Here is a 55683-nt window from a genome sequence, read left to right as displayed (position 1 = left end):
ACGGGTTGACCTTCTGTACGCACAGGGTCCAAAACAGCGCGTAAGCGGCGGTCAGGCCAATCATGATGCTAAAAGGGATGTACACCGCGCGCGGGTTCATGCCCGGCGGAGTGATATAGATAATCGCCAGCACGATACCGACGCTGGAGACGATTTGCGGCAGCGGGAACCAGGGTGATTTGTAGGCACGCGGCAGATCCGGGCGGCGGATCCGCAGGATCACCACCGAGCAGGTCACCAGCAGGTAGGCCACGCCCCAGGCGCACACCGCCGCCAGCACCAGCGGAATGATACGGTCGAGATCGCCCTGGATGGCGAAGGCGTGCACACAGGGGATCAACACCGCCACCAGGATCCCCACCACCGGGGTTTTAAAACGCGGGTGCAGGTAAGCGAAAATGCGCGGCAGCGCGCCATCCAGCGCCATCCCGTAGAGAATACGCGGCACCGCCGCCATCAGCGTATTGATGGTCGCTGCCCCGGCCAGCAGCAGCCCGATGCCCAGCCAGTATTTGCCGAATTCCCCCATCACCTGGCCGGCAAAGGCCGGAATGGCCATCGGCGTGTCCAGCAGATGAACGCCATTGGCGGCATCCACCAGCACGTTTTCCACCTGGTGGCTGAGCGCGGCGCCGTATAACGCCATGCAAACCGCCACGCCGCATAGCCCCAGCGACATGGCACGCGGGATCACGCTGGCGGAGCGTTTGATCTCCGGCGCCATCGGCGTGACCAGTTCGCAGCCGACGAACATAAACATCGCCATACCGATCAGGCTAAATACCGCGAACGGATCGTTCAGGCTCAGCGTGCTGCCGAACCAGCCTTCCAGCGGTACCGCATGCGGTGACAACAGCCCGGCAATGCCGAAGATCACCAGCGTGCTCCACATGGCGAAGGTCAGCACGATTTCCGCCTTACCGAACGCCTCGATACCGAAGGCGTTGAGGATGCCGAACACAATCACCAGCCCAACCCCGACCATCCAGGAGGCATTGTGGGTTTCCATCAGGGTGTTGAGGTGCTCGAAATTCACCAGCGCCATGATGCCGGAGAGAATGGTTTCGGCGGTACCGGCAAAGATGTGCACGATCAGGTAGGCCGACAGTGCGCCGGTAATGGCAAAAAAGCGTCCCATGCCGCAGGCGATGTAGTCATATACCGAGCCGGAAGTCGGCAGTATCGCCGCCGCCTCGGAAAAGGTGGTGAGCTGAGCCTGCATCATGATAAAGGCGATCAGCATTGCCAGCGCGAACGTATCACCGCCGATACCGAAACCGCTGGTGACGGTGAGGATCACCGGACTGGCCATAATCACCCCGACCGAACTGGCCAGCGTGGTAGGGAATCCGACCTTGCCCCGCTCAAGATGGGCGTGAAGCCGCGACGACAGGTTCATGGGTATTTCCTCTTATAGTTTTATCGTTTTGCCCTGATGTTGCATTTGCAGGTGTAGCGTCGCCAGTGGCGGCAATATCACTATAGAGAGGAAAAGAAAATGCTGACTATCGTCCTTAAGAACGAGAGGATTTGATCGCAAAGTTGCTATTTAGCCCTAGATACCCGGGCCTAGCGCACCGAGGGGCTATTATGGGACACATCCGTGTGTCCCACCCTTCGGGCCGACGAAGTCGTTCCAATTTGCTCCCGGCAAATTGGTCGGCGGCTGCGCCGCTACGACCCCTTCGGCACGCTCTCCCTAATAACTGGCTTTTTAAGGAATCTAAAGCCTAGCCATAGTTTTTTCGTCTTACCCTGGTCGCCCGGTCAGCCGTTATGGTTTTAACCGGATCGAAGCGGTTTTCACCGGGGAATAAGAGAGGTTGCGTTTGTCTATCGTTCTTAGGAACGAGACGCCAATGGCGGCTCAACGGGGTGATAAAAGGATGATTCGTGGCGGGGACGTCACTCTAAATGGGAAATCGCTGTAAATTCAGCGGGAAGGACACAGCGAACTCGTTAATATATTAATGAAATATTGACCCCCAAGGACCGTCAGGGTCTTCAACCACCGCCCGCCACCTTGTTATTTATGTATTTTATTGCAATCCGGCTCACGTTGTTAATATGTTTTTATTGTGTTGCGAAATTGCTACAACTATGCTTGTATCGTTCATATATTGACCGAACCTTCCAGAGCGAACGGGTAAAGGGGGAAATGAATCATGCACACCGCACCATCCGATGCCTTTATCACTAGCTGCCTGAACACCATTGCGCACCTGATCCCGGTGTCCGCCGGGGTATTTTATTTGGTGAACTCGGATCTGCGGCCAGACCATTATATTTTGCATGGCATTTCCGATAAGACCCATCAGCAGTATTTGAATCATTTCCAGCAGATTGATCCGCTTAAACCGGCCAACTTCCACCAGCAGGATATCAATATGGTCGGCATGAGCCCGGCGGCGATCAACAATAACCGCCATTATTATCATGACTTTATGCTGCCCAATAATATGCGCGATATGACAGAGATATTTATCCGCCAGCGCAAGCGCATTGTCGCCGGGGTGTCTTTAATTCGCGATACGCCGTTTACCGAACTCGAACGCGGTCGTCTGCGCGCGGTGATGCCGCTGATTGAACTGGCGACCCGCGATCTGTTGCCCGAGGGTGAGGCCCAATTGCTGACCGCCAAGGAACAAGAGATCGTCAATATGGTGCGCGAAGGGGCCAGTAATAAACGCATAGCGCTGAAATTGGGTATTTCCCTGTCCACGGTAAAAACCCATATGCGTAATATTTTTGCCAAAACCGAAGTGGTCAATCGCACCGAATTGGTCGCCAGCAGCTTTATTGCTCACGGTTAATAAATTAAGCCATAGCAATGGCTTATGACCGATAAATAAAACGCGTTAATTATTCGCCATTAATGGCGCGGTTTCCGCCTGCCCAAAACAGGGTGCCGCGGATATATCTGACCCAGGCTTGCCCGGTGGAGATAATTTTTATGTCCAGTGATTCTGTTTCCGTACCCGCAGCCGGGGCGGCTCTCCCCTGCCCGCCGCGGCTGTTGACCGCCATTATTATCTTTGCCGCCATTGCGCCGGGCATTCTGATGACCGCACCGGCGGTAGCGGCACAACTGGCCAGCCAGTGGCAACTGACCCCGGCGCAAGTCGGCCACCTGTTTTCGACCGAACTGGGGGCGATGAGCCTGGCCACGCTACCCGCCTGGTGGTGGATTGGCCGCGTTAACTGGCGTCGGGTGGCAGCGCTGGCGGCAGGGGTGTTTATCGCCGGTAACCTGGCCTCGGCGTGGGTCAACGATTTCAGCCTGCTGCTGGGGTTGCGCTTTGTCGCTTCGCTGGCAGGCGGCACCCTGATGATCCTGTGCATCACCTGCGCCGCCGGCACCGCCAACCCCAGCCGGGTCTATGCCCTGTGGGTGCTGGGCCAACTGGTGCTGGGGACGATCGGGCTGCTGGTGCTGCCGCCGTTGTTTGCCCATTTTGGCCTGATGGCGGTCTATCTGATCCTGGCGGCCATCATGCTGTGCTGCCTGCCCCTGATCGCTGCCTTCCCCAGCGGGTTTCACCCGGTGCACTCCGCCGCCCATCGCGCCGCAATCCCCTGGTTTCGTAAACTCTTCGCCGTGCTGGCGGTACTGACTTTTTACATCAGCCTAAGCGCGGTCTGGACCTTTATCGGCAGCATCGCTGCTGCCGCCGGTCTTTCGCCGGTCAATAGCGGACAGATACTGGCCGCGGCCACGCTGTTCGGTATCGCCGGTGCCGGGGGTGCGGCGTTAATCAGAGGGCGGCACGCGGGTAATCGACTGATTTGGCTAAGCTATGGCTTGTTAATCGCCGGTATCGCGCTGCTGACTCGTGAGCCACTGCTGTTGCGCTTTGCGGTGGCCGCCGTGTTGTTCAAGTTCACCTGGACCTTTGTACTGCCGTTTATTCTGGCCCGCGTCGCCGGGCTGGATAACAACGGCAAGTTGATGAACAACATCAATCTGGTGATTGGCGGTGGCATGGCGATTGGCCCGACGCTGGCCGGTTATCTGATTGAATCTTTCGGCGGTTTCGACGCACTGCTGGCCGGGGCGCTGGGCTGCTCGCTGCTGTCGTTGCTGTTGATTTTGTTGGCTTCACCGCGCGCACGCCGCGCCGTTTAACAGGAGTAATAAGGTGAAAAGAAAAACCGGTTTCTTGTTTGATGAACGCTGCTTCTGGCATAGCACCGGCCTGCACGCCACTACGCTACCGGTCGGCGGCTGGGTGCAACCGCCTTCGGGGGCCGGCCATGCCGAGTCGCCGGAGACCAAACGGCGGATGAAGAACCTGATGGATGTGTCCGGCCTGTCGCGCCAGCTCTCACTGCTGAGCGCCGAGCTGGCGACCGATGAAGACCTGCTGCGCATTCACCCCGCCAACTATCTGCAACGTTTCAAACAGTTAAGCGACAACGGCGGCGGCATGCTGGGAGAGGAAGCTCCGCTGGGGCCGGGCAGTTATGAAATCGCCAAACTGTCCGCCGGGCTGGCCTGTGCCGCCGTCGAGGCGGTACTGCAGGGAGAGCTGGAAAACGCCTATGCGCTGTCGCGCCCACCCGGCCACCACTGCCTGCCGGACCAGTCGATGGGCTTTTGCTTTTTGGCCAATATTCCGATCGCCATCGAACGTGCCAAGGCCAAATACGGTCTGGGCAAAGTCGCGGTGCTCGACTGGGACGTGCATCACGGCAATGGTACCCAGCATATCTACTGGCAGCGGGATGACGTGTTGACGCTGTCGCTGCATCAGGACGGCTGCTTCCCCGCCGGGTACTCAGGTGAACAAGACCGTGGTGCCGGTGCGGGTGAAGGCTATAACGTCAATATTCCGCTGTTGGCCGGTGCCGGTGACGACGGTTATCTGTACGCCATGCGCCAAATCGTCATCCCGGCGCTGGAGCAATTCCAACCGGAACTGATCATTGTCGCCTGCGGCTACGATGCCAACGCGCTCGATCCGCTGGCTCGCATGCAGTTGCACAGTGACAGTTTCCGCAGCATGACGGCTTTGGTGCAGGACGCCGCCGATCGTCTGTGCAACGGCAAACTGGTGATGGTACACGAAGGGGGTTACGCCGAATCCTACGTGCCGTTCTGTGGCCTGGCGGTGATGGAACAGCTCAGCGGCATCCGCACCGAAGTGCAGGATCCGCTGCTGGCCTTTATCCAGCAACAGCAGCCGCGCGACGCCTTTAATCAGTTCCAGCGTCAGGCTATCGACCGGCTGGCGCAGCAGTTCAAACTGTAATGTCTCTTCGGGGCACAGCACGTTGTGCCTCTTGGCAATTCTGGCTTTGCCGCTACGCTGAATATGACCCTACCGTTGAGAACAATAATATGTCTGAACAAAAAATAAGCTTTATCAAAGGCAGCCAGGGCGATATCGCCGTGCATGACTGGGGCCATGACCAGCCGCGCTTTCTGGCGCTATTGGTGCACGGGTACGGCGAACATCTTGGCCGCTATCAGTACGTGGCGCGCACGTTAGAGGCGCAGGGCGCACGGGTATTCGGCCCCGACCACCTTGGCCATGGGTTGTCGCAGGGCGAACGCGTATTGATTGAGGATTATGATGCTGTAGTCGACGACGTTCACCGCGTAGTTGAGCATTTTAAGGCTTTGCACCCTGATCTGCCGCTGGTGGTCATCGGCCATTCCATGGGCGGCATGATTGCCACCCGTTACGTTCAGCGTTATGGCGATGGCGTACGTGCGCTGGTGCTGTCCGGCCCGTTGATCGGCGAAAGAACCCAGATCTCCGATCTGCTTGAATTGCCGAAGATCCCCGACGAGCCGCTCGATACCGCCACCCTGTCGCGCGATCCGGCGGTCGGCATTGCCTATCAGGCCGATCCGCTGGTATGGCATGGGCCATTCAAACGCCCGACGTTGCACGCCATGCAACAAATGCTGGCTAAAATCAACGCTGGACCGGGCTTCGGCACACTGCCCACGCTGTGGATACACGGCGATGACGACCGCCTGGTGCTAATGGCGCAATCGCAAACCGCCATCAACCTGCTGAAGGGCAGCAATTTTGAAGTCATGATCAACCCGGGCGGGCGGCATGAAAGTTTTAACGAGACCAACAAGGATCAGATATTAAGGCGGATCGGCGATTTTATTGAGCGGGTGCTGGGGTAGCGGATCCCCTCTCCAACGAAGAGGGGAAAGTTCGAGATTAGCCTTCGACAATCGCCAGATAGTGTTTCACAAAGCGATCGGAGGTGATCTCCCAGCGCACCGGGGTTCCCTTCTCGACAAACCACGAGTCACCGGCCTGATACTGCACGGATTGACCGGTGTTCTCATCGGTCAGGGTCGCGGTGCCTTCCCACACCGTGGCATGCTCGGCAAACGGGTACTCCATCACGAAGGTGCCACGGGTGCAGCTAAAGATACCGCAGCTCAGGTTGTCGGTCGGCTCCCCAAAAATGCCCGCCACGCCGACGTTCGGTTCACCGGCGATCACGGTGGCGCCCAGGTTGCTGACGCTGCCAATTTCCAGCAGTTCAGGCAGCGGTTGTTTAAGCAGTAATGGTTTCATTTCTCTCTCCTCAGGTAACAATTAACGGCGGCCTTTCCAGTAGCCGGAAGTCTGGTGCCACACCTTGCCGGCGGTAGTCATCACCCGCCGTAGTTTGTCCTTGCCGAAGATATTGACGTGTGGGATCGAGCTCATCAGATCGTAACGATCGGATCCTTCACTCATGCCCTCCGCCAACACCTTGCAAACGATATGGCTTGGGGTCACGCCAAAGCCGGAATAACCCTGCACGTAGAACACGTTATCGTGCTGCGGCAAGGTACCGATCTGTGGGAAAAGGTTGGCGCTGCAGCACAGCGGACCGCCCCAGGCCAGGTCAATTTTGACGTCGTGCAAATAGGGGAACACCTTCAGCATCAGGTTGCGGTTCCAGGCTTTGAGATCCGCCGGAATGTATTCGATCAATCGGGTAGCGCTACCGAACAGCAGGCGGTTTTCGTTGGTCACCCGGTAATAATCGATCACCGGGCGGATATCGCTGTAGGCCCCGCGGATCGGGCTGATCTGGCGGATCAGCTCGTCAGACAGCGGTTCGGTCGCCAGTTGGAAAGCATAGGTATTAATGGTTTTGTTGTAGATGAACGGCTCCATGCCGTTGAGAAAACCGTTGCATGCCCACAGCATTTTGTTGGCACGCACTGACCCCATGGCGGTACGCACTTTTATGCGCTGGCCATACTCCACGTCAATCACACTGCTGTTTTCGAAGATCTTCACGCCGTAGCCACTCAACGCCTGGGCCTCGCCCAGTAGCAGATTGAGCGAATGTACGTGGCCGCCGCCCATGTGTTTCAATGCGCAGGTGTAAGCGTCCGATCCCACCACCTGCTTCACCTCGGCACCGGTATAGAGCTCGATCTCTTCATCCGGCGAGACCGCCTTAAACTCCTTCAGCCAACTGCGCAGGGTTTTCTCCTGACGCGCATTGCTGCCGAGGTAGCCGTAGCCAAAGCAGAAATCAGCATCGATTTGGTATTTTTTGATGCGTTCGCGAATGATCCCGGCGCCGAGATTGCTGATTTTGAAGATGGTTTCCAACCCGGCCGGGCCGACGTGACGTTTGATCTTCTCCAGATCGTGGCCGATGCCGGCCATCACCTGCCCGCCGTTGCGTCCGGTGCCGCCGTAGCCCAAATGGCGGCCTTCCAGAATAGCGATATTGGTGATGCCCCGTTCCGCCAGTTCCAGCGCAGTGTTGATGCCGGAGAAACCACCGCCGATGATCACCACGTCAACGTCCAGATCTTCTTCCAGCGTCGGGAAGCGCAGATCGTACTTTTTGGTTGCCGCGTAATAGGTTAAGGATTCGATATTATTATTCACTGCCGCACTCCCGATGCCCTGCTCTGTCATCGGATTATCGGCAAGCGGCCGGGCGGCCACCATGTCCCCTTAGGGACATTCGCAACAAATAATTAACACTCAGGCGCTGCGACGCAGCGGCGTGGCCAGCAGCAGGCTGAACAGTTCGGCCTGCGAACCAATATCCAGCTTGCTGTAGATGTTTTTGCGGTGGTTTTTTACCGTGCCCAGGCTGATAAACAGCCGGTCGGCGATCTGCTGCGAGCCGCAGCCGTCGAGGATCAGATCCACAATCTCGCGCTCGCGTGGCGTCAGCAGATAGCGTGCCTGTACGGCACTGTCCGTTACCCGATCTGGCGTGGCAGGCGCAACCCGCACTTCGCCATGCAGGCGAGCGACGCTTTTCAACAGCGTCAATGCATCACGCAGGTCCGCCAGCTGCGGGGAACGTACTCCCACCGACTGGCGCGCCGAACCAAAAAACACCCCCAACCCGCGCTCCGCCGTCAGCGGCAGCAGCACACCGGCTTCGTCATGCCAGCCGGTCTTGCGATAAAAATTACGGTAATAATCCGTATGATAAAAACCACAGGGCGCCAGTTGGCGCAGGGTCAATACCTCGCCGCATCCCCCGCCGTTCAGCGCCTGATAAAACGGATCCTGCAGGTAAGCGCCCTGCTGGTAGAGTTGATTGACCGCGTCACTGTTTTCTTTCTCGGTTTTGATCAGACAGCGTGGTGCCTGGCCGCGTTCGAAGGCGTAAACAATGGCGTTATCAAAGGCGAAGAAACCTTCCAGCCAGGCCAGCAGGCTGGGATAGAAGCGCGGGGTCGCTACCGCATCGATCACTGCTGATAATCTTTCGACCTGAATATTCATCTTCGCCTCGCCATCATTAATAAATTAACAATCACTTTATTTCGGCTGCGCCGTGGCCTGCTTGTTATAGAAAACACTCAATAGCGCCAAATGCAACCGCGCAATTGTTTACATGTTAAACAAATCACACCTTCGCCCGGTTATTACCGTCTGACTCAGCGACTCAGGATTAATATATTAATGGAATGCCTTTCAGGGGGTGAAAAGCAGTGGTTCAGCCACAGAGGCTGGATTATGCTGGGGTTTTCGCGCGCCAAGGAGAGACCATGACTACCAGCCTGACAATAGCCAACCGCCATACCTGGTTCGGCCACGGCAGTATCAGCCAACTGATCCCGCTACTGACCGCTGAACCACAGCCGACGCTGCTGTTTAGCTGTCGTTCATTCCTCAATGGCGCGGTGTACTCTTCTCTGGCCGATGCGCTGACGCCGCTGCTGATCGGCACTGAGATCGTCAGCCACGAGGCCTCACCGCAGGAGATTGACGCCTGGGTGGCACGCTGGCGCGGAAAAGCCCAGCGTGTCGTCGCCATCGGCGGTGGCAGCGTGCTGGATGCCGCCAAGGCGTTCGCCGCCCTGGTGGAGCACCCGCTGCCCACCCTGCGCTATATGGAAAAGATCGGCGATACCAAAATCAGCGGAGCCACGCTGCCGCTGATCGCCATTCCAACTACCGCCGGTACCGGCAGCGAAGTCACGCAAAATGCGGTGATCACCGACACTCAATTGAGCAAGGTGAAAGCCTCGCTGCGGCATAACAACTTTGTGCCACATACCGCCATTCTGGACCCGCAACTGCTGGAGGGGGCGCCGGACAAGGTGCTGGCCTACTGCGCCATCGACGCCTTCACCCATTTGTTCGAAGCCTATTTGTCCAAAACCGCCAACGCCATGACGCGTGAAATGTCGCTGACCGGCATTCGCCATTTCCTGCTCGCCTGGCCGGCACTCAACCGCAGTGCCCAGGCGCGCGAGCACATTTTGCAGGCCTCCTACCTTGGCGGGCTGACGCTGAGCGCCGCCGGGCTGGGGGTGATCCACGGCATTGCCGGCGAGATAGGCGCCTTGCGTGATTATCACCACGGCCAGGTCTGCGGCCGCCTGCTGTTACCGTTCCTCGAACTGCTGGCGCAAAGCGAGCAATCGCAGCAACGAGCGCTAATGGCCGAACTTGCCGCCCGCCTGTTCCCCGACCAACAGGACAGCCCTGAGCGCTATCTGATCGACTTTATTACCCGCAACGCCATCGCCAGTTTCTGGCAGGACGACCTGCCGATCACCGCCGACGAACTGGCGGTAACGCTGGCAAAATCCAACAGCAAAAACTCGCTGATCGACTACAGCGCGCCGCAACGGCAGCAGATGATCGAAGGCGCTTTCCGCGTCGAATGATTATATAATTCGATCAAAGTAATAGCGGGAGATGGGAAATGGGTATCGTCAGTTGGATTTTCACCGGCATCGCCATCGGCATCCTGGTCGGCGTGCTGATCAAGATTTTTGGCAAGAAGAAAGACCAGTAAACCTCACGCTGTTCCATGGGTCGCCAGCAGGCATTCGTGGAACAGTTTGACCACCCGCTGTGGGCTGGGTGAACGCCGCAGCACGCTGGAATACTCGCAATGGTAACGAAACAGCGCCGGTTTGATGGCCCGCATCATATTCTGCGCGACAAAAAACGCCGCATAGTGGTCGGGCAGGAAACCCACGTACTTGCCGGATAGAATTAAGGTGGCGATAGATTCCTGGGCAAAACCCGTAGCCTTGCGCTGCAAATGCTGCTGCAGGCTCAGCTCCATATTCGGCGAGTGATAACCTAATCCGGCAAAGGCATAATGGTGCAACAGATCCCAATTCAGCATTTCATGATCGGCGGAAAATAATTCATGCTGCGCACCGCAATATAAGAACATCCTCTCACTAAATAATGAACTATAAGATAAACTTTCCGCACTGCGGTGCATGGGAATAATGCCAATCTGAAATTGACCGTCAATAACGCCACGCTCAATGGTATTTATTGGCTCCACATACATTTGCAAAGACACTTCCGGCGCCTGCTCGCTAAATAAGGCAATCGCCCGGCCAATATGCGCCTGCGGGTTGCTGACGGTATGGTCAAATATCGCCACGTGCAGTTGCCCACCCAGGCGCTGGTGTACGTCATCCACCCCACGGCGAAAAGCCTCGGTGGCCGCCAGCAGGTTAATGGTTTCCTGGTAAATCAGCAGCCCTTCATCAGTGACCGCAAACCCCTCGCGCCCGCGGTGGCACAGCGTCAGCCCCAGCCGTTGCTCCAGATCCTTAATGTGTTTGCTGATGGTCGACAGGCTGATATTCAGCTCCAGTTCGGCGGCGCTCATGCCACCACAGTCGACCACCACCTTAAACACCCGCAGCAAGCGCAGATCCATATCCGACAACTGCCCTAAAATCGCACGCTTTTTTACTTGCATAAAACCTTAAGTAAGTTTCGATATTTGATTATTCACATTAGTGAAGAAGCGGAACATAGTCAATTTGAAGCAACAATTCATTAACACGTCAGATTATTAACCCTACCTATTCTCCCGCCCGGAGGGAAAAATGGCTGATTTAAATCACCCTGAAAATAAGCCCGAACCTGAATGGTTAGAAGCCCATTGGATGCCGTTTACCGGTAACCGTAATTTTAAAGCCAACCCGCGAATGATAAGCCATGCTGAAGGCGTTTATTATACCAGCCAGGACGGCCGCAAAATTTTTGACGGTTTATCCGGGTTATGGTGCTGCGGATTAGGCCACGGTCGCCAGGAAATTGCCGAGGCGGCCTACCGACAACTCTCTCGGCTGGATTATTCTCCGGCGTTTCAGTTTGGCCATGCATTATCTTTCGAACTGGCCAACAAGATTAAGACCATGACGCCTGCCGGGCTGGACTATGTGTTTTTCACCGGCTCCGGCTCCGAAGCCGCAGACACCTCGTTAAAAATGGCCCGTGCCTACTGGCGCGCCAAGGGGCAGGCGGGCAAGACCTGCTTTATCGGCCGCGAAAAGGGTTACCACGGCGTTAACTTCGGTGGTATTGCGGTGGGCGGCATCGCCGGCAACCGGAAAGCCTTTGGTGCCAGCGCCGAAGCGGATCACCTGCCGCATACCCAGCTGGCAGGTAACGCCTTTTCACGCGGTATGCCCGAACAGGGCGCAGAACTGGCGGAAGAGCTGAACCGGATCATCGCGCTGCGTGACACCTCAACCATCGCCGCGGTGATTATTGAGCCGTTCTCCGGTTCCGCCGGGGTGATTGTGCCACCGGTCGGTTATCTGCAACGCATCCGCGAGATCTGCACTCAACACAATATCCTGCTGATTTTTGACGAAGTGATCACCGCCTTCGGTCGCTGCGGTGCCCTGACCGGGGCCGAAGCCTTCGGCGTCACTCCGGACATCATGAATATCGCCAAACAGGTGACCAACGGCGCCCAGCCGATGGGCGCGGTGGTGGTTCGGCCAGAGATTTATCAGGCATTTATGACCACCGATGAACCCGAGTATTTGCTTGAGTTCCCGCACGGCTACACCTATTCCGCCCACCCGGTCAGCTGTGCGGTAGGGCTGGCGACGCTGGATATCATTGAACGCGAGCAGATGATTGAACGGGTGCAGGCACTTGCACCCTATTTCGAGCAGGCGGTACACGGTCTACAGGGTTGCCGTCACGTCACCGACATTCGCAACTTTGGTCTGGCAGCCGGCATCACGCTGGCGGCGCGACCGGGGGAAGCGGCACGCAGGCCGTATGAAGTGGCGATGCGCTGCTGGGAAAAAGGCTTTTATGTTCGCTACGGCGGCGACACCCTGCAGCTGGCACCGCCGTTTATCAGCAGCGAGGCGCAGATCGATTCGTTGATCAACGCCCTGGGCGACGCCATCAACGCAACAGAATAATCAGGAGCGAATGCCATGCCTATTGCACATTGGATCAACGGCCAGTCCGCCACCGGCGGCAGCCGCAGCCAGCCGGTATTCGATCCGGCGACCGGGCAGTCCCAACAGGAAGTGTTGCTGGCCGACCGGGCCACGGTAGCAAGCGCCATCGATGCTGCCGAGCAGGCCTACCCGGCCTGGCGCGATACCCCGCCGCTAAAGCGGGCCAGAATTATGATCCGCCTGAAAACATTGCTGGAGCAGCACGCCGACCGCATCTGTCAGTTGATTACCGCCGAGCACGGCAAGGTGCTCAGCGACGCCATGGGCGAACTGCAGCGCGGCATCGAAAATATTGAGTACGCCAGCTATGCACCTGAGTTGCTCAAAGGCGAGCACAGCAAGGATGCCGGGCCGGGTATCGACAGCTGGAGCGAATTCCAGCCGCTGGGGGTGGTGGCAGGCATCACGCCGTTTAACTTCCCGGCAATGGTGCCGCTGTGGATGTGGCCGATGGCAGTGGTTTGCGGCAACACTTTTGTGCTGAAACCCTCAGAACGTGTGCCCTCCTCCACGCTGTATATCGCCCAACTGGCGTCAGAGGCCGGGCTACCGCCCGGAGTGCTGAATCTGGTCAATGGCGACCGCGAGGCGGTAGAAACCCTGCTGCACGACCCACGCGTTAAAGCGGTGAGTTTTGTCGGATCGACACCGGTAGCAGAGCATATTTATCACACCGGTTGCGGCCAAAACAAACGGGTGCAGGCGCTTGGTGGGGCGAAAAATCACGCGGTAGTGCTGCCGGACGCCGATATCGCCGGCAGCGTCAGCGCGCTGATGGGGGCGGCCTTCGGTTCCTGCGGGCAGCGTTGTATGGCGATCCCGCTGGTAGTGGCGGTAGGGGATGACACCGCCGACGCGCTGATCGCCGGGCTACGGCAGCAAATGGCCAACATGCGGATTGGTGCCGGAAGCGACAACCGTAACGATATGGGGCCGCTGGTCACCCACCAGCATTATCAGAAGGTGAAAAGCTACATCGATCAGGGCGTCGAAGAAGGAGCCAGCCTGGTGGTCGACGGCCGCGAGCTGCAGGTACGGGACGACAGTGGACAACTCAGTCAGGGGTATTTCCTCGGCCCGACGCTGTTTGACCATGTGCGGCCCGGCATGCGGATTTATCAGGAAGAGATCTTCGGCCCGGTGCTGGGCCTGGTACGAGTCGGCTCGCTGAAAGAAGCGATGGCGCTGATTGATGCCCATGAATACGGCAACGGCACCTGCCTGTTCACCCGCGACGGCGAGGCGGCACGCTACTTCTCCAGCCATATACAGGTCGGCATGGTGGGGATCAACGTCGCCCTGCCGGTCCCGGTGGCCTACCACTCCTTTGGCGGCTGGAAACGCTCGCTGTTCGGTGACCTGCACGCCTACGGCCCGGATGCGGTGCGCTTTTACACCAAACGCAAAACCATCACCCAGCGCTGGCCATCATCCAGCGATGCCCAGTATGCCAGCTTCAGTTTCCCATCCGGGCAGGGTTAAGCCATGACAGAACATAAATTCAAAGGCAATCTCAGCGTCCTCGACGTGGTGCTGAGCTACATCCGCAACCGGCAGGCCGTCCCGCTGGTTGAACCCGCAATTGAAGGAGAATAACCATGTCGCAGCGCGCTCAGGATTTGGGCATTAAAATCGGCCACGGCGTTGCCGGCCCGCTGAACGCCATCACCGATGTGCCCGGCGTCCGCGTCGGCCACGCCAGCATCCACGCCGATCTGGCCGACGGCCGCAACGTGCACACCGGCGTCACGGTGATCGAACCACGGGCCGGTCAGGCCCGGCAATCCCCCTGCTTTGCCGGGGTGCACGTACTCAACGGCAACGGCGACGCCACCGGGTTGGAGTGGATCCGTGAAGCCGGCCTGCTCACCAGCCCCATTGCCTTTACCAACACCCACAGCGTCGGCGTGGTGCGCGACAGCCTGATCGCGCTGGAGCGCGAAACGCTCCCCGCCGACGATAAGGCGGTGTACTGGAATATGCCGGTGGTGATGGAAACCTTCGACGGCCTGCTCAACGACATCAACGGCTTTCACGTCAAGCCCGAGCATGTACGGCAGGCGCTGCAGGCAGCACACAACGGTTTACCACAGGAAGGTGCGGTCGGCGGCGGCAGCGGTATGATCTGCCATGAGTTTAAGGGGGGTATCGGCACCGCATCCCGTCGTCTGCCTGCAGACCGTGGCGGTTGGACTGTTGGGGCCATCGTGCAGGCTAACCACGGCAAACGTGCCTCGCTGCTGGTTGGCGGCTATCCGGTCGGTCGCCATCTGGGGCATATTCACTCGCCATTCACCCCGCAACTGCCGCATCCGGGCATGGGGTCAATTGTCGTCACGCTGGCCACCGACGCCCCGCTGTTGCCACACCAATGTACGCGTTTGGCCCAACGCGCCAGCATCGGCATTGCGCGCACTGGCGGCGGTACCGAAGATTCTAGCGGTGATATTTTTATCGCCTTCGCCACCGGCAACGACGGGCTGCCGCCAGCCGACTACGCCGACAAAGGGGCCTTCACCACGCCACTACGTATGGTGAATAACGATTACATCTCCGAACTGTTTGCGGCGGCGGCCGAAGCGGTGGAGGAGGCAATTATCAATGCCCTGCTGGCGGCCAATACCCTTTCCGGTAACGGCCACCGGGCAGAAGGACTAAGTGCCGGGCAGTTGCTGACCGCGCTGGAACAAGCCGGCTGGCGAGCATAAGAGTAGAGGCGCGGCATGCCGCGCCCTGTATCAGTCAGGACTCACCACCCGGTTTGGGGGCCGGGTAGTCATAATCGAGCTTGATCGGTTCGGCGTAAACGCTGTCCCATAGCTGGCTGTAGAGCTTATCCACCCGCTGGCTCATGGCCGGATTGTGCAGCACCAACTCCAGATTGCGCGAGTTATCCAGATAACCGCCGGTCCAGTTGCTGGTGCCGATCCACGCCGTTTCGCCGTCAATGGTCATGATTTTGCTGTGGATCACCCGGGCGAACGGGATAAAGCCGCTGCTGGCCGGGGGAATAGTGACGATCTTTATCTGCACGTTCGGCACCACCGCCAGACTTTTCAGCCAGGCGATATCCGGTTTTTTGGTGTTCCAGTTGGCGACCATCAGCTCAACCTGCACGCCGCGGGCGGCAGCGCTGCGCAGGGCATTGTCGATCGTCGCGTAGTAAGGCCGGGTGTGGTCTGGGCCAAAAGACAATGGCGCGTAATCCATCACCTGCACCCGTACTCGCTGTTTGGCCGTAGCCAGCAGACGCGGCAACTCCACCTGCGAGTCAATCACCCCGGCCGGATTGTAGGCACGCGGACTGGCGACCAGATAGTTACCCTGCGGCGTTTCGGCCTTTGGCTGGTAAGGCCGTTGCGGCACCGGCTTACCCGCCGCCAGCAAAGCCTGAGCTTGCCAATCCTGCTCGAAGATCGCCTGGATCTGCCCGACCACCCCGGCATCGCTGATGCGCAGCCCGGTTTCATGGATATGCGCCAGCGCACGCCAGTCGAAGTTCTGGCTGCCGACAAACGCCTGCTCACCGTCCACCAGCAGGTATTTGGCATGCAAAATACCGCCGCTAAGCCGCTGATAAGGAATAATGCGCAGTTCCAGGTTAGGGATCGCCTTAAGCTGTTCCAGCGTCTCAGGGGTAGAGATGCGGATGCCCTTCTCTTCCATCAGAAAACGAATTTTCACTCCGCGTTCGCCCGCCGCTTTCAGGTGTTGCAGCACGCCATCCAGCAGCGAACCCTGTTGGTTCGCCACGTAGAACTGGCCCAGATCGATGCGGGTTTTCGCCGCATCGAACATCTGCTGCCACACTTGCGCGGTGTTACGCAGGTCATCCGCCTGCAAAGCAGTTTCCACCGGCGCGGTATACACCAGCTCGTAGCCGGGAATTTCAAAACGCGCCGTCGCACTCTGGCTCAACATCAACAGGCAGCTACCCCATAACGCAGTGTAAAGGCGGCCCAGCGGCCGCCGTGGTTGACGGCCATTAGGCATAGCGCGGTGCCTCACTGTCAACCCATTGCTCGCGGTTACCGTTTTCCGGGCGGCTGGCTGGCGTACCGGCGCGGATTAGCAGCACTTTGAGCAGCTCGTTAATGCGTTCCATGCGGCTTTGCAGATAGTTGTTGCCCACCAGGCACAACAACGCGATGGCGATCCCCAGCCCGGTGGCGTACAACGCAGTACCCATCCCGGCAGAAACCAGGCTCGGCTCGGATACCCCGGAGGCCGCCAGCGCCTTAAAGGTTTCGATAATCCCCATCACCGTCCCCAGCAGCCCCAACAGCGGTGCGGCGGTCACGATGGTTTCCAGCAGCCACAGGCCACGCGCCATCAGCGGTTTGCTCAGCAGGTACTGGGCGTCGATCAGATCCCCGATCGCTTCACGGTCGCCGGCACGGTGCTTTTGCTCCAGCACCGGTGAAATTACCGCCAACGGCAGGCTGTTGCGCTGGGTCAGCTCATCCGGCAGATCGGCGGTGCGGCGAACGTCCAGCGTTAATGCCTGCTCCAGTCGGCGTGCCTGGCGCTGGGTGTAGGCAAAATACAACGAGCGCTCGATAATGATCACCAGCGCAATCGCCAGTGCGGCGTACATCACATAGAAAATAATGTCGTGCATTAAATTGGCATTCATCATTCAGATCTCGGATTTGTTAAAAGGTGGCTTCCAGCGATACGCTGAAGGTACGTTCTTCCCCGACGTTGTAGTACGGCGTACTGGCCTTCACGCCGCCATACGGCGCTGCGTTGAAGGTGGTGGTGCGCACCGAGGTCAGGTACTCCTTGTCGAACAGGTTGCTGATACCAAAGCGCAACGCCGCGCTCTTGACGATCTTCTTGTCTACCGGCAGATGCACCCCCGCCGCCAGATCGAACACCGTGCGGCCGCCGATCTTCTCGTCGTTGGTCAGGTCGCCGTAGAACGAACTGACGTATTTGCCGCTGACGCTGCTGTAATACAGGCCATCGTCATAGCCCAACGTCATGTTAAGCAGGTTTTTCGGCACGTTCGGCACCTCTTTGCCACTGGTCGGCAGCGGTTGGCCGCCGTTGCTGACAATGTCGCTCTTCTGCCTGGACTGGGTGTAGGTGTACGAGGTGTAGTAGTTGAAGTTATGCGGCAGTTGGCCGCTCCATTCCAGCTCCAGCCCTTTGTTCTCCACATTGCCGATGTTCATCATCTCGTAATCGCCGGACGAGTTGGTGGTGGAGATTTGACGATCGCTGTAGCGCATATAGAACAGCGTGGCACTCATCAGCATATTTTCCTGCTGGAAACGCCAGCCCAGCTCGTGGTTCCAGCTCAGTTCCGGTTTGGTACTAAGCGAGTCGCCCACGTTGTACAGCACGTAGTTCGGCGGAGTACGCATGTTGCGCGTCAGGTTGTAGAACACCTGGTTTTCCTGATTCAGCTTGTAGCTGGCGCTGAAATTCGGCAGGAATTCATGATATTTGGCATCACGCTTTTCCGGCACGTTGTACAGGCTGCCCTTGTTATCCCCTTTTCGCTCAACGTACTGATAAGCCAGCCCGCCGACAAAGGTCCAGTCCGGCGTGGCGAACCAGGTGTCCTGCAGCCAGACTTTTTGCGCCGGGGTGATGGTGTATTGGTTGCGCCCCTGCACGGTTTTGCCATTGGCGTCCTTCACCTGATCGCTGCCGCCCGGTTTGCCAGAGAGTTGCTCCGGGTTACCGTCGTCCTTGATGCCGATAAACGGCTGGGTCTGCGACTGGCGCGCACGTTCATACCAGTAGCCGATATCCAGGCTGTGCTGATCGTTGATGTCCCACTTCAGCTTGGTGGTAATGCCCGGCCGCCAGGTTTGCGTCCAGGAAGGGCGGTAATAGGTGTTGGACTGCAAATTGCTCAGATCGTACTGACCGGCCTTATCCGAAGTATTGGACAACACCGAAGCGGTCTGGCCGGTGAAGCTGCCGCCATTACCCCAGTAGTAATAGGGTTGCAGAGTCAACGCCAGGTTGTCGCGCAGTTGCAGCTTCTGGGTGAACGACAACGTGAAGGTGTCAAACGGGTTGCGGTTGAGTTTGTAGTACTTGTTCAACTGGCCCTTACTGTTGTACTCCGGCGTGGTGGCGTAGTCGGTATAACGGCCGTCATTTTCAAACTGCGCCTTGCTCAGGGTGTTGTAGTTGACGTTATTCTGCTGGTTGTACTTCATGATCAGGTTGCTGCTGTTGCCGTTGCCGTCCTCATACAACGAGTTCATTTCGAACTTGTTGGAGTACTCGCGCCCTTCCCCGCGCCACTTTTTCGCCTCGGTGTGCGAGTAGGAAATCCAGTTGCTGAAGCCGTTGTACTCACCGGTCTCCAGACGGGCGAAGGTTTTGCTCAGGTTGTTGCTGCCCAGCGTCTGTTTGACGAAGCCACCGAAATCTTTCGCCGGACGGCGCGTCACCATACCAATGTTGCCGCCGCTGGAACCGATATGCGGGCCATCCACCTCAGACGAACCCTGGGTGACGAACACCTCCTCCAGGTTTTCCGAGTCGCCCAGCAGGTTTGGGTAAACCGCGTAGTTGCCGGAATCGTTAATCGGAATGCCGTCCATCGACAGGCCGATTTGATCTGAGTTCATACCGCGCATGGTGTAATCGACGCCGCTCAGGCCGCTGGCGTCGTTGCTGTTGACGTTCAGGCCTGGGGTATATTTCAGTTTGTCGATGGCGTTGGCCGCCGCCGGCATTTTATCCATCGCCTCCTTGGTGACGGTCGAACGCCCCTTGGCGCTATCGTCCTGCACCATCATGCCGCCGCCCAGCGACTGCCCTTTTACGCTGATGGTACCGACGTCGGTCGAGTCCGCCGCCAGCGCCGCCCCCGGCAATATCGCCGACATCACCGCCAGATAAAGCCCAGATCGATTGAAAGATTTCATTGTTCCCTTCCCATAAAAATCAAACTGTTATGCCAGGCGTCAAGGCGCCTGATAATTGAACGTGGCTGAAAATCGTTTTGTTGTTTGCCCGTTGAAAGCCTCGCTTGGGAACGGCTTCACCTGGCTGATGCTTTGCAGACTGCTTAGCGCCGCACGGTTGAGCAGCATGCTGGCCGCTTTATTGGCGATGCCGGACGAGAGCACACGACCGCTGCGATCGACCTCCAGCCAGACCTCGACGTTGCCCTGCGGCCGCTCAAGTGACGCCTGCCGCCCGCTTGGATAGCGCTTGCGCTGCTCCAGCTCATGACGCAGCGCCTGCAGATAACCGTTTTCGATTGCCTGCGCATTCACTTTCGGCGCCGCCGGGGCGACCGGGGCAGGTTGTGCCACCGGTTTGCTGACCAGTGCCTTTGGCGCTGCTGGGGCTGCAACAGGTTTAGCCTTCTCCACTGGCCTGGCTTTTTCTTTTACTGGCTTGGGCTTGGGTTTCGGCTGTGGTTTGGGCACCGGTTTGGCTTCGATAATCGGCTCCGGCGCCGGCACAACCGGTTCGGGGATCGCTTCCGGCTCTGGCGGCGGGGGTTCGGGTTGCGGCTCCGGTGGTGTTTCCGCTTGAGGTTCTGGTGCAGGTTCAGGCTCGACCAACGCCAATTCCATGGCGGTTTCGTCATAGCGCGGCTGAATTTTCAGCGCCGCCTGCTGGCTGGCAAACAGTACGCAGCCGACGACGATCAGCGCCGGTAACCAACTGAAAAGGTGACGTGAACGATAGAGCAGATACATGTCACAGCTTCCGTGTGGCGATAGAGACAGAGTAAAAACCGCCCTGACGCAGGTTATCCATCACCGCCACCAGCCGCTCTACCGCGACGCCCTTGTCGCTGTTGACGATAATGGTGGTGGTCTGGTTTTCCTGTTGCTGTTGCTTTAGCGTGCTGACCAGCGCACTCAGCGCCAACGGCTGGCCGTCGAGCTGCAGTTGATCTTCGGCACCCAGCGTAATGATCGCCTTCTTCTGCGGTTTCAACTGCTGCGCACTGCCGGCGGACGGCAACTGAGTTTTCAGCCCGAGGGCCGGGATCACGTTCAGGCTAATCAACACAAAAAACACCAGCAAAAACATCATCACGTCGATCATCGGGATCAGTTCGATGTGCGCTTTGTTCTTCTTCGGCTCGTTCCAGTTACGCATGGCACTCCCTCCCAAAAGCAAAGCAGCCAATATAGAGAGCCTATGTTTACCTTTTGTTACGCTTGTGTGATCTTATTCTCACAGTGAACACATTTTGAGAGAATATTCCCAGCGAGCAACTGGTCAGAGGGGTTATATAACTGGTTAATTGGATATGATTTTTAATGGAATAATGACGAGGAGGAACTTATAGCGGTTAATACATAGGAAGGGAGTTTGTGATTATCCTGACACTTTATAGCAAAGTCTTCGGACCCTGCTTTTTGCATCAGGATTTAGGAGGAGGGGTTCACACAATTAATGGCGGATTTGCGCCAGGTCTTCAGCCGTCAAACCGGTCATGTTCATTACCGAGTCGTGGTCGATGCCGTTCGCCAGCATGGCGCGGGCAACGGTAATCTTTCCTTCAAGCACGCCTTCTTGACGCCCTTTCTCGATACCGCGCTGTTCACCAAGCGGGATGCCCTTCTCGATGCCCATTTCGATACCCTGCTCGATGCCCTTCTCGATGCCCTTCTGCTCAAGCTGTTGTGCAATAGTCATTAGTTCATCCTCATGTTGCGGTACCCGCAGTGCCAATTCGCGTACAAAGGCTTCAGCATCGGACGCTTCTCCGGCCAGAAGAATATAGTGTACCAGCGAAATCACCTGTGGCGAAGACAGATAGCCACTCAGCAGGATAGTGGCCAGTTTGTCAGTCAGCTCTGCCAGGTCCCGCTGCCGAATATGTTTCTGCAGCAAGGTCAGTGCGGCCATGCTGCGATGGCCCATGATCTCGTTATCAGGGATAACCGTCACATCGACCAGCGGAAATTCGGCCGTATAGAGTTTTCCCGCCAGTTCCGGATCGTAAAACTCCCGCAGCCAGTTGGTGGAATAAGGATAAGGAGTGCGTTTGCCGGTATAAAACAGGACAGGTATCACCAACGGCAGTTTTTTGTGACCGGCGTCCAAATGTCTCTGCATGGCCGCTATTGCATACCTGATTAGCCTGAAAGCCATGTGTTTATCGGGTGTAGACTGATGCTCAATAAGTACGTGGATATAACCATCATCCCCGGCAGTGGTTTTCAGGCTGTAGAGCACATCGCTGAAATACTGGCGAAGGTCATCTTCAACGAAAGAACCGGATTCCAGTTTCAACGTACTGAGGTCGCAGATGGCACGCAGTTCTGGCGGAAGATGGAGCTCCATAAAGTCGCGGGCAATTTCCGGCTGCGTCAAAAACTGACGAAATGCCGCATCGTGTGGCGTTGGCGTTTTGTTTTTCTTTTTCATTCCCTGATAGCCTTTGCGTATTATTTAATTCCACACTATCACAAGCAACTGCCAGGTTATATTAGCGACCATGGTAAGATTAACGAGAAACACAGAGACAAACACGACATAACACCATGAATTAAAATGAAAATAATAAATTAAACTTAAAACAAAATTCTGAAAAAATATATCAACCTGAACTAATTCAGAGTGTTTATATTATTTACAAACAGGTTAACTATGGCCACCTAGCATTGATTTATATATATCTCACAACGGTAAGACACCTTTAAAATATAACTACGGAATATTTAAATTATAACTATCCTATCCACAGGACGATAATTCACTTTTTTGAGAGATAAATATTTTTATTTAAAATAACCACCATAAAAAAAGACGCCCGCAGGCGTCTTTTACATACCAGAGAGAAAGAACGCTCTCTGTATTTTCAATGGATTATGTTAGACCAACACGGCCTAACCCCCCCTAAACTACCCTAACCGGTGGACAATATATGGACATTCCACGCAGTGGGTTTAATGTAATTGCATCCGATAAATAGTCGGGTGCAAAATGCGCGTAGGTCATGGTTTGCTGAATGGTTGCATGTCCCAATATTCTTTGCAGCGTAATAAGGTTGCCCCCGTTGATCATGAAATGCGTCGCGAAGGTATGACGCAAAACATGCGTGGCCTGCCCTTTGGGGAGATCAGGTTTTATCTCCCTCAGCAACTTGCGAAAACGCGTGTAATTTGCGGTAAATAATCGACCGGATTTATTTTCCAGGATCATATCAGCAACCTCTTGCGATATTGGGATTGAGCGCTTTTTGCTGTTCTTGGTTTCAACGAACGTTACCCGATTCCCTATAACCTGCTCAGCCTTCAGACTGCTGGCTTCCCCCCACCGAGCCCCTGTGTTCAAACACAGAACGGCAACGCGCAGATCATCACCGGCCATTACCGATAAAAGCGCCTCAATCTCACGGCTGGCCAGGAAAGACATTTCTGTGTTTTTTGGCTTCAGCTTTTTCAGCGAGTGGATTGGATTATCGCTGTGAAACTCCTCCGCCTCTTGCAGCAAGCTGAACATCCCCGATAAATAACAGAATTCACGGTTAACGGTTGTTGCTTGTGCTCCACCCTGAAGCCTGCGCGAGCGGTACTCCATCAGAAACTTACGGGTGAGCATGTACGTCCTTGGGTGGCCCATATCCCGATCCACCTTGTTAAGCTTCCCACGATAGGTTTCACCATGTTTCTGATTTCTCCCGCCATAAACCCACCACAGCTCAATGAGTTCAGATAACGGCCGCTTGTCAGCTGGCTTATCAACCCAGTCTTTGTCATGAAAATTGACCAGTACGTATTTTTCGTAGGCTTGCGCCTCGGCCTTCTTGCTGAACCGCTTGCGGATCCGTCGTCCTGTAGATCCCTGCGGTCTAATATCCACTTGATACTGACCATCATCGAGCTTCTTAATCGACATAATGAAGCCCTCCGATGAGGTTGCAATTAGTAAAACCCGTTCCTACCGTCCAGAAAAACCAGACTTTTAACCAGCCTTCTGGTCGGATTGGCGCGATTTTGTTTCGTCTTGCCCATTAGGGGAGAGAAACGGCGATATTTGTCCCACCGCCGGTGCTGTTTGATCTGTCATTAACCAAAGCGTGTATTTCTGAAACCTGGGATGAGTAAGGAATAGCTTTAGATTCCTTTCTGTCATTTGCACCCCTTTCATTTCGTAGTTAGTTAACGTGTTGTATGAAATGCCAATCATTTCCGCTAACTGAGTCCTTCCTATGCCTTCTGCCTCTCGAATTTGACGAATTTTCTTTCCTGCGCTTGACGATTCGGTCATATGTGACATATCCTTTGTGTCAGTTGTGACTCATTAGACCATCCCTAAGACGCCCTAACAGCGCCCAAGGGGCCAACGCAAGAGGATAACAAATGGCGGAACTCACAGACAGCACGATGTCCCAGCTGATAACGCCGGAACTTTTTGCTGACTACATCGGCAAGACACCGAGCGCCGTGCGCAAGATGGCGGCGGCGAACAAACTCCCGGTGATCCGGATGAAAGACCCGGCCAACCCAGAAGGCCAGGGGGAGATCTACATACACAAGGGCGAGTGGGATGCATTTGCTGATCACTTAGTTTCAGTGGCTGGACCTGAGTGGCATTCCTGGAAAGACCGTCTTATGACTACCGGGCCGGCAGTTGCAGCAAAACGCGCTCAGGGCAGCAAAGCGGCAGGCACACGTGGAGCGGGGAGAAAAAGCGCATGAGCACCAACACCCCATTCTGGATCATGCTGGCCCGTGAAGGTGAAACCACCGACGGTCGCCATATCAGCGCCGAAACATTGATCGCACTGGCGGAAAGCTATTCCCCTAGTTTTCACTGCGCACCAGTTCGCAAGGGCTACTTTCATCGCATACCGGTGCATAACATCGGGGAAATCATCGGTGCAAAAACGGAAATTAACGACGACGCCGTTTGCTTATATGTGCTGATTCAGCCAAACGAAAAATGGTTTAGCGCCCTTACTGAACTCGAACTGGAGGCCGTTCCGGTATACCCAGCCATGGAATACATGCCGTGCATGGTCGTTATCGGTGCGCCATACATTAAAGGAATGGCATTAACGACCGAACCAGTGATTAAAAAACTTGAGCCGCTGAATAAATACATGGTGAAAGTATGAGCGCTATGTACCCAGAGATGCTAAACGCCTTATTACAGCGATACCACTTTGCAGCAAATAGCGGATTTACCCACGAGGACAGTGCTCGTCGCACACTCCTTAATGGGCTGGAAAATGCCGTCAGCTTTGCTTATTGCTGTGAAGATATTAGTTTAGCAAAGGCATTTCAGGATAAGTTTGAAGCGCTGAAAAATGAAGGCGTAATTCCAAGACCCATTTAACCAACCGTGTTTTAAATAAATGCATTTTAATTAATGAGAGGATTGTTATATGCAACTTAAAGACCTGCCAGAATGTGCGCAAAGTGCCGCCTGTAATCTGCTGGCTGATGCTTATCACAGGACACTGAACAAAACAGCAGAAGCCGAGAGAATTCGTGATGCATTTATCGCGTTTTACAGTGAAGCTAAAAATGCTGGCACATATGAAAACTTGAAATCAGCGGCAGAAGATACTGCGGGCAGCATTTTCAGCAAGAAATATTCAGAGCATGGCGAACGCAAAGAATTTATTTTCCTTGGGCCGGGTATTGAGGAGGGCAAAGAGCCGGTAATTATCGACAAAAGTGAATTCATTGCAGCGCATAAAACAAATGATGGCGTAGTTATTCTGCTTAGTAACACAGATAAGCAGATCTACATGAGCGGCGATGCCGAGATGCTCATGGATCAACTGCGTAAAGAACTGGATAGAGAGAACGGATTCAAGAATATGTTCGTATTTGCACCAAAAGGCATTGCAGGCGTTATCCCGACACCTATTTGCGATACGCCCATGTGTAAAGTGGCAAGGGTTCATTACATGGTGGTAACGGACACATCAAATGAAGAGATTGCAATTAACTGCAATGAAATTTTGTCCATTGCGAAATCTGGCGACGGGGTAAAGATTACTTTTAATAACGGCATGCAAGAGTTCGTAGCGATGGATTATCAAACGGCTGTTAATGCAGCATGGGGCACCACGAACAAAGGATGAGGCAAAGCCTCATCCAAGAATACTACCCATTAATAGCAGAAAGCTTCTCGTTGAGTTTATTTTCAACCCAGCTGTAAGCCTCGTCGAAATCCTGAGGTGGAGAGAAACGGCCGAGTTTGCTGCGAATGGTGGGGAGTCCGCTAGGTTTGGTTTCTTCATTACCAGCCAGCAAGATGCAAGTTTGATTAAAGATATACAGTACTTTTTGTTCGTCAGTCATGACGACTCCTTATTGGTTGTTGGAAATCCACGCCTGGAACATCCGGCAAGGTAGCACCAGGCGCGGAGACCATACCAACGTGTGCGCCGGTCACACAACAAAAACCGGCCCCCATCTGAAAGCGCAGCCCCCACCTTTAACCGGTGGGATTGGCGTCCAAAGGGGATGCGCTTTCAAATGGGCAATACTCAGCATAGCGAGGTAGCAATAATGCAAAATTCAGCCAGCACCGGAAACCTGACCGCCGAGCAGATCGCCCGCGGTTTGTCCCATGCAGCCAAATTAAAGCGCCTCGTGACCAATGCCAGGGTAGAAAAGAATTTAGTGCGCGAGTTTTTCGACAATCTACGCATTAGCCGTTACCGCTCGGTGATCTATTTCTGGGCACGTATTGGCACAGAACGCCACCGCCTGCATTTTGAGGAATTAACAGAACGCGAGCGCATCGCCATTATTAACGCCATGCTGGAAATGCGCGAATTGGTGCATGAGTTCCCCAAAGATATATTGCACGACGATGCGAAGTTAATTTAACCGGAAATATTAGCAATGACATTTAGGCGCTTAACCGCGCCGGGACTCCCATTACCTAAATAAAGGAAAAACGATGCGACACATTATGCTTGATCTGGAAACCATGGATAAAACCCCCACCGCCGCCATTGTGGCGATCGGTGCCGTAGCATTTGATTTCGATACAGGTACGCTCGGCAAGCGGTTCTACCAGCGCGTTGACCTCGAAAGCAGCCAACAATGCGGCGGCACCATCGGCGCTGACACAGTGAAGTGGTGGTTACGCCAAAGCGCCGAAGCCCGTAGCGAAATTGCCACCGATAACGCCGTACATATTCGCCAGGCTTTGGGTGAGATGGGGTGTTTTATTCTGCGTAACAGCCCGCATCCTGATGCTTTCATATGGGCCAAGGGCACCGATTTTGATATTCCGATCATCACCTCAGCTATGGACCGCATCGACCTGATGCCTACATGGAAGTTCTGGAATACTCGCGATGTTAGGACCTTCGAGCACGCAGCCAGAGATGCCGGTATGGATCTGCGCACCGCCGTGCCGTTCGACGGCGAGAAGCACAACGCGTTGCACGACGCCATTCACCAGGCCAAGACCGTCATTCACATCTGGCAGCAACTCATGGCACCACACCGCCAGAGTCAGCAGCCATGAGAGCCCGCTTGTCTGGCCCACAGGCTGATCGGCGCATTTATGCGAAGGCCGCAGCGCTGCTCTCACGCTTTGATCGTGGCGAAAAGGTTTACACCAAAACCAAACGTTTTGCCTATCTGGAAATCCGTGTCACCGCGTGGTGGCGATTATTAAGCAAAAACCGCGGCGTAAGTTGGAAATTAATGACGCACGCAGCCTTTGATAACGAGGTGAATAAATAATGGATGTCTTCATTCTTTTGGCGTTATTCGCCGCTCAACTGTTTGTCCTTATCCGGAGTGATTGGGTTTACCGGCAACGCTGCATCGTTATTGATTGTTACGGGCCGCTCTATTACGAGCTGTTGCCGTCCTATTCCGTCATGTTCTGGAAGTGCTGGATCTGGGATGTGAATAAATTCTTATCAACAGGAAAAACAAAATGAATAAAGAAACGAAAAAAGGCGGACTGGGTTTCCTGTCCATTCTGGCGCTTATTTTTATCACCCTAAAATTGATGGGGTACATCACCTGGTCGTGGTGGTGGGTCACGGCGCCATTGTGGGGACTTCCAGCAGTAATCATTATCGCTTTAGCGATCATGTTTATGTTTGTTGGCGCAGTAGTCTGCTGGGAGAAACGTAACAGATGATCCGCTCCCTGCTCAAATGGGCGGGCAGCAAAGCCCGCATCATGGATGCCCTGCGCCAGCACCTGCCAGATGGCAACCGCCTGATCGAGCCGTTCGCCGGCTCCGCATCGGTATTCCTCAACACCGATTACAACAGCTGCCTGCTGGCAGACATCAATCCGGATTTAATCGGTCTGTTTAATGTCGCGTCAAACGCGCCGGACGACCTAATAGATTGCGCCAAACTATTCTTCAGGTTCGACAACAACGAGGCGCGATTCCGGGTTATCCGCGACAGCTTCAACAGCTGCGAAGATACCTTTTGCCGCGCAGTGATGTTCCTGTATCTGAACCGCCATTGTTACAACGGCCTGTGCCGTTACAACCTTAACGGTGAGTTCAATGTCCCTTATGGCAAATACAAAGCGCCTTATTTCCCAGAAGAAGAGATCCGCCAGTTCGCCGAGAAGGCCAGGAACGCCGTATTCCTCTGCCTGGATTTTGAGGAAACCATCGAGATGGCCGGCACCGGCGACGTGATTTATTGCGATCCGCCGTACATCCCTGCATCCAGCACCGCCAATTTCACCAAATACCACACTGCCGGTTTCACCCCTGAAGACCACAGCCGAATGATCGCCGCACTGCACGCCGCAGTCGCACGCGGTAGCCAGGTCGTCGTCTCCAATGCTGACGTTGCTGCAGATCTCTACCAGCAGGCCGGCTTTACCGTTCACCACACCACCGCACCGCGTTCAATCAGTTGCAATGGTGAACAGCGTCAGGCTGTGGGCGAGATTATCGCAACGCTAGGGGTAACAGCGTGAAAAAACACAACCTAAAGATCCACCCAGAACACCTCGCCGCCGTCACCTGCGGCGTGAAAAAAGCCGAATTCCGCCGTAACGACCGCGACTTTGCTGCCGGCGATCTGCTGTGCCTGAACGGGTACGGCCAACACCCCGAGTTAGAACACCTGGAGGGATTTACCGGCGAGTACATCTGGGTACGCATCACCCACATCACCGACCTGACCGAATGGGCACCGGGTTACGTCATGCTGAGCATAGAGCGGGGGCCGTTTTCACTATGAACACCGAAAAGTTACTGAGCGAACTGAGCAAGCCGGTGGTGTGGCCTAACGGCTGCAATGAAACCGCCGTGAATGCACTGCGTTATCTGGCTGAGAAACCTAGGCCGAGCTACGGGAACAGCATGTACAACACCGAGCATCTTTACATGATCGCCCGTGAAGTTGAGCGCATGTCCAGCCAACATCTCTACTCGCAAGAGTGCGTATCCGCCCTGCTGGCAGAGCTGGAAAAGAAAGACCGCGAAATTGCTGTAATAGCGATGGTTACAAATGACCAAGTGAATGATGTGGCAGACCATTGGCGCGATACGCTAACTGAATCGCAGACAGAACTTGAAGAGAAAGACCGGCGTTTAGCCGAGCTGGAAGCCAGCGAGCTGAACCTTATCGCTGAACGTGATAGAGCAGAAGACATCATTGCAGAAATGTATGAGGCTGCAACAGGAAATCGCCCTGAATGGAGTAACTGCTTTGACTTTGCTGACGCTGTAGAGGAAGTGGCACGGGTGCGCGCTGCTGACCGCAAGTGCGAGGGAGTGCGTGAATGATGCGAAAATCACCCATCGCCACCACCATCGAAGCCGCCTGCGGCCATCGCCAGAAACGATATGACAACCATATAGCCGCATACATCAATCGCCATTACAGTCGCATACGCGGGCGTAGTTGCGGAAAAACCTACCAGGCATGCCAGCAACATCTGATCCAGCAGGTGCTACGGATTTCTGCTGGCGCAACGCTGAGATTCCGTTCAGCCGGCAGACCATCGCAACCCATGCAGCGGATCTTCGGCTATGACTCCGGCGACGGCGAAGAGCAGGCGGCGACATGCGCATTCCGGCGCGATCCTATCACCGGGGCGTTAACCCTGATGTCAATGGACATCGTGGAGAGAAAAACCGGCGATCGCCGTGTTATGCATATCGATGAATGGCCTTGGTTTTATGAGTAAAGACACCCGCGGCCGCCACGCCCCAACACCCCCGCCGCCATTTACTGACAGCGGTGCAGCAACCATCAACTACGCCTTCCCGTGGAACGCGCCTCACTCTGCCATCAAACGCGAAGATTTTGCCACTACACCTACCGCCTCCCCGCTCGCTCAGTGGATTAAGCTGGAACTAAAAGAGCGCAAAAAGGAAGAGCAGGCCCAAATAGCCCGCATTCGCGGAAACCTGACCGACGCCGAACGCGCCCGCTTGGCGCGCCGCGATTATCTGATAGCCGAATCTGAGGAGCGAGAACTTGAACGCGACACACTCATCAGTCGCAATCGCCTTGCACGCAAGAAAATAACGGATGATGAAGATGTCGAGCTGATCGCTGCGCTATCTCTGCTGCCTAAACACATCAAACAGCCACTACTGGCGCGCCTTAACATTTATCGCCGCCAACAAGTACAGGCTATCGCCGAGGGGCGTAATCAGCGTCCGGCACGCAAATTCCTGCGCGGCACAATCAAACGCGTGCTCCCGCGGATTGAGCAGATCAACAAACGCAACCAGACGATAGCTTATCGCTACATCGCCGGGCGCGAACGCCTGGACGAGTTGCTACGCCTGCCAGAGCTGAGCAAGCGTGAGGTGCAGTTACTCGCCACCCTCACCGCCGGCGCCATGGAAAGCCTGTTCAGCCGGGAATGCGAGAAGCACCTAACCAGCGAAGCAACACCGCAGGATATTTTGCGCGTCTATACCACTGTCGCCCATGAAACGCTACGCCTCAACATCACTCCACCATGCTGGGCCGCACTGGATGTCAGTCGCCGCCAGCGTGGCGAAACGCCTTACCACCTGTTGCCGGGTGCGCTAGCCCGCCTGTGCTGTGCCACCTGGTGGCAACGCAAGCTCTGGCGCTACCGTTGCGAGTGGCGCGAGGAGCAACTGCGCGCCGCATGCCTGGTGAGTCGCACAACGTCCGCCTACGTCAGCCAGGATGCACTGGTACATCACCGGGAACAGCGCCGCCGCACGCGCGAGTTTCTGAAAGCTTATGAGCTGGTCAACGATGACGGGTTCAGCATCGACATGGAATCGGTCTATTTCGCGGGCAACAGCAATCCGAAGCACCGCCGCGTTGAGATGATGATCACTGTCAAAGGGATGCAGGAGATCGCCGAAACTCGCGGCGACAATGCCTTTTGGTTCACGATCACCTGCCCATCGAAGTATCACGCCACCCTAATAAACAGCGGTTCACCTAACCCCAAGTGGGCCGCCAGCACCGTTCGCGACAGCAGCGATTACCTGGTGAACTTGTTCGCCGGTGTGCGCAAAAAGCTTAGCCGCAAAGGGCTGCGCTGGTATGGCGTACGCGTCGCCGAACCCAATCACGACGGCACCGTACACTGGCACGTCATGGTGTTCTGTCGTCCGGAAGACCAAGAGGCGATCACCGATATCCTGCGCGAGTTTGCTATCCGCGAAGACCGTGCCGAACTGGGCAACAATATTACCCCGCGGTTCAAAGTCGAGCAGATCACCAAAGAGAAAGGCTCGCCACTGAGCTATATCGCCGCCTACATCGGTAAAAACATCGACGGAAGCAAGCTGACCCAGCCAGACCCAAAAACTGGCGAGCCGCCCGTTGACCATGAGAGCGGCAAGAGTATGGCAGACACCGTAGAGCACGCCATCGCCTGGGCATCCCTCCACCGGGTGCGCCAGTTCCAGTTTTTCGGCATCCCATCACGCCAGACCTATCGCGAACTCCGGCGCCTGGCCGGCCAGCTTGCCCGGCAGGGCAAGGATGGCAAGAAACGGCAACGCCTCACAGATAAAGCGATGGATGACGTACTGTCAGCTGCCGATGCCGGCTGCATCACGTCGTACATCCTGAAGCAAGGCGGGATCTTGCGACCTCGCAAAGAGCACGTCGTCCGTACCGCCTACGCCGAAGCCGACAAGCCAAACGACTACGGCGAACACGGTATACAGATCTTCGGTGTCTGGTCGCCCCAACTCGGAGCTGCATCACGCATTTGCACTCACGTTGATAACTGGCAGCGGATCAGAAAAGCCGTAAAACCGGACGGAGAAGCCGATCGTCAAGGGGTTGACGTTGACCCTCAGGGCGGCCCCGCCGTCCCTTGGACCCGTGGCAATAACTGTCCCATTGAGCAAAAAACCAGCGAAACAGGGATGGATAACGCCACGGATAAAGAGCCGGAGCGCATCAATTTCGAGCAACTAACCCGGCACCAGCGGCGCATATTGCTCAACAGGATCCGCAATACGGCCCCACCAAGCAGAAAGGCAGAGGAGACGGGGATGACACGACAACCACCACCGGTCAGCGAAAGCACACCAGAGGACACCATTACGGAAGCGCTGCGTGCGCTCGGCATCACGCCGGAGCCACCGCAGGTTATCAGCCTGCTGGCCGGTGAAGCCGTAGATTGCGGCGATGGCTACACCTTCCGCCTGGCCGGCAGCAGCCTGCTGGAAGTGCCAGCACTGATGGCCAGGGAAGACGACGATGAAACACCGCCACCGAGCTACCGCACTGGCGATATTGCGCAACTTGCCGCCGCACTTGGCATCCGGCTGGAGCCGTGGGAAATCAACGCGCTGCTGCGTGGCGCAACGCTGGATATCGGCGGAGGCGAAGCCATCAGGCTGCGCGGCGATCGCCTCGAGCCGGTCAGGCGGACAATGGCACCATTTTAAGTAATGACACAAAAAGGCCCCTTAACAGGCAAAAACGGGAACGAAATAGAAAAATGCCGCCAGCGGCAACCGCGTAAATCACCATTTTTCTATTTCATGACCAAAAACCGCCGTTTAAACGGCATTTCATGACCCACACAGCAAAGAGGCAACATAATGAAAATCTTTATCGATGACGGCTCTACCGCGATCAAAATGGCATGGCAAGAGAACGGCGAACAGCGCACGCTACGCAGCCCCAACAGCTTTAAGCCTGAGTGGTCAACACCGTTCGGCGACCAGTTGCCAGCCAACTACCTGCTGGACGGCGAGCGCTATTCCTTCGATCCTATCAGCCCGGATGCCATCAGAACCACGCACACCCGCTATCAGTACAGCGATGTGAACGTGATCGCCATCCATCACGCCCTGCTCAAAACCGGCCTGTCGCCGCAGCCGGTCGATGTGGAAGTCACGCTACCGCTGGGTGAATACCTGGACGAGCACAACCAGCCTAACCGTGACAACATCCAGCGCAAGCAGCGCAATATTCTGCGCCCGGTAATGCTCAACGGCGGCGAGATCTTCACCATTCGCAATGTGCGCGTGATGCCGGAATCCATCCCGGCTGGCTTCGATATTGTGAAAGACCTGGACGAGCTGGACTCCTTGCTGATTGTTGACCTGGGCGGTACCACGCTGGACGTGGCGCAGGTGCGCGGCCAGTTCACCGGCATCACCAAGACCTTTTGCGATCCGGGTATTGGTGTGTCACTCATGACCGAGGCAGTCAAATCTGCCCTTGCTGCAGCGAACACGCGCGCCAGCAGTTACTTCGCTGACGATCTGATCCTGCACCGCCATGATGTGCCATACCTGCGCACCCGCGTGAACGATGCCGCCCAGTTCGACCAGGTACTAAACGCCCTGCAAGAAAAAGAGGCCATGCTGAATCGCCGCGTACAGCTCGCGATCGAGCGTTTTTCTGGATATACGCACGTTGCCGTTGTTGGCGGCGGCGCTAACATCGTCGAAGCGGCAGTACGGAAAGTTACCGCAGTCCCGGACGCGCGTTTCTTTGAAAGCCTCGCACCTCAGTTTGATCTGGTAAACGGCCTGTATCAAATGGGGACACCGCAGTGAGCAATCGCAAGATAAGTTTTTACCTGAAGCCCGCGCATTCGCGGGCCGACCTTCTGGCCGATGAGATGCTGGCAGAACTCCCCGTCAAAGCACGGGGTAACGCCTGCCGGGCCGCCATGCTGGCTGGTATGGCGCTCATGCGTCAAGATCCACGCTTGCCGCACCTGATTGCAGAATTGTTCGACGAGCGCACCACCATCAGCCAGATCCGCCACCTCATCAGCAGTGTACTGCCGGAGGGCGGCGCACCGCTGGCGGCGGCGTTGCAGCAACTGGCTGCACTGGCTAAACCCGATGAGATTAACTTTCCACCCACACCGACAACACACGCGCATTCGGAACCATCAGACAATGCCGCGCGCACCCGGCAGAACGCCAGCAACCTGTTTCCTGGCTAGCAGTTACGGCGAGTGACTTCACAACTTGACTTCATTCGCCGTAATTCTATAATTGACTTCATAAAGTGACTTCACGGAAGGTTAAATGAAAGAACAGGTATCAGAACTACGGAAGCGCCAAAAAGCAACGCTGGAACAGATATTCAAATCACCCGTTCCCGCCGGGATTAAATGGTCCGATGTGGAGTCACTGATAAAGGCGCTAGGTGGGGAAGTTAAAGAAGGCCGTGGTTCACGGTGCAAGTTTTTGTTAAACGGCAGCATTGCCAACTTTCACCGCCCACATCCATCACCGGACACAGACAAAGGCGCGGTGGTTAACCTCCGCGACTGGCTGGAAAGTATAGGAGTCAAACCATGACAAAAACAGCAGCAACACCCAATACCATGGAGATCGCCGGGCAACCAGCGATTATCAGCTACGTACCCGAAATCGGCGCGTTCCGCGGTAAATTCCTCGGCCTTACCGGTTACTGCGACTTTGTTTCTGACAGCATTCAGGGACTAAAGGCTGAGGGTGAGATCTCACTACGCGAGTTCTTGGAGGATTGCAGCGCCGCAGGAATCGAACCTTATGCGCGCCAGGAAAAAACCAAGACATTTACCCTGCGCTATCCCGAGTCATTTGGCGAGCGCCTGAACCAGGCCGCCGCCGAAAATGAGGTTTCCGTTAATTCCTTCATCGTTGAAACCCTCAACGAGCGGATGAAGCACGCATAGTGTCAGTAGCGACACCCAAGGCCACCATTGTACGACCATTTTTCCGTTGGCATGCTGAAACTGTCGCTACCGATGTAAAACTTGCCCCCCGGGGGTCAGAGTTCGATCGGTATTGACAGATTGAAATTTCCGTTGGTATTAACAATGACACACCCATCCAGGTGTTTACCTCATCGACAGATAAACATGCGTACGCCGATGTCGTGCTCAGTAGGAAAAACACATCATGAATACATTGAAAAAACGCTACCCCCGCGCCTATTTGAAATAAGGCTATACCCAGATCGTGCCATTGCCATACGAAGGCATTACTACAATCAAAAGGACAGTTATTATGGATACGGTTAAAAGACAAGTTACACTGCAATCGCTCCTTTACCCATCAATTATGTTTCTAGATGTCGAAGAATATACAATTGCGTCTAAAGGTCGTTTCAAGTTAGTTTTCAGTAAGAAACCTGTTGTCTGGGAATACACCGAATATAGTGAGGCATACAGTCCTGATAATGTGCTAATAAAACGTGTGTCACTCGCTTTCAACCATGAAGGGCTCATGTACTACCTGCAACCCAATGATGACTTGCCTCAAGATCCTGACTGGCCAGCAACCATAAACGCTCAGTACGGGGGGTACCTGTTGACGTTGTTCGCGTATCCAGAAAAGACGGGCACAATATTCTCCATCAATGCTGGTGAACCTGGTAATGATCAATTGAGCCATACTCTGAAAGGTAGTTCAGAAAATATTAACATTCCTGTTTTCGGGCACGGGGAGAACCTCTTCAGAATCGTTGACTACAATATCTAAAGCAATGTAAACGTTAGCTGTTGTCTGGACTGAATGGCGCACTATCTTGGATGGTGCTGCATGACCAGATGGCACAAGATAACTGATTTATTTAAGCAAACAGCCTCCGGCAAAGCCGGAGGTTTTAGGGTGAGTCCCTCAAAGTCGCTAACAAACCATGAGCCGCACAAGGCTGCTGTTATACGTTCAGCTTTATCTGATCGTCTCTTACGTCTTCTCGTTCCTGGCTGCGGATGTAAGCTCTGACCGTTGCCCCCGGGGAAACGAAATAGTCACGTGCCCAGAAAACTTCGCCGGTGAAGTTTTTACTTCTACCAAAATGCCGGGCTATCGCGCTTTTCCCCTTTAGATAACATACGATCGTCGATACCGAGTGCTTTGGCGAAATGCTGATGCACATGTGGACATGGTCGCACATCAAATGCCCCTCCAGAATCTGGCTGCTCTTCTGGTTCGCAACCTCATGGAATATCTTGCCCATCTCAGAACCATATAAAAACATCACACACCACCATGGCCGCCATCACTTAGCCATTTTTTACCCCAAACACCACTCACTGCACAAAAATGCAATGCATAGGCGCAAGGATCTGCAAGGATCCTTTCAGGATCAAAACCCCCTCCCGGCCCGCGCGGCGTGGGCTTTTCTGCCCCTATGCAGGGTGCACGACTTTTTATGCATTTACTAAAGAGGGCCGGTGTGTGGGGGATCGCGCGCCACCACCCCTGGCGGGGTTTCTGGGTGAGGTTGGGCTGGAGAGGTAGGGAGAGGGAAAACGGCAAAGAAGGCGGCTCAGTACGTCATTAAATAACGACATCACAGCAAGCCGCACAGCGCGCCTGAAATATGGGATGACCGCGCCGTGCGCGTAGTGAAAAACACCGGCAAGCCCTGTTCAGGCTGCAAGTCTGCCGGTTATTCGGTGATGGGCGTGGAGATGGAAACCGAGACGGATTGCTGAGCCGTCAGCTTTTGGCGGAGGTCTGGCCGGGCAGAACGTAGTCACCGAAGCGGACCACTTCAATACCGAGCCAGTCGTTCAACTCCCGCATCCGTTCTTGCAGCGGCACCAGTTCGTTACGGACAAACACCTCACTGGCATCAGTCACACTGCCGAAACCGCCGGTATTGTTCGGGATGATCCCCATCAGCTGAGGCGGTACCCGGTGCACGCTCAACTCGTCATCGCGTGAGGTATTTTTGACATTCAGGAATTCATCCTTGGCCGCCATCTGCGCCAGCGGCATGATCTGCAACCCTTCCTTCTGGCCGTTCGGTGCATAGAGGAACATGCTTTTAAAATTGCCTCGCCCCTTGCCAGACTCGATGGTCTCTTTGATATTGTCGATGTCGGTTTGGTTCTGTACCGGGTCAGTCAAATAGAATACCGATCCCATGAAGGTACCATTGTCATAATATTTGCGGCGGAACAGCGTCGCCGATTCGTTTAACAAGATGCTGTTTATCCCGCACAGATACTGCGGCAGGCCGTAAATCTCCTGGGCAAGATCCGGCTCCAGCAGGTGAAAAACGCTACCTTTAGGAAAGGTATAATACCCTTCGGCGGTGAGCTCATTGCGTTGCAATGAATAATATGTGCCCGGCTTTACGCCGCGGCGCATCACCAGCGCCAGTGAGCGCCGCAACTCCAAGGGCTCACCCAGCATATTTCTGCGCAATTCCAGGTACCCGTTGCCATACACCAGAAAATCCAGCGCCCAACTGTTGAATTCTTTACGACTTAATAGTGGGTGCGGAATGAACGTACTCGCCAGGATATTACGCTTCACAAACAGCGCCGAGCCGTGGTGCGGCGTGGCGCGAAACAGTCGCATCAACCCATCAAAATCAATGGGGGTGTCGTACCAAATCCCATTACTGACACACTCCAGGCATTCCATGATGGCGCCATAATTGAGCACCGACTCAGGCTCACCAAACGTAAACGCCTGTGCTGCAGGTGTTTCTTCCTTCATCGCCAGTGCCTGCTGGCGATCACGATTGCGCTTACTCATCCAATTACCTCAAAACGGAAGCCATTGTTGGCGGAATTGCCTTCGAGCGGCTCATTAAACAGAACATGCATCACCGCCCAGGCCAGGTCAGCATGGCCGACCGCCCCGGAACGGCTGGCGGCATATGTGGCACTGCGACCACTGGTCGTCATCACCTTGCGAATGGCCATGAAGGACTGCGCGATGTCAGTATGACCAGCGTCGAACGCCAGGCGGCCATGGCGGATCACGTTCAGCGCCTTCAGCACCATGTTAGTTTTTACCTCGACGCTGTACTGGATGCGGCGCGCTGCCGGGAAGAACTTCGAGACCAGCTTCCACACAGCATCACCAATGCCAGTCACATCGATGGCGATATGCTCAACGTGGTATTGCTCGGTCAGCCCCTTGATGGCTTTGGCCTGCGCCTCATAGTCATTGCCGTCCCAGCGGTGTCGCTCCAGTACGCGGAACTGACCGCCCGGCACCTCTGGCGGCGCCATCACCACACAACCAGCGCTGTCGCCCCCTTCATTGCCGCCGTTCGGGTCGTACCCGATCCACACCGTGCGGTATGCGAACGGACGCAATAGCAGCGGCTGGAAATCGGCCCACTCTTCCCAGGCATCCACCATGCAACGTTGAAGTGCCTCAAACGGGAACACCGAGGTGCTGTCGTCGATAAACTCGCACAACAGCAAATTGCGGAACTCTTCCGGCGGGTACTCGCGGCGTAACTGCTCCAGGCTGGCCCGGTTAAAACCGCGCGCAATAGCATTTTCAATTGTCACCACCTGACGCAGCTGGCCGTCTTCGAACGGACGAATATCGACCAGTGACGCCGGCGACACATCCAGTTCGATCCGCTCATTTTTGGGGCGACCGACATTAAACGCCTCACCCGACCAAAACGAATAGGCCTCATGGGTCAATGTCGACGGGGTAGAGAAATAGGTCTGGCGGTACTCACTTTGCATCGCCATGCCGGATGCCACCTTGCGCAGCGTCTGGAATTTCGGCACCCAAAAATACTCATCAAAATACAGGTTGCCGGTGTAGCTCTGCGCGGTGCGTGAACTGGTACCGAGAAAATACAGCTTGGCACCGTTCGGCAGCCTGATCGGGTCGCCGCTGAGATCGAGATCGGCCTCCTGCGCAAACTCCAGTATGTAGTTTTTGAACACATGCGCCTGCGCCTTACTGGCAGACAGGAATATCTGATCGCGCCCGGTGTGCATCGCATCGAGCAGCGCCTCACGGGCAAAGTACCAGGTCGCCCCGATTTGGCGCGATTTGAGGATGTTGCGAATGCGGTATTCAGTGTTGTGGCCGGCGCGGTACCAGATTTTCTGGTACTCGTGGATCTGCTCAAAAAACACCGACTCCAACCGCTCAAGCTGCACATCGGTGAAAGCGTTGCGGGTCGGCGGTTTGCGCTTGCCACTGTGGCGGCGCTCGACATTGGGGTTGAGTGTGGCTTCTTTGCCGGTGGCTTCGTATTTGGTGATCCGCGCCTGGCGCTCCATCTGCCGGCTTAGTGCATCCAGCTCCTTCAGGTCGGTATCAGTTTTAACCTCCTTTACCACCAACTGACAGTAGCGCTCAGAGGTCGTCATCTCCACGCGGGACAACGGACTGTAGTTATCCCAGCCGTCGCGCTGCTTCCAGCTGTAGAGGGTATTGGGTTTGACGCCCAGCATTCGGGCGATGCACGAGAGCTTGAGCCCCTGCCAGTAGTGATACATGGCCTGGCGACGAGGATCGAGATCGGCGGCGGTAACGGTGACTTTCATGCTCATGCCGCAAGCCTACCCGCGCCCGCGCCCGACCGATGCCCGACCGACGTTGTGCCAGCGCTGACACAACGCCACCGCGTTGCCGCCCCGGCTTTGCATCGTGACTATAGCCAAAAATCATTCAGCAAAGCGAGCCACGCAATGGGTAAGAAATCGAAATTCGTGCAGGTGTGCGTCGAAGGGGCCACTACCGACGGTCGGGAGATCAGTCGCCAGGATATTCAGGACATCGCAGATACCTACGATCCGAAACTGTATAACGCCCGCGTCAACCTGGAGCATTACCGCGGCATCATGCCAAACGGACCGTTCAAGGCCTACGGCGATGTGACTGGCGTAAAGGCCGAGGAAGTTCAGGAGGGGCCACTCCAGGGCAAACTGGCACTCAAGGCGCAGATTGACGCCACCGACGATCTGGTCGAGATGAACCGCGCTCGCCAGAAGGTGCACTCCAGCATCGAGTTCCACCCCAACTTTGCCAAGACCGGCAAGGCCTATCTGACTGGGTTGGCCGTCACCGATAGCCCGGCAAGTCTCGGTACCGAGATCATGCAGTTCAGTTCCGCCGCTGCTGTTAACCCGCTAGCGCACCGCAAATCAGATCCGGCCTGCCTGTTCACCGCGGCTGAAGAAGTGACGTTCGAGTTTGAGGACATTCCCGACAACAAACCGTCATTGCTGACCAAGGTGAAGGAAATGTTCGCCAGCCGCGACAAGGCCGACAGCAGCCAGATGGACGACGTGCATCTGGCTGTGACGGAAATTGCCGAACACCAACAGCAGCAGGATGAAAAGTTAGTCCAGTTGACCGAACTGGCGACCACCGTCACCCAGTTGAATGAACAGGTCACAGCGCAACAAGCTGAACTCACCGAACTAAAGCAAAAACTCAGCAGCACTGACGCCAGCCAGTCCTTCCGCCCGGAAGTCACCGGCGCGCCAAACGAATTAGTCACAGATTGCTAAAAGGCTGAAAAAACATGATCCCAGAAACAGAGTTGGCGTTTGGTCAATACCTGACGCAGCAAGCCAAGCTTAATGGCATCACGACGGCCATTATCACCGCCGGCAAGAAGTTCACCGTGGTGCCCGCGGTGGCGCAGCGCATTGAAAAACGCATCCAGGAAAGCAGTAACTTCCTGAAAGCGATTAACATCATGCCGGTCATCAATCAGCAGGGTCAAAAGATTGGCCTGGGCGTCAGCGGACCAGCAGCCAGTAATACAGATACCACCCAGAAAGACCGCACCCCGCGTGATCTCAGTGATATGACGGCACAGAACTATTTCTGCCAACAAACCAACTTCGATACCCTGCTGCGTTACGAAAAAATCGACATGTGGGCTGCCTTCCCGAACTTCCAACCCATCTTGCGCGACAGCATCCTGCAACGGCAGGCACTGGACCGCATCATGATCGGCTGGAACGGGACGCACCGCGCTAAGACCTCTGACCCGGTCACCTTCCCGCTGTTGCAGGATGTCGCGCCGGGCTGGCTGCAAAAATGTCGCGATGATGCACCTGAGCGCGTTATGACCGGCGGTAAAGAGGCGACCAAGGTCGTGATCGGCAAAGACGGCGACTATGAAACACTTGATGCCGCCGTGATGGATGCGACCGATAACCTGATCGCCCCGTGGTATCAGGACGATCCAAAGCTGGTTGTGATTTGCGGTCGCCAGTTGCTTGCCGATAAGTATTTCCCGCTGATCAACCAGCAACAGCCCAACAGCGAAGCGCTGGCAGCAGACATCATCATTAGCCAGAAACGCATCGGCGGGTTGCAGGCCGTGCGCGTACCGTACTTCCCGGCCAATGCCCTGATGATCACCCGCCTGGATAACCTGTCTATTTACTGGCAGAAAGGCACCCGCCGCCGCTGCATTCTGGACAACGCCAAACGTGACCAGATTGAAAACTACGAGTCCGTCAACCAGGACTACATCGTCGAAGATTACGAAGGGTGCTGCGTGATCGAAAACATCGAGATGACGCAGACGCCACTGGACGGCAAGGGGCCAGTAGTACAAGAAGATCTGGTAAGTGCCGCAGTAGCAAAAGCCGTTGAAGCCATGGCTGCCGCCTTCCAGCGCATCCCGGCAGCGGAAAGCGCCCGCCAACCAGAGGCGCAAGAAGCCATCGACGCTACCGCGGTAGCGCCTGCACCGCAATCACCGGTCGAGGTACAGGGTGAACAGGCCAAGGCGGAACAACAGACAGACACGCCGCCTGTGCAGGATGGCGCGCCAGATCCGCAGGCTGATGCCAAACCCGACGCGAAAAAAGGCAAGTAAATCATGATGACCCCGGCCCGCAAACATTTTATGCGCGAAACCGCCGCCAGCGTGACTGACGTCGCTCCCCTCTCCCGCATGGAAGCGGGCACCTACAACCTGATGCTGCGCAAGCTGGCAGAAGACAAGCGCAGCCTTGCACGGTTGCAGGGCAGCGACCGTCGCAGCGCCTTCAAGCGAAAAGTGCTGCCGGATTATGCCCCCTGGATTGAGGGCGTGCTGCAATCAGGCAAAGGCACGCAGGACGACGTGCTGGTGACGGTCATGATTTGGCTGATTGACATCGGCGAGCCTGGCGTCGCACTGCCGTTGGCGGGCTACGCGCTAAAGTCCGGCCTCACCATGCCAGGCTATGACCGAAATACAGCAACAATTGTCGCCGAGGAGATCGCCAACGCCGCGCTGGCACAGCACAGTCTGTCGCAACCACTGGACCTGACTGTGCTGCAGCACACACTGGAGCTCACCGCTGGCGAAGATATGCCGGATGAGGCACGTTCCAAGCTGCTGAAAGCCCTGGGCTATGCGCTGGAGCAGGCCGGTCAGCAACCGCAGGCAGTGATCGCCTTTGAGCAAGCCCTGCGCCTCAACCAGCGCGCCGGCGTGAGAAAAGACATTGCCCGCCTGAACAAGGCGGACGAGTAACCGAACCCCCAACCAGGGCGGAACAGCGGTGGCGTACGCCAGCCTTCGGGCTACAGCAAGCAACGCCGCTGTCCACCGCCCGTCCCTTTTATCGAGGTCGCATGAACGGTTTTATCGCAGCCGAACCCGCAGCCAAAAAAGCCAACATCATCAGTAACGGCGACTTCTGGCCGGCCATTTGCCCACTGGGATTCACCAGCGCCATGCGCCTTGACGGTACGATCACGCCAGAACGCCAGCGCGAGGCGCTCATCACCGCGATGGTAAACGTCAATCGCGAGCTGCAAGCCTGGCGGCTAATACAGCAAGACCTGGGCAACCTCACCCTGGGTGACGTGCCGTATGACGACCCGGTCGACGGCGAGAGCCCCAGGGTACACAACTACCGCCGGGCGGTGTTTTGTATCGCCAAGGCCAACATCACCGAGCGCTACCGGGATTTTGACGCCACCGCCAAGGGTGACCGCCGCGCTGCCAGCCTGGAAAGTGAGGTCGATGATTTGTGGCGGGATGCTCGCTGGGCCATGCGCGAGTTGCAGGGGCTCAATCACAACACCGTGGCGCTTATCTGATGAAGGTCGTCGCCCAGCAGCGCGAAACCATCGAAATGATCTGCTATCGGTACTACGGCAAAACCGCCGGCGTCACCGAGGCGGTGATGGATGCCAATCCGGGCATTGCGGATTTCGGGGTGTTTTTGCCCTATGGCTACGCCGTCGAGATGCCGGACCAGGTCGTCGCACCGGCCAACGACACAGTTCAATTATGGGATTAACACCGCGAGATTTTAGGAAGGTATTCAATGAACAAGCTCAAGAGTACATGGATTGCCGGCATTTTGTTGACCGCAGCGATCGCCGCTCTGGCTGCCTGCTCTGCTGTGTCATTCACGCACGTAAATAACGCGAAAGGACAAAGCGTCACCAACGCTGAAATTCAACCGAACAATACGGTGGTACTGACATACCCAAACGGCTCGGCATGCATTGATACAAACCCGGGCGAAAGCACCACCTGCACCGGGCAGGAGAAATAGCATGCGTAATCTGAAACTCACCGCGCTCACACTGCTGTCGTCCCTGCTAATTTCCGGCTGCGTCTCGCCGGGATTGGGCGTACAGGTCACTTCCAGCGTCCCCATGAGCGTGACGCGCATGACGTTTCACGGCAACACAGTAATTTTATGCCAGGTAGGTGAATAAACATGCTCAAGCCCGCACTGCTGCGCAAGGCCCTGATGGAAGCCGTGCCGGCATTCCGTAACGATCCGGACAAGCTGAGCCTCTACGTTGAGCATGGCAACATCGTTTCAACGCTGACGCCGTCGCTGTCCCATGAGTATCAGTACACCCTGAGCGTCACCGTGATCGATTTCGGCGGTGACGTGGACCTGGTCATGGTGCCGATCCTCAGTTGGCTGCGCCGGCACCAGCATGACGGCATGGCGAACCCGGACATGCGCCAGGAGGCTTTCCGCTTTGAGGTCGCCATTCTCAATAATGAGAGCTGCGACATTGAAATAGCCCTCAAGCTGACGGAGCGCGTCATCGTGACCGAGGACGACCTCGGCGTCCTGGCCGTCAAGCACACTGACGAACCGCCCACCCCTTACGACAGCCTCGGCCCCTTCCACATGAAGGACGTGCCCGGCAGTGAATGGACGGTGTGACCATGCTAGATGACAATTTTCGCGCCATTGACACCTGGCTACAGGGTTTGCTGGCCCAACTTTCCCCACCGCGGCGTAAGGCGATGAATATTGTGATCGCCCGCGAGCTACGGCGCCGCAACCAAAAGCGCATCACGCAGCAGAAGAACCCCGACGGTTCGCCGTTCGCCGCCCGCAAACGTCTGCGTGACAAGCAGGGGCGTATCCGGCGCGCCATGTTCGCCAGGTTAAAAACGGCCAAAAACATGAAGGTGGCAGCAACACCCAATGAAGCGGCGGTGTTTTTTGAAGGGCGTCGGGGATATATCGCCCGCACGCACCAGTATGGGCTTGAGGACAGCGTCAGCCGCAACGGGCCACGGGTGAAATATCCCGCCCGGCGCCTGCTGGGCTTTGACAACTCCGGAGTTAAAGAGATTGAGCGGCAGATTCTGGATTTTCTGGGGAAAGGTCTTTAACCCGACTGTATCAACGCCCACACAACGCCCATCCCATGAGATTTTCGACACTTTAACGGCAGACTGCACCCATGAACGAAAATATCACTGAGCTGTTACGCCTTCTGCACAACCTGATCAACATCGGTATCGTCGCCGAAGTTCAGGGCAACAAATGCCGCGTGCAGGTGGGCGGCGACCCAGAGCGCACTACCGATTGGATCACCTGGCTGACGATACGTGCCGGCACGGCAAAAGTGTGGTGGCCGCCGTCGGCGGGTGAGCAAGCGATGTTACTCGGCATGGGTGGCGAACTGACGACCGCGTTTTGTTTCGGGGGGATCTTCAGTGACGCCAATCCCGCCCCCTGTGACCTGCCGAACGCCTTACACATCAGTTTCCCGGATTCGGCTGTGCTGCAGTACAACCCCGACGACAGCAGCTTCCTGCTGACTGGCGCCAAAACCGCCTACATCAAGGTAGAAGAAAAGACGACCTGGGACTGCCCAGACAACGACTTCCTCGGCAAGGTGACAGCAGAAAGCCTGAATATCACCCAGGGCGGGGAGATGCACGGCGATATCACCCACAGCGGCGGCAGCTTCACATCCAACGGCGTGCAGGTTGACAACCATAAACACAGCGGCGTGCAGACAGGCGGTGGGGAAACGGGAGGGCCAGTAAAATGATGTACCTCGGCATGAACGCCGGCAGCGGCGAACCCATCACCGATCTGGATCATATCCGCCAGTCCGTGAGCGACATCCTGAACACCCCCATCGGCAGCCGGGTAATGCGCCGCGACTACGGCTCGCTGCTGTCGACGCTTGTCGATGCGCCGGCCAACGATGCCATCCTGCTGCAAATGATGTCCGCCACTTACAGTGCAATCATGCGCTGGGAGCCGCGCGTGGTCGTTAAGGCGCTGACATTGGCCCCTAATACCCAGCCCGGAAGCTACACCGCCGACCTGGTCTGTAGCCGCAGTGACAGCGACAGCACCTTCGCCCTTTCCGCCAGTATTGGAGGGCTGAACTGATGGCGACCATCGATCTGTCATTACTGCCACCACCGAACGTGATTGAGCCACTCGATTATGAGTCTCTGTTGAGTGCCATCCAAAGCCGCATCATTGAACTGACCGACGAGAAAGACCGTGCTGCCGTCAAGGCCGTGCTGGCACTGGACTCTGAACCGCTGACCAAGCTCACCCAGGCGTATGCTTACCGCGCGCTACTTCAACGCCAGAGTATCAACGACGCCGCCCGTGCCGTGATGTTGGCCTACACCGGCGGCGCAGACCTGGACAACCTGGCGGCAAACTTCAATGTTTATCGACTAACAATCCGCCCAGCAGATCCAACGACTATCCCGCCAACGCCGGCGATCATGGAGTCAGACAGTGATTTCCGCAAACGCACCCAGCAAGCCTTTGAAGGGCTGAGCGTGGCAGGACCGACCGCCGCCTATGAGTTTTTCGCCCGCAGCGCCGACGGCAAAGTCGCCGATGCCAAAGCGTTCAGCCCGTCGCCAGCCTGCGTCACGGTCACCGTATTATCCCTTGACGGTGATGGCACCGCAGATCAGGCACTACTCGACAAGGTCACGGCCACCCTGAGCGATGAAGATACGCGCCCCGTCGCCGACAGGCTGACGGTGCAGTCGGCCAGCATCGTCAGCTATAACGTAGTGGCAACCCTGTATTACTACCCCGGTCCGGAAACCGCCCCCATCGAGCAAGCTGCCAACGCCAGGTTGCATGCATATATCAACGCCCAGCACCGCATCGGCCGCGGGGTATACCTCTCCGCTATTGATGCAGCATTGTCGGTTGAAGGTGTGGAACACGTGGTCATTGACGAACCCAAAGCCGATTTGGTGCTGGATAAAACCCAGGCATCGTGGTGCGCCGCGCCGCAAGTCACCCTGGCGGCAATGAATGACTGAGCGCCTACTGCCAATGTGCGCCACACCGCTGGAGTTGCACGCGGAGCAGGCCGGCGCCGAGGTGAGTGCCGCGCCGGTACCGCTGCGCCAACTGTGGGATCCGGACACATGCCCGCTGGAACTATTGCCTTACCTGGCCTGGGCGTTCTCTGTCGATCGTTGGGATGAGGCCTGGGATGAAGCCACCCAGCGTGACGTGGTGCGACAGTCTTATTTTGTACACCGGCACAAAGGCACCATTGGCGCATTACGTCGCGCTGTAGAGCCGATGGGCTACCTGATTAGCATCACCGAGTGGTGGCAGAACGGTAAGACTCCGGGCACGTTCGAGATGGTGGTCGGCACGCTGGACACCGGTATCACCCCGGAAATGTACACCGGACTTGAACGCGTAATAGACGACACCAAGCCGTGCAGCCGCCACCTGACCACCTTGTCGATCTCCCTGGAAACACAGGGAGATATCCTCATTGCGGCTGCCAGCTACGATGGTGACACAATGACAATTTACCCTTATTTGCCTGATGCTATTGAGACTACCACGCCAGTAAAAGTCGGCGCGGCGCTCCACGTTATAGACACTATGGAGATTTCCCTATGACCGCAAAATATTTCGCCCTGCTGACCAATGTCGGCGCCGCTAAGCTGGCGAACGCCACTGCGCTTGGCAATCAGTTGGCAATCACCGTCATGGCGGTGGGTGACGCCAACGGCGCAGAACCGGTACCCGAACCGTCACAAACCCAGCTAGTACATGAATGCCACCGCGCACTAGTTAATAGCCTACGCGTGGACCCAAATAACCCCAGCCAAGTGATTGCTGAACAGGTGCTGACAGAAACCGTCGGTGGTTGGTGGATACGAGAAATCGGTCTGTATGATGCCGATGGTGATCTGATAGCAGTCGGCAACTGCCCGCCATCGTACAAACCGCTGATGGCCGAGGGGTCAGGGCGCGAGCAAATCATCCGTATGATCCTCATTGTCAGCAGCAGCGACGCCGTGGAGCTAAAGATTGACCCATCCATCGTGTTGGCCACTCGCGAATATGTGGATGACGCGATCGAGACTCACACCAAAACCCGCAACCACCCGGACGCCAGCACCACCGCGAAAGGATTAGTACAACTCAGCAGCGCCACCAACAGCGCCAGCGAAACCCTCGCAGCCACACCCAAGGCCGTGAAAGCAGCTTATGACCTGGCGAACGGCAAGCTGTCCAGCGTCCCCGACGCCACTACGGCAGCAAAAGGTGTCGTGCAGCTCAGTAACGCCACCAACAGTGCCAGCGAAACCCTGGCCGCGACCCCTAAGGCAGTCAAAGCCGCTTACGATCTGGCGAACGGCAAGTTATCCAGCGTCCCCAACGCCACCACGGCAGCAAAAGGCATCGTGCAGCTCAGCAGCGCCACGAACAGCGCCAGCGAGACATTGGCAGCCACGCCCAAAGCGGTAAAGGCGGCTTATGATCTCCCTGGTGCCTCTGGTCTGGGGGTTGGGCCCGTAGCAAAAACCGACGCATACAGCAATATTGGGCAGCTTTACCGGGTTAATAACTTATCTGCCAATAAGCCCCCAGCTACGACAGGTAATGTATCCGCGGGGGTAGTGTGCTTGCCGATGGATGCCGCGCCATCTGCTGGCTACTTTGCCGTCGTTGGGGGAAGTATGGCGGCGTATGTCGGTTTTTCCGGGGTGGAGGCTGGCGGTATCACCTGGGCGCGGATTTACACCGAAAAATACCTGCCGCCGATGTACGGGCTTGGAGCCGCAGGTTCAGACCGTGCGCTACTTGCCGACCTGTTAAGTCCCAACAAAGGCTATACCGGTTATACCTGGTCAGCTACCAGTGGAGATCCGGATGCGCCGTCATTTTTCCCGCAAGGTGGTACTTTTGGTATTCAGAACCAGCTATGGCACAACACCGGCCAATATTTTGCCCTGCAAACGGTATGGCGCAACGGGCGGGTTGGCTTTCGCACGATGGAAGCCAATGTGCCAGGGGCATGGAATGAGTTTTTCCATACAGGGAACCCATCGCCAGGTGAATATCCTATTGGCGCCCCCATACCCTGGCCGTCAGACACAATACCGAGTGGATTTTCCAGTTTACAGGGGCAGGCTTTCGACAAGAGTAAATACCCCAAGCTGGCTATCGCCTACCCATCCGGCATATTCCCAGATATGCGCGGCTGGACTGTCAAAGGCAAGCCAGCCAGTGGACGCTCGGTATTGTCACAAGAAGGGGATGGGGTAAAAAGTCATAACCACACCGGCACCGTGTCAAATACCGATCTGGGCACCAAAGCAACCAGTTCGTTTGACTATGACAGCAAAGCCAGCAACGACTCTGGTGACCACGTACACCCGATGAAGGACTATAACTCCAATACGTCGCTGGATGGTGGTTCGTCAAGTAGGCACAGCATTGATGACAATCGTGGATTCGCCAACACGGGCATTATGCAAGGGGCCGGAAATCACGCGCACTGGACGTACATTGGTCCACATGGCCACACGCTCGACCTTGGCCCTCACGGGCACGGCATGAGCATTGACGCCTTTGGCAATCCCGAAAACACCGTAAAAAATATCGCATTTAACTACATTGTGAGGCTTGCATAATGACAACAGCAAAATATTCACTCGACACCCCAGTGGCCACTATTGGCGCTAATGGTTTTGCCATTACCGAAGGTTGGATAACGACGTACAACAGCGACCTGACAACCCGAGAGTACGCCGGGGCGCGTGAGGATTACATTCAGGTCGGCGTGGGGCTTGCCGCAGGCGCTTATGCCGATGCCCCGACATTACCCACAGACCAAGACAAAGCGGTGCGTCGCACCGAAGAGGGCGGCGCGTGGGAAATCGTACCTGACTATCGCGGCCAGAAGGCCTACAGCATCGAGACTGGCCAGCCGCAGCCCGTAATGGATATGGGCAACTTGGCGCCGACACTGACGTTATTGGCGCCACAAACACCGTATGACAAATGGGACGGCACACAGTGGGTGACGGATAAAGCTGCTCAGCACGCTGCCGAGGTGGCCGCAGCAGAGGCCAAACTGTCACAGCTCATTACTGAGGCTAACAACGTGATAGCGCCACTGGAACGCGCAGTAAAGCTCGATATGGCAACGGATGAAGAAAAGGCCCAGCTCGACGCTAGGGAACGCTACAGCGTGTTGCTGAGCCGCATTAATCCGGAAGATGCCCCAGATATTAAATGGCCGGATAAGCCAGTGTGATTAAAACGGCGGCGTGGTGGCACGTCGCCGACGCTAAAACAGGCGCGATTTTCTCTTCGCGCAGTGCTTTTTGCTCAGTGGTTAGTTCAATATTTATACCGTACCGCATGATTTCCATTCTGACATAACCCCCACATTATCAATGAGTACTGGGTTGGGTTGAAACTCAGTTGCTATCACAAATCCGTGTTCGTTACCCACTTATCTTGATCGTTAATACCGATCAATAAACAACAATCAATCGACACCGACTATCAATGATTGATTTTTGATCGTTACAAACGATTGGATGAAAGTAAAAACCGTTTATATCGTTCAGACAAATCTCAGTCTGAACGGCAGATGTTCTCAATGCTTCCCTGAACAGGCATCTGAGCATCGTGCCAGAACAAAAAGGTACGGTGGATATGAAAAAAATGAGAGAAGTAGGGTACAGGTTTCGGCGGCTTTATGAGCAGCTCGTGCAGTCACCGGTGTTAAGGCGCAGAAGCGCCACACCACAGGTACAATCACAAGTGTCGAAATATCCCAAGCGGTGGAAGTTATGGACTGGATGTATGCTCGGCCTCCTCGCCACAGCGACATGCCAAGCAGACCGCGACATCATCGTGCTGTCAAATAACATGCCCGTCGGGGCCATTCTACCAGGGGGGGGGACTTCCAAACGTCAGCAACCCTACCAACGTCAACATGCACCTACAACTGTTCAGATCTCTACACTGTATACGGAACATTCGTAGGCTTTAACGACATCGGTGTGTACGTGAATGATATCACTCAGGGGCGAACCACGGGCGGTTTGGAATACGGCGTTGCCGTCCCAACCCTCACAAGCACCTACGGCATCAGAATCCCCGCAGTGGATATTTATCTGGTGCCCGTGGGGGGTACCTGGTCTTACACGGGGAAATGGAAGTCGGGCACCGTGGTACAGTCTGGCACCTTCACATCGGCTAATGCCACCCTGTGCACTCTGTCGCAAAGCGATTCAACGCTCGTGTCCGGTAAAGTATGCTTCGCGACCTCAACTCTCAGTCTACGTAAGGATCCCAATGGTACCGAGGCGGCAACGGCGAGTCTCACCTTGCGGCCCATAGCGGGTGCCAATGCCATCGCAGGGGCGACCAATATCTCTTCATTCCGTATGGCCACCTACAACTCAGAGAAAATGTTCGACTACGATAAACCAAAGAAAATCATTGTCGCAGGCTTAACCTGTACCCTCGATGCCGGGAGTGGACAATACACCTTCAAAAACGGTGTCTCCCCCTCGTCAACTTCAGGCCAGACGGTGGGTACCTTCACCGGTACAGACCTTGGCATTACTGCGTCCTGTGCAGGGACCAATACCACCAACCCACCCATTACCGTACCCGTTTCCTATGTACTTACACCCACTGGACCCGACGCTGTTGCCAGTCAGGGCAAGTTAATCTACCCGACGACGCAGAAGTCGTTCTACATGACCTTTACCCGCGATGGCGCGTCGACGTGTAATGCGAGCGCTTCGAATGTTATCCCCCTTGACGGGACGACTGCCGCGAAAATCGATGACGTGAAGCCAGGTCAAACCATCACGAAAAAACCAGTCCCGTTAGGTGCCACACTTTGTACCACAGGGGACACCACCCAAAAACCGGGTAATTACCAGATGGCGGTGACCGCCTCCATCGTGAGTTACTAGCCCATCCATTGCTCTGAGTCCCTGACTTCCTGTTTTGGCCCAGGAGGCCAGGGACCTACTTACTATCTGATTGTGCCATTGCAGCTCGATGAGTCCCTATCAACAACTCACTTGTGTCTATCCAGAACATTCATTGAACATCTGGACTGAGTCGCTAACCGTCAGCAAGCCACAGAGTTGATTATCACTAACCTTTTCGATTAATTTCGCACAGTGCGAAATCCCCAATTTTTGCGCTGTTCCGTAGTGCAGAACTCATTACAAAAAAAAAAGCAAAATATTTCGCCGCGCTACACTCGCTGCATGGAAAAGCTACCTCGTGCTGCTAAGTCGCGTTGATACCGATAAAGCACCGGATATTGAATGTCCAGCCTCTCCAGCAAAACAGCCGTCAGCGCCGTTAATCGCCAAGGCTCAGCGCAAAAAGAAGTAAACTGCAGCACAGACAGAAGCACCGCTATCTGATGGCGGCGGTGTTGTCTCTCGTACCACACAATGCCCCCCACGTGAGCCCCCATCCAAACATAGGCATGCTGACTAAAATCCCCCATCGGAGTTTCGTCACATGCCTGAAGATTATCATCACGGTGCCCGCGTCGTTGAAATCAACGACGGCGGTCGCACCATTACCACCATCAGCACCGCCATCATCGGCATGGTGTGCACCGCGCAGGATGCTGACGCAACCACCTTCCCACTCGACACCCCTGTTTTGCTTACCGATGTGCAGGCCGCTGTCGGTAAGGCTGGCGTCAAAGGCACCCTGGCCGCGTCATTGCAAGCCATCGCAGACCAAACCCAACCCGTCACCGTTGTCGTCCGCGTGGCAGAAGGTGCTGATGAGGCTGCAACAACCACCAATGTGATCGGCGGCGCCGACGAGGACGGCAACTATACCGGCATGAAAGCCCTGCTTTCTGCTCAGGCCGTGCTCGGCGCCAAGCCGCGCATTCTGGGAGCGCCGGGGCTGGATAATCAGGACGTCACCGCCGCCATGGCGGCCCTCGCCCAGCAGCTGCGCGGGTTCGCGTATGCCTGCGCCTGGGACTGCAAGACCGTTTCAGACGCCATCACCTACCGCGACAACTTCAGCCAGCGCGAGTTGATGCTGCTTTGGCCTGATTTCCTGAGCTGGAACAGCACAACCAACGCCGCCGATGTGGCTTTCGCGACCGCACGCGCACTGGGATTACGCGCCAAGATTGACCAGGACACTGGCTGGCACAAGACAATTTCAAATATCGGCGTCAACGGTGTGACTGGCATTTCCAAAGGCGTGTTCTGGGATTTACAGAACACTGGCACCGATGCCGATCTGCTGAACAAAAACGATGTCACTACCCTGATTAATAAGGACGGTTATCGCTTCTGGGGGGATCGCACCTGTTCAGATGATCCGCTGTTCGCCTTCGAGAACTACACCCGCACCGCCCAGGTGCTGGCCGACACCATCGCCGACGCCCAGATGTGGGCCATCGACATGCCGATGACCCCGTCGCTAGTGAAGGACATGGTGCACAACATCAACGCCAAGTTCCGCGAGATGGTCGGTAACGGCTACCTCATCGGCGCCAACTGCTGGTATGACGACACCATCAACACCCCGGACACGCTCAAGGCAGGCAAGCTCGTGGTCGATTACGACTACACACCGGTACCGCCGCTGGAAGATCTGACACTGCGCCAGCGCATCACCGATCGCTACCTGGCGGATTTTGGCAAGAGCATCAACAGCTAGGAGACGCTACATCATGGGATTACCCAGAAAGCTTAAATACTTCAACGTGTTTCTCAACGGTACCGATTATCACGGCGTCGCCGAGTCCGTCACGCTGCCCAAGCTCACCCGCAAAATGGAAGCTTGGCGCGGCGCCGGCATGAGCGGCGCGGTACAGATTGATATGGGGATGGATGACGAGGCGCTCACCATCAACTGGACGCTGGGCGGTTATGACGCCCTGCCTTACACGCTGATGGCCACCCCCGTGATCGACGCCGTAATGGTGCGTTTCGCCGGCTCCCTCCAGCGCGACGACACCGGCGAGATTTCCGCGATCGAGGTGGTTGTTCGTGGCCGCAACAAGGAGATTGACCCCGGCGACAGCAAGGAAGGTGAGAACACTTCCCTGAAAATCACCACCGAGTGCAGCTACTACAAGCTGACCATCGACGGCGTGGACATTATCGAGATTGATAACATCAACTTGATTGAGAAGGTCGGCGGCAACGACCGCATGGCGCAGCACCGTAAAAACATCGGTTTAATGTAAATTTCGGGGCGCAAGCCCGCCAACAATTGGAGTACCACCATGAGCAAACCCAAAGAAGGCGTTAATGTCACCCTGGACACGCCGCTTATTCGTGGCGATAACGAAGTCACCCAGATCCAACTAACCAAACCAAGCAGTGGCGCGCTACGTGGGACAACTCTGGCCGATCTGATGTCGCTGGACGTCTCGGCGCTGTGCAAGGTACTTCCGCGCGTCAGTTCCCCAGCGCTGACTCAGCAGGAGCTCAACAACATGGATCCGTCTGACCTGGTTCAACTGGGCACGGCGTTCCTGGATTTTTTGTTGCCGAACTCGGTACGGGAAAACCTCCCGCAGGATTAAGCGTCGAGGACCTCATGGCGGACATTGCATCAGTATTTCACTGGCCGCCATCCGAGATGTACCCCATGACAATCAGCGAGCTGCTCACCTGGCGCGAGAAGGCCGCTCTACGCAACGGTGCAGACGATGAGTGACCGCAGGTTACAGCTGCAAGTTTTATTCAATGCGGTGGACAAACTCTCCGCACCATTGAAAAATCTCAAGGCCAGCAACAACAAGCTGGCAGCCGCCACACGCGAAACCCGCAAGCAGATCAAGCAACTGGAAGACCAGGCCGGCAAGGTTGGCACGTTCAACAAGTTGCGTGATTCCGTGAGCCAGAATGCAGTAAAGCTAAAAGAATCCGCCCGAGAGCTTCGCAATGTGCGTCGCGCCTTTCAGGAGACAGAAAACCCCAGCCAGAAACTGACCGCCGAGCTGAACAGGCAGACCCGTGCACACCAGAAGCTACTGAAAGCACAGCGGGACGAACTGGGCAAACTCAGCCAGGTGCGCGGCGAGCTTCGCCGCAATAACATCGACACCAAAGAACTGGCGTACTCTCAGGCACTGCTCAGCAAAAAAACGATGCTGGCGAATACCGCCATGGCAAAGCAGGAAGGTCAGCTAAAGCGCAACAGTGAAATGCTGCGTCGGTACCAGAAGGTCAAAGAGGTGCGCAACAACCTTGCCATCAAGGGCGTGGGGATGGTGGCCGTTGGTGGCGGAATGGCAGCAGCGGCAGCGCCCGCACTTCATGCTGCTACGGAATACCAGCAGGAAATCACCCAATTCAAGGGCATGGGCGTAGGTGACGCCTTCTTGCAGCAGGCGCAAAAATACGCAGATGGCATGAACATTATGGGGAGCAGTAGCACCGAGAATCTGCGCACCATCAAAGAGGCCTACTCCATCCTGCGCCATGGTCCAGAAAGTCTGGCTATTGCGCCGACCCTGGCGCAAATCCAGGTAGCGCAAAAAATGCTGATGGCAAACGGCAGCATTAAGCATGAAGACCAGGACGAGCAGAACAGCGACAGCCAAGCACTGGTGAAGGTTGCGGAGCTGCTCGGTCACATCTCATCGACAAAGGATTTTGCTAATTTTGCCAATCTGGCGATGAAGGCCAATGCGGTATCTGGCGGCATGGTGACAGCCAGGGACTACAGAGCTGTGGTTTCAACCGGTGGTGTCGCCCTCAGCCGCATTGATCCCAAGGCCTTCTTTTTCTCCCTGTCACATTTGATCCAGGAAAAAGGCGGCGATCGCACCGGCACCGGGCTGGCAAGCGCCTATCAAAATATGGTCATGGGTCGGGAAACCAAAGCAGCAGCAGAAGAACAGCAAAAAATTGGCTTGTTACGGCCAGATGCCATCCAATACACCAAAACCGGGCAACTCGCCAAGGTAAAGCCTGATGCCATCGTCAATTCAGGGCTATATCGCACCGATCCCTATAAATATCTGATGACTGAGATAGTTCCTCGCATAAAAAAAGCCAACCCCAAACTCAACGAGGCGGGTATGGAGATGGCGATCGCAAAACTATTCTCCAGCAGAACGGCGCAGGACATCATGGTAACGATGTACAAACAGCGCGCCAATATTGATAAACAGATCACCGCAGGTAACGCAGCGCAAAGTACTCAGCAAATACTGAGCACCAATAAAAATAGCGCTGTCGGGCAGCGACTCAATCTGGCAGCAGAAAAAGCCAACCTGAACAAACAGATTGGCGATGACCTGATGCCAGCTTACGTTGCCGCCCTGAAAGAGTTTGCATCAGTACTGCACATCATCAACAC

General features: G+C 55.8%; 64 protein-coding genes and 1 pseudogene (2 of these 65 only partly in view). 48 read left to right on the top strand and 17 right to left on the bottom strand.

What is annotated here, in order from left to right; all coding sequences use genetic code 11:
• Window positions 1–1399: the 5' portion of an APC family permease gene (locus M2406_RS11725; RefSeq protein ID WP_017891520.1), read on the bottom strand. 95 nt of this gene lie to the left of the window's left edge; 1399 of the gene's 1494 nt are visible here — the first part of the coding sequence; its start codon is at window positions 1397–1399; its stop codon lies off the left edge, out of view.
• Window positions 1400–2165: 766 nt separating this feature from the next.
• Between M2406_RS11725 and M2406_RS11720 the strand changes: the two genes are divergently transcribed.
• The 4 genes from M2406_RS11720 to M2406_RS11705 all read left to right on the top strand — a co-directional run bounded on the left by M2406_RS11720 (window position 2166) and on the right by M2406_RS11705 (window position 6148).
• Complete coding sequence (locus M2406_RS11720; RefSeq protein ID WP_012005071.1) at window positions 2166–2813, top strand: LuxR C-terminal-related transcriptional regulator; 648 nt, start codon at window positions 2166–2168, stop codon at window positions 2811–2813.
• A 140-nt stretch (window positions 2814–2953) separates the two neighbouring features.
• The gene (locus M2406_RS11715) at window positions 2954–4126 is read left to right on the top strand and encodes an MFS transporter (protein WP_259190137.1); all 1173 of its coding nucleotides are present in this window, start codon (window positions 2954–2956) and stop codon (window positions 4124–4126) included.
• A gap of 13 nt (window positions 4127–4139) precedes the next feature.
• On the top strand, window positions 4140–5252 hold the full coding sequence (locus M2406_RS11710; protein ID WP_259190133.1) for a class II histone deacetylase: 1113 nt from the start codon (window positions 4140–4142) through the stop codon (window positions 5250–5252).
• 89 nt (window positions 5253–5341) lie between these two features.
• A complete protein-coding gene (locus M2406_RS11705) occupies window positions 5342–6148 on the top strand; it encodes an alpha/beta hydrolase (protein ID WP_259190131.1) in 807 nt (268 codons plus the stop codon).
• Between the two features lie 37 nt (window positions 6149–6185).
• On the opposite strand, the gene M2406_RS11700 is transcribed toward M2406_RS11705, so the two are convergent.
• The 3 genes from M2406_RS11700 to M2406_RS11690 form a co-directional block, all read right to left on the bottom strand.
• Entirely contained in the window at window positions 6186–6551 is a 366-nt protein-coding gene (locus M2406_RS11700) for a cupin domain-containing protein (RefSeq protein WP_012005067.1), read from the bottom strand.
• Between the two features lie 21 nt (window positions 6552–6572).
• A complete protein-coding gene (locus tag M2406_RS11695; RefSeq protein WP_041418871.1) occupies window positions 6573–7874 on the bottom strand; it encodes an FAD-binding oxidoreductase in 1302 nt (433 codons plus the stop codon).
• 99 nt (window positions 7875–7973) lie between these two features.
• Window positions 7974–8732, bottom strand: coding sequence for a response regulator transcription factor (locus M2406_RS11690; RefSeq protein ID WP_012005065.1), 759 nt, complete (start codon window positions 8730–8732; stop codon window positions 7974–7976).
• Window positions 8733–8998: 266 nt separating this feature from the next.
• On the opposite strand from M2406_RS11690, the gene M2406_RS11685 reads away from it, so the two are divergent.
• On the top strand, window positions 8999–10126 hold the full coding sequence (locus M2406_RS11685) for an iron-containing alcohol dehydrogenase (protein ID WP_259190125.1): 1128 nt from the start codon (window positions 8999–9001) through the stop codon (window positions 10124–10126).
• A gap of 134 nt (window positions 10127–10260) precedes the next feature.
• On the opposite strand, the gene M2406_RS11680 is transcribed toward M2406_RS11685, so the two are convergent.
• On the bottom strand, window positions 10261–11190 hold the full coding sequence (locus M2406_RS11680; protein WP_115183340.1) for a LysR family transcriptional regulator: 930 nt from the start codon (window positions 11188–11190) through the stop codon (window positions 10261–10263).
• Window positions 11191–11320: 130 nt separating this feature from the next.
• On the opposite strand from M2406_RS11680, the gene M2406_RS11675 reads away from it, so the two are divergent.
• The 3 genes from M2406_RS11675 to M2406_RS11665 all read left to right on the top strand — a co-directional run bounded on the left by M2406_RS11675 (window position 11321) and on the right by M2406_RS11665 (window position 15411).
• The gene (locus M2406_RS11675; protein WP_129939653.1) at window positions 11321–12661 is read left to right on the top strand and encodes an aspartate aminotransferase family protein; all 1341 of its coding nucleotides are present in this window, start codon (window positions 11321–11323) and stop codon (window positions 12659–12661) included.
• 15 nt (window positions 12662–12676) lie between these two features.
• Window positions 12677–14185, top strand: coding sequence for a CoA-acylating methylmalonate-semialdehyde dehydrogenase (locus tag M2406_RS11670; protein ID WP_115183341.1), 1509 nt, complete (start codon window positions 12677–12679; stop codon window positions 14183–14185).
• A gap of 116 nt (window positions 14186–14301) precedes the next feature.
• Window positions 14302–15411 (top strand): P1 family peptidase, encoded by a 1110-nt coding sequence (locus tag M2406_RS11665; protein WP_115183342.1) that lies wholly within the window; start codon window positions 14302–14304, stop codon window positions 15409–15411.
• Between the two features lie 34 nt (window positions 15412–15445).
• Here the strand turns inward: M2406_RS11665 and M2406_RS11660 are convergent, their stop codons facing one another.
• The 8 genes from M2406_RS11660 to M2406_RS11625 form a co-directional block, all read right to left on the bottom strand.
• Window positions 15446–16696: a phospholipase D-like domain-containing protein gene (locus tag M2406_RS11660; protein ID WP_115183343.1), complete on the bottom strand. Its 1251-nt coding sequence runs from the start codon at window positions 16694–16696 to the stop codon at window positions 15446–15448.
• Window positions 16689–17339 (bottom strand): MotA/TolQ/ExbB proton channel family protein, encoded by a 651-nt coding sequence (locus tag M2406_RS11655; RefSeq protein ID WP_115184898.1) that lies wholly within the window; start codon window positions 17337–17339, stop codon window positions 16689–16691. Before M2406_RS11655 ends, M2406_RS11660 begins: the two co-directional genes overlap by 8 nt.
• A 19-nt stretch (window positions 17340–17358) precedes the next feature.
• Window positions 17359–19602, bottom strand: a complete 2244-nt coding sequence (locus tag M2406_RS11650) for a TonB-dependent receptor (RefSeq protein ID WP_017891504.1) — start codon at window positions 19600–19602, stop codon at window positions 17359–17361.
• Window positions 19603–19641: 39 nt separating this feature from the next.
• Entirely contained in the window at window positions 19642–20388 is a 747-nt protein-coding gene (locus M2406_RS11645) for an energy transducer TonB (protein ID WP_259190121.1), read from the bottom strand.
• Between the two features lies 1 nt (window position 20389).
• Entirely contained in the window at window positions 20390–20797 is a 408-nt protein-coding gene (locus tag M2406_RS11640) for a biopolymer transporter ExbD (protein WP_012005055.1), read from the bottom strand.
• Window positions 20798–21094: 297 nt separating this feature from the next.
• Window positions 21095–22075, bottom strand: a complete 981-nt coding sequence (locus M2406_RS11635) for an Rpn family recombination-promoting nuclease/putative transposase (protein ID WP_259190119.1) — start codon at window positions 22073–22075, stop codon at window positions 21095–21097.
• Window positions 22076–22546: 471 nt separating this feature from the next.
• Window positions 22547–23548, bottom strand: a complete 1002-nt coding sequence (locus tag M2406_RS11630; protein ID WP_259190118.1) for a tyrosine-type recombinase/integrase — start codon at window positions 23546–23548, stop codon at window positions 22547–22549.
• 66 nt (window positions 23549–23614) lie between these two features.
• Window positions 23615–23920, bottom strand: coding sequence for a helix-turn-helix transcriptional regulator (locus M2406_RS11625; RefSeq protein WP_259190117.1), 306 nt, complete (start codon window positions 23918–23920; stop codon window positions 23615–23617).
• A gap of 92 nt (window positions 23921–24012) precedes the next feature.
• On the opposite strand from M2406_RS11625, the gene M2406_RS11620 reads away from it, so the two are divergent.
• From M2406_RS11620 to M2406_RS11605, 4 genes are read left to right on the top strand one after another with little or no spacing between them, the layout of a single operon-like run.
• Window positions 24013–24351, top strand: coding sequence for a regulatory phage cox family protein (locus M2406_RS11620; RefSeq protein WP_259190116.1), 339 nt, complete (start codon window positions 24013–24015; stop codon window positions 24349–24351).
• Entirely contained in the window at window positions 24348–24770 is a 423-nt protein-coding gene (locus M2406_RS11615) for a GPO family capsid scaffolding protein (protein ID WP_259190115.1), read from the top strand. The genes M2406_RS11620 and M2406_RS11615 overlap by 4 nt, the downstream gene beginning before the upstream one ends.
• Window positions 24767–24991 (top strand): hypothetical protein, encoded by a 225-nt coding sequence (locus M2406_RS11610; protein ID WP_259190114.1) that lies wholly within the window; start codon window positions 24767–24769, stop codon window positions 24989–24991. Before M2406_RS11615 ends, M2406_RS11610 begins: the two co-directional genes overlap by 4 nt.
• A gap of 49 nt (window positions 24992–25040) precedes the next feature.
• Window positions 25041–25748 carry a hypothetical protein gene (locus M2406_RS11605; RefSeq protein WP_259190113.1) on the top strand — a complete coding sequence of 236 codons (708 nt, stop codon included), beginning with the start codon at window positions 25041–25043 and terminating at the stop codon, window positions 25746–25748.
• A 22-nt stretch (window positions 25749–25770) separates the two neighbouring features.
• On the opposite strand, the gene M2406_RS11600 is transcribed toward M2406_RS11605, so the two are convergent.
• Window positions 25771–25968: a hypothetical protein gene (locus M2406_RS11600; protein WP_259190112.1), complete on the bottom strand. Its 198-nt coding sequence runs from the start codon at window positions 25966–25968 to the stop codon at window positions 25771–25773.
• Between the two features lie 210 nt (window positions 25969–26178).
• Here M2406_RS11600 and M2406_RS11595 point away from each other — a divergent pair, with 210 nt between their 5' ends.
• From M2406_RS11595 to M2406_RS11530, 14 genes are all read left to right on the top strand, one after another.
• Window positions 26179–26502, top strand: a complete 324-nt coding sequence (locus tag M2406_RS11595) for a DUF5347 domain-containing protein (RefSeq protein ID WP_259190110.1) — start codon at window positions 26179–26181, stop codon at window positions 26500–26502.
• Between the two features lie 73 nt (window positions 26503–26575).
• On the top strand, window positions 26576–27151 hold the full coding sequence (locus M2406_RS11590) for a 3'-5' exonuclease (protein ID WP_259190109.1): 576 nt from the start codon (window positions 26576–26578) through the stop codon (window positions 27149–27151).
• Window positions 27148–27372 carry a hypothetical protein gene (locus tag M2406_RS11585; RefSeq protein WP_259190108.1) on the top strand — a complete coding sequence of 75 codons (225 nt, stop codon included), beginning with the start codon at window positions 27148–27150 and terminating at the stop codon, window positions 27370–27372. The genes M2406_RS11590 and M2406_RS11585 overlap by 4 nt, the downstream gene beginning before the upstream one ends.
• Before the next feature lie 199 nt (window positions 27373–27571).
• Window positions 27572–27781: a hypothetical protein gene (locus tag M2406_RS11580; RefSeq protein ID WP_259190107.1), complete on the top strand. Its 210-nt coding sequence runs from the start codon at window positions 27572–27574 to the stop codon at window positions 27779–27781.
• Entirely contained in the window at window positions 27778–28587 is an 810-nt protein-coding gene (locus M2406_RS11575; RefSeq protein ID WP_259190106.1) for a Dam family site-specific DNA-(adenine-N6)-methyltransferase, read from the top strand. Before M2406_RS11580 ends, M2406_RS11575 begins: the two co-directional genes overlap by 4 nt.
• A complete protein-coding gene (locus M2406_RS11570; protein WP_259190105.1) occupies window positions 28584–28853 on the top strand; it encodes a DUF3850 domain-containing protein in 270 nt (89 codons plus the stop codon). Before M2406_RS11575 ends, M2406_RS11570 begins: the two co-directional genes overlap by 4 nt.
• A complete protein-coding gene (locus M2406_RS11565; RefSeq protein ID WP_259190291.1) occupies window positions 28850–29401 on the top strand; it encodes a hypothetical protein in 552 nt (183 codons plus the stop codon). Before M2406_RS11570 ends, M2406_RS11565 begins: the two co-directional genes overlap by 4 nt.
• Window positions 29398–29805, top strand: a complete 408-nt coding sequence (locus tag M2406_RS11560) for a hypothetical protein (protein ID WP_259190104.1) — start codon at window positions 29398–29400, stop codon at window positions 29803–29805. The genes M2406_RS11565 and M2406_RS11560 overlap by 4 nt, the downstream gene beginning before the upstream one ends.
• Window positions 29798–32521, top strand: a complete 2724-nt coding sequence (locus M2406_RS11555) for a replication endonuclease (protein ID WP_259190103.1) — start codon at window positions 29798–29800, stop codon at window positions 32519–32521. The genes M2406_RS11560 and M2406_RS11555 overlap by 8 nt, the downstream gene beginning before the upstream one ends.
• 156 nt (window positions 32522–32677) lie before the next feature.
• Window positions 32678–33643, top strand: a complete 966-nt coding sequence (locus M2406_RS11550) for a plasmid segregation protein ParM (protein ID WP_259190102.1) — start codon at window positions 32678–32680, stop codon at window positions 33641–33643.
• The gene (locus tag M2406_RS11545) at window positions 33640–34041 is read left to right on the top strand and encodes a plasmid partitioning/stability family protein (protein ID WP_259190100.1); all 402 of its coding nucleotides are present in this window, start codon (window positions 33640–33642) and stop codon (window positions 34039–34041) included. Before M2406_RS11550 ends, M2406_RS11545 begins: the two co-directional genes overlap by 4 nt.
• A gap of 85 nt (window positions 34042–34126) precedes the next feature.
• Complete coding sequence (locus M2406_RS11540; RefSeq protein ID WP_259190099.1) at window positions 34127–34402, top strand: type II toxin-antitoxin system HicA family toxin; 276 nt, start codon at window positions 34127–34129, stop codon at window positions 34400–34402.
• The gene (locus M2406_RS11535) at window positions 34399–34761 is read left to right on the top strand and encodes a type II toxin-antitoxin system HicB family antitoxin (RefSeq protein WP_259190098.1); all 363 of its coding nucleotides are present in this window, start codon (window positions 34399–34401) and stop codon (window positions 34759–34761) included. The genes M2406_RS11540 and M2406_RS11535 overlap by 4 nt, the downstream gene beginning before the upstream one ends.
• Before the next feature lie 334 nt (window positions 34762–35095).
• Window positions 35096–35569, top strand: coding sequence for a hypothetical protein (locus tag M2406_RS11530; protein ID WP_259190096.1), 474 nt, complete (start codon window positions 35096–35098; stop codon window positions 35567–35569).
• Window positions 35570–35747: 178 nt separating this feature from the next.
• Here M2406_RS11530 and tnpA read toward each other — a convergent pair.
• The 3 genes and pseudogenes from tnpA to M2406_RS11515 form a co-directional block, all read right to left on the bottom strand.
• Window positions 35748–36050: pseudogene (gene tnpA, locus M2406_RS11525) on the bottom strand (IS200/IS605 family transposase); the annotation flags it as partial.
• Between the two features lie 485 nt (window positions 36051–36535).
• A complete protein-coding gene (locus tag M2406_RS11520; protein WP_259190095.1) occupies window positions 36536–37585 on the bottom strand; it encodes a phage portal protein in 1050 nt (349 codons plus the stop codon).
• Window positions 37582–39357: a terminase large subunit domain-containing protein gene (locus M2406_RS11515; protein WP_259190286.1), complete on the bottom strand. Its 1776-nt coding sequence runs from the start codon at window positions 39355–39357 to the stop codon at window positions 37582–37584. Before M2406_RS11515 ends, M2406_RS11520 begins: the two co-directional genes overlap by 4 nt.
• A 144-nt stretch (window positions 39358–39501) precedes the next feature.
• On the opposite strand from M2406_RS11515, the gene M2406_RS11510 reads away from it, so the two are divergent.
• From M2406_RS11510 to M2406_RS11405, 22 genes are all read left to right on the top strand, one after another.
• A complete protein-coding gene (locus tag M2406_RS11510; RefSeq protein ID WP_259190094.1) occupies window positions 39502–40326 on the top strand; it encodes a GPO family capsid scaffolding protein in 825 nt (274 codons plus the stop codon).
• A 14-nt stretch (window positions 40327–40340) separates the two neighbouring features.
• Window positions 40341–41654: a phage major capsid protein, P2 family gene (locus M2406_RS11505; protein WP_310473615.1), complete on the top strand. Its 1314-nt coding sequence runs from the start codon at window positions 40341–40343 to the stop codon at window positions 41652–41654.
• Between the two features lie 3 nt (window positions 41655–41657).
• A complete protein-coding gene (gene gpM / locus M2406_RS11500; protein ID WP_259190093.1) occupies window positions 41658–42299 on the top strand; it encodes a phage terminase small subunit in 642 nt (213 codons plus the stop codon).
• 101 nt (window positions 42300–42400) lie between these two features.
• On the top strand, window positions 42401–42871 hold the full coding sequence (locus M2406_RS11495; protein ID WP_259190092.1) for a head completion/stabilization protein: 471 nt from the start codon (window positions 42401–42403) through the stop codon (window positions 42869–42871).
• Window positions 42871–43074 (top strand): tail protein X, encoded by a 204-nt coding sequence (locus tag M2406_RS11490; protein ID WP_259190091.1) that lies wholly within the window; start codon window positions 42871–42873, stop codon window positions 43072–43074. The genes M2406_RS11495 and M2406_RS11490 overlap by 1 nt, the downstream gene beginning before the upstream one ends.
• 27 nt (window positions 43075–43101) lie before the next feature.
• Window positions 43102–43335: a hypothetical protein gene (locus M2406_RS11485; protein WP_259190090.1), complete on the top strand. Its 234-nt coding sequence runs from the start codon at window positions 43102–43104 to the stop codon at window positions 43333–43335.
• Between the two features lies 1 nt (window position 43336).
• The gene (locus tag M2406_RS11480; protein ID WP_259190088.1) at window positions 43337–43501 is read left to right on the top strand and encodes a hypothetical protein; all 165 of its coding nucleotides are present in this window, start codon (window positions 43337–43339) and stop codon (window positions 43499–43501) included.
• Window positions 43502–43503: 2 nt separating this feature from the next.
• Entirely contained in the window at window positions 43504–43968 is a 465-nt protein-coding gene (locus tag M2406_RS11475) for a phage tail protein (protein WP_259190086.1), read from the top strand.
• Between the two features lie 2 nt (window positions 43969–43970).
• Complete coding sequence (locus tag M2406_RS11470; protein WP_259190085.1) at window positions 43971–44426, top strand: phage virion morphogenesis protein; 456 nt, start codon at window positions 43971–43973, stop codon at window positions 44424–44426.
• A gap of 71 nt (window positions 44427–44497) precedes the next feature.
• Entirely contained in the window at window positions 44498–45094 is a 597-nt protein-coding gene (locus M2406_RS11465) for a phage baseplate assembly protein V (protein ID WP_259190084.1), read from the top strand.
• Window positions 45091–45444, top strand: coding sequence for a GPW/gp25 family protein (locus tag M2406_RS11460; RefSeq protein WP_259190083.1), 354 nt, complete (start codon window positions 45091–45093; stop codon window positions 45442–45444). Before M2406_RS11465 ends, M2406_RS11460 begins: the two co-directional genes overlap by 4 nt.
• Entirely contained in the window at window positions 45444–46352 is a 909-nt protein-coding gene (locus M2406_RS11455; protein ID WP_259190082.1) for a baseplate J/gp47 family protein, read from the top strand. The genes M2406_RS11460 and M2406_RS11455 overlap by 1 nt, the downstream gene beginning before the upstream one ends.
• Window positions 46345–46953, top strand: a complete 609-nt coding sequence (locus M2406_RS11450; RefSeq protein WP_259190081.1) for a phage tail protein I — start codon at window positions 46345–46347, stop codon at window positions 46951–46953. The genes M2406_RS11455 and M2406_RS11450 overlap by 8 nt, the downstream gene beginning before the upstream one ends.
• Window positions 46950–48977: a phage tail protein gene (locus M2406_RS11445; protein WP_259190080.1), complete on the top strand. Its 2028-nt coding sequence runs from the start codon at window positions 46950–46952 to the stop codon at window positions 48975–48977. Before M2406_RS11450 ends, M2406_RS11445 begins: the two co-directional genes overlap by 4 nt.
• Complete coding sequence (locus M2406_RS11440) at window positions 48977–49603, top strand: tail fiber assembly protein (protein WP_259190079.1); 627 nt, start codon at window positions 48977–48979, stop codon at window positions 49601–49603. The genes M2406_RS11445 and M2406_RS11440 overlap by 1 nt, the downstream gene beginning before the upstream one ends.
• 763 nt (window positions 49604–50366) lie before the next feature.
• Window positions 50367–51287 carry a hypothetical protein gene (locus tag M2406_RS11435; protein WP_259190078.1) on the top strand — a complete coding sequence of 307 codons (921 nt, stop codon included), beginning with the start codon at window positions 50367–50369 and terminating at the stop codon, window positions 51285–51287.
• 277 nt (window positions 51288–51564) lie between these two features.
• On the top strand, window positions 51565–51720 hold the full coding sequence (locus M2406_RS11430; protein WP_405050623.1) for a tail fiber assembly protein: 156 nt from the start codon (window positions 51565–51567) through the stop codon (window positions 51718–51720).
• A 132-nt stretch (window positions 51721–51852) separates the two neighbouring features.
• Entirely contained in the window at window positions 51853–53025 is a 1173-nt protein-coding gene (locus tag M2406_RS11425) for a phage tail sheath protein (RefSeq protein WP_259190077.1), read from the top strand.
• A 13-nt stretch (window positions 53026–53038) separates the two neighbouring features.
• Window positions 53039–53557, top strand: coding sequence for a phage major tail tube protein (locus M2406_RS11420; RefSeq protein WP_259190076.1), 519 nt, complete (start codon window positions 53039–53041; stop codon window positions 53555–53557).
• A gap of 39 nt (window positions 53558–53596) precedes the next feature.
• Window positions 53597–53899, top strand: coding sequence for a phage tail assembly protein (locus M2406_RS11415; RefSeq protein ID WP_259190074.1), 303 nt, complete (start codon window positions 53597–53599; stop codon window positions 53897–53899).
• Between the two features lie 14 nt (window positions 53900–53913).
• Window positions 53914–54033, top strand: coding sequence for a GpE family phage tail protein (locus tag M2406_RS11410; RefSeq protein ID WP_259190072.1), 120 nt, complete (start codon window positions 53914–53916; stop codon window positions 54031–54033).
• Window positions 54026–55683, top strand: the 5' portion of a protein-coding gene (locus M2406_RS11405) for a hypothetical protein (RefSeq protein ID WP_259190070.1). It continues 1039 nt past the right edge of the window; only the first 1658 of its 2697 coding nucleotides appear in the window; its start codon is at window positions 54026–54028; its stop codon lies beyond the right edge, outside the window. The genes M2406_RS11410 and M2406_RS11405 overlap by 8 nt, the downstream gene beginning before the upstream one ends.

Source organism: Serratia sp. BIGb0163 (genome assembly GCF_024809935.1).
GTDB classification, from domain to species: Bacteria; Pseudomonadota; Gammaproteobacteria; order Enterobacterales; family Enterobacteriaceae; genus Serratia; species Serratia quinivorans.
This window is presented reverse-complemented; position numbering and strand designations above follow the sequence as displayed.

Excerpts from the sequence above, each read along its gene's own strand:
- M2406_RS11720 (WP_012005071.1), top strand. The coding sequence starts at position 2,166 with ATGCACACCGCACCATCCGATGCCTTTATCACTAGCTGCCTGAACACC.
- M2406_RS11715 (WP_259190137.1), top strand. The coding sequence starts at position 2,954 with ATGTCCAGTGATTCTGTTTCCGTACCCGCAGCCGGGGCGGCTCTCCCC.
- M2406_RS11705 (WP_259190131.1), top strand. The coding sequence starts at position 5,342 with ATGTCTGAACAAAAAATAAGCTTTATCAAAGGCAGCCAGGGCGATATC.
- M2406_RS11700 (WP_012005067.1), bottom strand. The coding sequence starts at position 6,551 with ATGAAACCATTACTGCTTAAACAACCGCTGCCTGAACTGCTGGAAATT.
- M2406_RS11690 (WP_012005065.1), bottom strand. The coding sequence starts at position 8,732 with ATGAATATTCAGGTCGAAAGATTATCAGCAGTGATCGATGCGGTAGCG.
- M2406_RS11685 (WP_259190125.1), top strand. The coding sequence starts at position 8,999 with ATGACTACCAGCCTGACAATAGCCAACCGCCATACCTGGTTCGGCCAC.
- M2406_RS11680 (WP_115183340.1), bottom strand. The coding sequence starts at position 11,190 with ATGCAAGTAAAAAAGCGTGCGATTTTAGGGCAGTTGTCGGATATGGAT.
- M2406_RS11675 (WP_129939653.1), top strand. The coding sequence starts at position 11,321 with ATGGCTGATTTAAATCACCCTGAAAATAAGCCCGAACCTGAATGGTTA.
- M2406_RS11670 (WP_115183341.1), top strand. The coding sequence starts at position 12,677 with ATGCCTATTGCACATTGGATCAACGGCCAGTCCGCCACCGGCGGCAGC.
- M2406_RS11665 (WP_115183342.1), top strand. The coding sequence starts at position 14,302 with ATGTCGCAGCGCGCTCAGGATTTGGGCATTAAAATCGGCCACGGCGTT.
- M2406_RS11660 (WP_115183343.1), bottom strand. The coding sequence starts at position 16,696 with ATGCCTAATGGCCGTCAACCACGGCGGCCGCTGGGCCGCCTTTACACT.
- M2406_RS11655 (WP_115184898.1), bottom strand. The coding sequence starts at position 17,339 with ATGAATGCCAATTTAATGCACGACATTATTTTCTATGTGATGTACGCC.
- M2406_RS11650 (WP_017891504.1), bottom strand. The coding sequence starts at position 19,602 with ATGAAATCTTTCAATCGATCTGGGCTTTATCTGGCGGTGATGTCGGCG.
- M2406_RS11645 (WP_259190121.1), bottom strand. The coding sequence starts at position 20,388 with ATGTATCTGCTCTATCGTTCACGTCACCTTTTCAGTTGGTTACCGGCG.
- M2406_RS11640 (WP_012005055.1), bottom strand. The coding sequence starts at position 20,797 with ATGCGTAACTGGAACGAGCCGAAGAAGAACAAAGCGCACATCGAACTG.
- M2406_RS11635 (WP_259190119.1), bottom strand. The coding sequence starts at position 22,075 with ATGAAAAAGAAAAACAAAACGCCAACGCCACACGATGCGGCATTTCGT.
- M2406_RS11630 (WP_259190118.1), bottom strand. The coding sequence starts at position 23,548 with ATGTCGATTAAGAAGCTCGATGATGGTCAGTATCAAGTGGATATTAGA.
- M2406_RS11625 (WP_259190117.1), bottom strand. The coding sequence starts at position 23,920 with ATGACCGAATCGTCAAGCGCAGGAAAGAAAATTCGTCAAATTCGAGAG.
- M2406_RS11620 (WP_259190116.1), top strand. The coding sequence starts at position 24,013 with ATGGCGGAACTCACAGACAGCACGATGTCCCAGCTGATAACGCCGGAA.
- M2406_RS11615 (WP_259190115.1), top strand. The coding sequence starts at position 24,348 with ATGAGCACCAACACCCCATTCTGGATCATGCTGGCCCGTGAAGGTGAA.
- M2406_RS11610 (WP_259190114.1), top strand. The coding sequence starts at position 24,767 with ATGAGCGCTATGTACCCAGAGATGCTAAACGCCTTATTACAGCGATAC.
- M2406_RS11605 (WP_259190113.1), top strand. The coding sequence starts at position 25,041 with ATGCAACTTAAAGACCTGCCAGAATGTGCGCAAAGTGCCGCCTGTAAT.
- M2406_RS11600 (WP_259190112.1), bottom strand. The coding sequence starts at position 25,968 with ATGACTGACGAACAAAAAGTACTGTATATCTTTAATCAAACTTGCATC.
- M2406_RS11595 (WP_259190110.1), top strand. The coding sequence starts at position 26,179 with ATGCAAAATTCAGCCAGCACCGGAAACCTGACCGCCGAGCAGATCGCC.
- M2406_RS11590 (WP_259190109.1), top strand. The coding sequence starts at position 26,576 with ATGCGACACATTATGCTTGATCTGGAAACCATGGATAAAACCCCCACC.
- M2406_RS11585 (WP_259190108.1), top strand. The coding sequence starts at position 27,148 with ATGAGAGCCCGCTTGTCTGGCCCACAGGCTGATCGGCGCATTTATGCG.
- M2406_RS11580 (WP_259190107.1), top strand. The coding sequence starts at position 27,572 with ATGAATAAAGAAACGAAAAAAGGCGGACTGGGTTTCCTGTCCATTCTG.
- M2406_RS11575 (WP_259190106.1), top strand. The coding sequence starts at position 27,778 with ATGATCCGCTCCCTGCTCAAATGGGCGGGCAGCAAAGCCCGCATCATG.
- M2406_RS11565 (WP_259190291.1), top strand. The coding sequence starts at position 28,850 with ATGAACACCGAAAAGTTACTGAGCGAACTGAGCAAGCCGGTGGTGTGG.
- M2406_RS11560 (WP_259190104.1), top strand. The coding sequence starts at position 29,398 with ATGATGCGAAAATCACCCATCGCCACCACCATCGAAGCCGCCTGCGGC.
- M2406_RS11555 (WP_259190103.1), top strand. The coding sequence starts at position 29,798 with ATGAGTAAAGACACCCGCGGCCGCCACGCCCCAACACCCCCGCCGCCA.
- M2406_RS11550 (WP_259190102.1), top strand. The coding sequence starts at position 32,678 with ATGAAAATCTTTATCGATGACGGCTCTACCGCGATCAAAATGGCATGG.
- M2406_RS11540 (WP_259190099.1), top strand. The coding sequence starts at position 34,127 with ATGAAAGAACAGGTATCAGAACTACGGAAGCGCCAAAAAGCAACGCTG.
- M2406_RS11535 (WP_259190098.1), top strand. The coding sequence starts at position 34,399 with ATGACAAAAACAGCAGCAACACCCAATACCATGGAGATCGCCGGGCAA.
- M2406_RS11530 (WP_259190096.1), top strand. The coding sequence starts at position 35,096 with ATGGATACGGTTAAAAGACAAGTTACACTGCAATCGCTCCTTTACCCA.
- M2406_RS11520 (WP_259190095.1), bottom strand. The coding sequence starts at position 37,585 with ATGAGTAAGCGCAATCGTGATCGCCAGCAGGCACTGGCGATGAAGGAA.
- M2406_RS11515 (WP_259190286.1), bottom strand. The coding sequence starts at position 39,357 with ATGAAAGTCACCGTTACCGCCGCCGATCTCGATCCTCGTCGCCAGGCC.
- M2406_RS11510 (WP_259190094.1), top strand. The coding sequence starts at position 39,502 with ATGGGTAAGAAATCGAAATTCGTGCAGGTGTGCGTCGAAGGGGCCACT.
- M2406_RS11505 (WP_310473615.1), top strand. The coding sequence starts at position 40,341 with ATGATCCCAGAAACAGAGTTGGCGTTTGGTCAATACCTGACGCAGCAA.
- gpM (WP_259190093.1), top strand. The coding sequence starts at position 41,658 with ATGATGACCCCGGCCCGCAAACATTTTATGCGCGAAACCGCCGCCAGC.
- M2406_RS11495 (WP_259190092.1), top strand. The coding sequence starts at position 42,401 with ATGAACGGTTTTATCGCAGCCGAACCCGCAGCCAAAAAAGCCAACATC.
- M2406_RS11490 (WP_259190091.1), top strand. The coding sequence starts at position 42,871 with ATGAAGGTCGTCGCCCAGCAGCGCGAAACCATCGAAATGATCTGCTAT.
- M2406_RS11485 (WP_259190090.1), top strand. The coding sequence starts at position 43,102 with ATGAACAAGCTCAAGAGTACATGGATTGCCGGCATTTTGTTGACCGCA.
- M2406_RS11480 (WP_259190088.1), top strand. The coding sequence starts at position 43,337 with ATGCGTAATCTGAAACTCACCGCGCTCACACTGCTGTCGTCCCTGCTA.
- M2406_RS11475 (WP_259190086.1), top strand. The coding sequence starts at position 43,504 with ATGCTCAAGCCCGCACTGCTGCGCAAGGCCCTGATGGAAGCCGTGCCG.
- M2406_RS11470 (WP_259190085.1), top strand. The coding sequence starts at position 43,971 with ATGCTAGATGACAATTTTCGCGCCATTGACACCTGGCTACAGGGTTTG.
- M2406_RS11465 (WP_259190084.1), top strand. The coding sequence starts at position 44,498 with ATGAACGAAAATATCACTGAGCTGTTACGCCTTCTGCACAACCTGATC.
- M2406_RS11460 (WP_259190083.1), top strand. The coding sequence starts at position 45,091 with ATGATGTACCTCGGCATGAACGCCGGCAGCGGCGAACCCATCACCGAT.
- M2406_RS11455 (WP_259190082.1), top strand. The coding sequence starts at position 45,444 with ATGGCGACCATCGATCTGTCATTACTGCCACCACCGAACGTGATTGAG.
- M2406_RS11450 (WP_259190081.1), top strand. The coding sequence starts at position 46,345 with ATGACTGAGCGCCTACTGCCAATGTGCGCCACACCGCTGGAGTTGCAC.
- M2406_RS11445 (WP_259190080.1), top strand. The coding sequence starts at position 46,950 with ATGACCGCAAAATATTTCGCCCTGCTGACCAATGTCGGCGCCGCTAAG.
- M2406_RS11440 (WP_259190079.1), top strand. The coding sequence starts at position 48,977 with ATGACAACAGCAAAATATTCACTCGACACCCCAGTGGCCACTATTGGC.
- M2406_RS11425 (WP_259190077.1), top strand. The coding sequence starts at position 51,853 with ATGCCTGAAGATTATCATCACGGTGCCCGCGTCGTTGAAATCAACGAC.
- M2406_RS11420 (WP_259190076.1), top strand. The coding sequence starts at position 53,039 with ATGGGATTACCCAGAAAGCTTAAATACTTCAACGTGTTTCTCAACGGT.
- M2406_RS11415 (WP_259190074.1), top strand. The coding sequence starts at position 53,597 with ATGAGCAAACCCAAAGAAGGCGTTAATGTCACCCTGGACACGCCGCTT.
- M2406_RS11410 (WP_259190072.1), top strand. The coding sequence starts at position 53,914 with ATGGCGGACATTGCATCAGTATTTCACTGGCCGCCATCCGAGATGTAC.